General features: G+C 68.1%; 52 protein-coding genes and 3 tRNA genes (1 of these 55 running past the window's edge). 22 read left to right on the top strand and 33 right to left on the bottom strand.

The features are described from left to right. The 4 genes from Taqua_RS06865 to Taqua_RS06850 form a co-directional block, all read right to left on the bottom strand. Window positions 1-1,699: the 5' portion of a replicative DNA helicase gene (locus Taqua_RS06865; protein ID WP_144325912.1), read on the bottom strand. It extends 992 nt beyond the left edge of the window; the window shows 1,699 of its 2,691 coding nt (coding positions 1-1,699); it begins with the start codon at window positions 1,697-1,699; the stop codon falls past the left edge of the window. Between the two features lie 235 nt (window positions 1,700-1,934). Then, window positions 1,935-2,011, bottom strand: a tRNA-Val gene (locus tag Taqua_RS06860). A 91-nt stretch (window positions 2,012-2,102) separates the two neighbouring features. Next, complete coding sequence (locus Taqua_RS06855; RefSeq protein ID WP_144325910.1) at window positions 2,103-4,325, bottom strand: RelA/SpoT family protein; 2,223 nt, start codon at window positions 4,323-4,325, stop codon at window positions 2,103-2,105. Further along, entirely contained in the window at window positions 4,322-5,296 is a 975-nt protein-coding gene (locus Taqua_RS06850) for an alpha/beta fold hydrolase (RefSeq protein WP_144325908.1), read from the bottom strand. The genes Taqua_RS06855 and Taqua_RS06850 overlap by 4 nt, the downstream gene beginning before the upstream one ends. Window positions 5,297-5,376: 80 nt before the next feature. On the opposite strand from Taqua_RS06850, the gene Taqua_RS06845 reads away from it, so the two are divergent. Then, entirely contained in the window at window positions 5,377-6,147 is a 771-nt protein-coding gene (locus Taqua_RS06845; RefSeq protein WP_144325906.1) for a 3-hydroxybutyrate dehydrogenase, read from the top strand. Between the two features lie 24 nt (window positions 6,148-6,171). Here Taqua_RS06845 and Taqua_RS06840 read toward each other — a convergent pair whose 3' ends face one another. Next, entirely contained in the window at window positions 6,172-6,900 is a 729-nt protein-coding gene (locus Taqua_RS06840; protein ID WP_144325904.1) for an SIMPL domain-containing protein, read from the bottom strand. A 149-nt stretch (window positions 6,901-7,049) separates the two neighbouring features. Here Taqua_RS06840 and ompR point away from each other — a divergent pair, with 149 nt between their 5' ends. Beyond that, the gene (gene ompR / locus Taqua_RS06835; protein ID WP_144325902.1) at window positions 7,050-7,772 is read left to right on the top strand and encodes an osmolarity response regulator transcription factor OmpR; all 723 of its coding nucleotides are present in this window, start codon (window positions 7,050-7,052) and stop codon (window positions 7,770-7,772) included. Then, window positions 7,769-9,088, top strand: coding sequence for an ATP-binding protein (locus tag Taqua_RS06830; protein ID WP_246094647.1), 1,320 nt, complete (start codon window positions 7,769-7,771; stop codon window positions 9,086-9,088). Before ompR ends, Taqua_RS06830 begins: the two co-directional genes overlap by 4 nt. Before the next feature lie 5 nt (window positions 9,089-9,093). Here Taqua_RS06830 and ispD read toward each other — a convergent pair whose 3' ends face one another. Beyond that, complete coding sequence (gene ispD, locus Taqua_RS06825; RefSeq protein WP_221933922.1) at window positions 9,094-10,299, bottom strand: 2-C-methyl-D-erythritol 4-phosphate cytidylyltransferase; 1,206 nt, start codon at window positions 10,297-10,299, stop codon at window positions 9,094-9,096. Window positions 10,300-10,327: 28 nt separating this feature from the next. Here ispD and mfd point away from each other — a divergent pair, with 28 nt between their 5' ends. From mfd to serB, 3 genes are read left to right on the top strand one after another with little or no spacing between them, the layout of a single operon-like run. Continuing rightward, entirely contained in the window at window positions 10,328-13,813 is a 3,486-nt protein-coding gene (mfd, locus tag Taqua_RS06820) for a transcription-repair coupling factor (protein ID WP_144325896.1), read from the top strand. A gap of 37 nt (window positions 13,814-13,850) precedes the next feature. Then, entirely contained in the window at window positions 13,851-14,495 is a 645-nt protein-coding gene (locus Taqua_RS06815; RefSeq protein ID WP_144325894.1) for a YitT family protein, read from the top strand. 52 nt (window positions 14,496-14,547) lie between these two features. After that, window positions 14,548-15,264, top strand: a complete 717-nt coding sequence (serB, locus tag Taqua_RS06810; RefSeq protein ID WP_144325892.1) for a phosphoserine phosphatase SerB — start codon at window positions 14,548-14,550, stop codon at window positions 15,262-15,264. A 54-nt stretch (window positions 15,265-15,318) separates the two neighbouring features. Here serB and Taqua_RS06805 read toward each other — a convergent pair whose 3' ends face one another. Then, the gene (locus tag Taqua_RS06805) at window positions 15,319-16,689 is read right to left on the bottom strand and encodes a TrpB-like pyridoxal phosphate-dependent enzyme (RefSeq protein WP_144325890.1); all 1,371 of its coding nucleotides are present in this window, start codon (window positions 16,687-16,689) and stop codon (window positions 15,319-15,321) included. 13 nt (window positions 16,690-16,702) lie between these two features. Between Taqua_RS06805 and Taqua_RS06800 the strand changes: the two genes are divergently transcribed. After that, window positions 16,703-17,281, top strand: a complete 579-nt coding sequence (locus Taqua_RS06800; RefSeq protein ID WP_185969578.1) for a redoxin family protein — start codon at window positions 16,703-16,705, stop codon at window positions 17,279-17,281. Between the two features lie 20 nt (window positions 17,282-17,301). Here the strand turns inward: Taqua_RS06800 and Taqua_RS13485 are convergent, their stop codons facing one another. Together Taqua_RS13485 and Taqua_RS06790 are read right to left on the bottom strand one after the other, a co-directional pair. Beyond that, window positions 17,302-17,982 carry a hypothetical protein gene (locus Taqua_RS13485; protein ID WP_144325886.1) on the bottom strand — a complete coding sequence of 227 codons (681 nt, stop codon included), beginning with the start codon at window positions 17,980-17,982 and terminating at the stop codon, window positions 17,302-17,304. Between the two features lie 58 nt (window positions 17,983-18,040). Continuing rightward, a complete protein-coding gene (locus Taqua_RS06790) occupies window positions 18,041-19,237 on the bottom strand; it encodes an aminotransferase-like domain-containing protein (protein ID WP_144325962.1) in 1,197 nt (398 codons plus the stop codon). A gap of 104 nt (window positions 19,238-19,341) precedes the next feature. Between Taqua_RS06790 and nth the strand changes: the two genes are divergently transcribed. The 4 genes from nth (at window position 19,342) to Taqua_RS06770 (ending at window position 22,437) form a co-directional block, all read left to right on the top strand. Further along, on the top strand, window positions 19,342-20,019 hold the full coding sequence (nth, locus tag Taqua_RS06785; protein ID WP_144325960.1) for an endonuclease III: 678 nt from the start codon (window positions 19,342-19,344) through the stop codon (window positions 20,017-20,019). Then, a complete protein-coding gene (aat, locus tag Taqua_RS06780) occupies window positions 20,016-20,795 on the top strand; it encodes a leucyl/phenylalanyl-tRNA--protein transferase (RefSeq protein ID WP_144325883.1) in 780 nt (259 codons plus the stop codon). The genes nth and aat overlap by 4 nt, the downstream gene beginning before the upstream one ends. Continuing rightward, window positions 20,792-21,523: an arginyltransferase gene (locus Taqua_RS06775; RefSeq protein ID WP_144325881.1), complete on the top strand. Its 732-nt coding sequence runs from the start codon at window positions 20,792-20,794 to the stop codon at window positions 21,521-21,523. The genes aat and Taqua_RS06775 overlap by 4 nt, the downstream gene beginning before the upstream one ends. Window positions 21,524-21,621: 98 nt before the next feature. Then, window positions 21,622-22,437, top strand: coding sequence for an IclR family transcriptional regulator (locus Taqua_RS06770; protein ID WP_144325879.1), 816 nt, complete (start codon window positions 21,622-21,624; stop codon window positions 22,435-22,437). A 45-nt stretch (window positions 22,438-22,482) separates the two neighbouring features. Here the strand turns inward: Taqua_RS06770 and Taqua_RS06765 are convergent, their stop codons facing one another. The 13 genes from Taqua_RS06765 to Taqua_RS06705 form a co-directional block, all read right to left on the bottom strand. Continuing rightward, a complete protein-coding gene (locus Taqua_RS06765; protein ID WP_425472587.1) occupies window positions 22,483-23,598 on the bottom strand; it encodes a D-alanyl-D-alanine carboxypeptidase family protein in 1,116 nt (371 codons plus the stop codon). Between the two features lie 153 nt (window positions 23,599-23,751). Further along, the gene (locus tag Taqua_RS06760) at window positions 23,752-25,293 is read right to left on the bottom strand and encodes a 2-isopropylmalate synthase (protein WP_144325877.1); all 1,542 of its coding nucleotides are present in this window, start codon (window positions 25,291-25,293) and stop codon (window positions 23,752-23,754) included. A 249-nt stretch (window positions 25,294-25,542) separates the two neighbouring features. Next, window positions 25,543-26,343: a CDP-diacylglycerol--serine O-phosphatidyltransferase gene (gene pssA / locus Taqua_RS06755; RefSeq protein ID WP_144325875.1), complete on the bottom strand. Its 801-nt coding sequence runs from the start codon at window positions 26,341-26,343 to the stop codon at window positions 25,543-25,545. A gap of 153 nt (window positions 26,344-26,496) precedes the next feature. Further along, window positions 26,497-27,513, bottom strand: a complete 1,017-nt coding sequence (ilvC, locus tag Taqua_RS06750) for a ketol-acid reductoisomerase (protein ID WP_132962704.1) — start codon at window positions 27,511-27,513, stop codon at window positions 26,497-26,499. A 46-nt stretch (window positions 27,514-27,559) separates the two neighbouring features. After that, on the bottom strand, window positions 27,560-28,051 hold the full coding sequence (ilvN, locus tag Taqua_RS06745) for an acetolactate synthase small subunit (protein ID WP_132962705.1): 492 nt from the start codon (window positions 28,049-28,051) through the stop codon (window positions 27,560-27,562). Window positions 28,052-28,183: 132 nt separating this feature from the next. Continuing rightward, window positions 28,184-29,959, bottom strand: coding sequence for an acetolactate synthase 3 catalytic subunit (locus Taqua_RS06740; RefSeq protein ID WP_144325873.1), 1,776 nt, complete (start codon window positions 29,957-29,959; stop codon window positions 28,184-28,186). Window positions 29,960-30,117: 158 nt separating this feature from the next. Further along, the gene (locus tag Taqua_RS06735) at window positions 30,118-31,062 is read right to left on the bottom strand and encodes a sugar phosphate isomerase/epimerase family protein (protein WP_144325872.1); all 945 of its coding nucleotides are present in this window, start codon (window positions 31,060-31,062) and stop codon (window positions 30,118-30,120) included. Between the two features lie 5 nt (window positions 31,063-31,067). Continuing rightward, window positions 31,068-31,982 carry a VOC family protein gene (locus Taqua_RS06730; protein WP_144325870.1) on the bottom strand — a complete coding sequence of 305 codons (915 nt, stop codon included), beginning with the start codon at window positions 31,980-31,982 and terminating at the stop codon, window positions 31,068-31,070. Continuing rightward, complete coding sequence (locus Taqua_RS06725; RefSeq protein WP_144325956.1) at window positions 31,979-32,848, bottom strand: shikimate dehydrogenase family protein; 870 nt, start codon at window positions 32,846-32,848, stop codon at window positions 31,979-31,981. The genes Taqua_RS06730 and Taqua_RS06725 overlap by 4 nt, the downstream gene beginning before the upstream one ends. Window positions 32,849-32,865: 17 nt before the next feature. Continuing rightward, the gene (locus tag Taqua_RS06720; protein ID WP_144325868.1) at window positions 32,866-33,870 is read right to left on the bottom strand and encodes a TRAP transporter substrate-binding protein; all 1,005 of its coding nucleotides are present in this window, start codon (window positions 33,868-33,870) and stop codon (window positions 32,866-32,868) included. A 94-nt stretch (window positions 33,871-33,964) separates the two neighbouring features. Continuing rightward, the gene (locus Taqua_RS06715; RefSeq protein WP_144325866.1) at window positions 33,965-35,245 is read right to left on the bottom strand and encodes a TRAP transporter large permease subunit; all 1,281 of its coding nucleotides are present in this window, start codon (window positions 35,243-35,245) and stop codon (window positions 33,965-33,967) included. Continuing rightward, window positions 35,242-35,772, bottom strand: a complete 531-nt coding sequence (locus Taqua_RS06710) for a TRAP transporter small permease (RefSeq protein ID WP_185969577.1) — start codon at window positions 35,770-35,772, stop codon at window positions 35,242-35,244. Before Taqua_RS06710 ends, Taqua_RS06715 begins: the two co-directional genes overlap by 4 nt. 88 nt (window positions 35,773-35,860) lie before the next feature. Continuing rightward, on the bottom strand, window positions 35,861-36,547 hold the full coding sequence (locus Taqua_RS06705; protein WP_185969576.1) for a TetR/AcrR family transcriptional regulator: 687 nt from the start codon (window positions 36,545-36,547) through the stop codon (window positions 35,861-35,863). A 103-nt stretch (window positions 36,548-36,650) separates the two neighbouring features. Here Taqua_RS06705 and Taqua_RS06700 point away from each other — a divergent pair, with 103 nt between their 5' ends. Beyond that, window positions 36,651-37,166: an RDD family protein gene (locus tag Taqua_RS06700; RefSeq protein WP_243646414.1), complete on the top strand. Its 516-nt coding sequence runs from the start codon at window positions 36,651-36,653 to the stop codon at window positions 37,164-37,166. After that, a complete protein-coding gene (locus tag Taqua_RS06695) occupies window positions 37,163-37,750 on the top strand; it encodes an LOG family protein (protein WP_144325864.1) in 588 nt (195 codons plus the stop codon). The genes Taqua_RS06700 and Taqua_RS06695 overlap by 4 nt, the downstream gene beginning before the upstream one ends. Window positions 37,751-37,783: 33 nt before the next feature. Here the strand turns inward: Taqua_RS06695 and Taqua_RS06690 are convergent, their stop codons facing one another. The 3 genes from Taqua_RS06690 to ppa form a co-directional block, all read right to left on the bottom strand. Continuing rightward, the gene (locus Taqua_RS06690; protein ID WP_144325862.1) at window positions 37,784-38,122 is read right to left on the bottom strand and encodes a P-II family nitrogen regulator; all 339 of its coding nucleotides are present in this window, start codon (window positions 38,120-38,122) and stop codon (window positions 37,784-37,786) included. A gap of 86 nt (window positions 38,123-38,208) precedes the next feature. Beyond that, window positions 38,209-39,900, bottom strand: coding sequence for an NAD+ synthase (locus Taqua_RS06685; RefSeq protein ID WP_144325860.1), 1,692 nt, complete (start codon window positions 39,898-39,900; stop codon window positions 38,209-38,211). 39 nt (window positions 39,901-39,939) lie between these two features. After that, entirely contained in the window at window positions 39,940-40,479 is a 540-nt protein-coding gene (ppa, locus tag Taqua_RS06680; protein ID WP_144325858.1) for an inorganic diphosphatase, read from the bottom strand. Window positions 40,480-40,798: 319 nt separating this feature from the next. On the opposite strand from ppa, the gene Taqua_RS06675 reads away from it, so the two are divergent. Continuing rightward, complete coding sequence (locus Taqua_RS06675; protein WP_144325856.1) at window positions 40,799-42,853, top strand: sodium-translocating pyrophosphatase; 2,055 nt, start codon at window positions 40,799-40,801, stop codon at window positions 42,851-42,853. A 1-nt stretch (window position 42,854) separates the two neighbouring features. On the opposite strand, the gene Taqua_RS06670 is transcribed toward Taqua_RS06675, so the two are convergent. Beyond that, window positions 42,855-43,388: a TlpA family protein disulfide reductase gene (locus Taqua_RS06670; RefSeq protein WP_144325854.1), complete on the bottom strand. Its 534-nt coding sequence runs from the start codon at window positions 43,386-43,388 to the stop codon at window positions 42,855-42,857. A 76-nt stretch (window positions 43,389-43,464) separates the two neighbouring features. Between Taqua_RS06670 and moaA the strand changes: the two genes are divergently transcribed. Genes moaA through moeA form a run of 3 tightly spaced genes read left to right on the top strand, consistent with a single transcriptional unit; the run spans window position 43,465 to window position 46,581 of the window. Then, on the top strand, window positions 43,465-44,601 hold the full coding sequence (gene moaA, locus Taqua_RS06665) for a GTP 3',8-cyclase MoaA (protein ID WP_144325852.1): 1,137 nt from the start codon (window positions 43,465-43,467) through the stop codon (window positions 44,599-44,601). Then, on the top strand, window positions 44,594-45,274 hold the full coding sequence (mobA, locus tag Taqua_RS06660) for a molybdenum cofactor guanylyltransferase MobA (RefSeq protein WP_281287770.1): 681 nt from the start codon (window positions 44,594-44,596) through the stop codon (window positions 45,272-45,274). Before moaA ends, mobA begins: the two co-directional genes overlap by 8 nt. 2 nt (window positions 45,275-45,276) lie before the next feature. After that, entirely contained in the window at window positions 45,277-46,581 is a 1,305-nt protein-coding gene (moeA, locus tag Taqua_RS06655) for a molybdopterin molybdotransferase MoeA (protein WP_425472586.1), read from the top strand. A gap of 8 nt (window positions 46,582-46,589) precedes the next feature. Here moeA and Taqua_RS06650 read toward each other — a convergent pair whose 3' ends face one another. Together Taqua_RS06650 and rnr are read right to left on the bottom strand one after the other, a co-directional pair. After that, window positions 46,590-47,123 carry a YggT family protein gene (locus Taqua_RS06650; RefSeq protein ID WP_144325848.1) on the bottom strand — a complete coding sequence of 178 codons (534 nt, stop codon included), beginning with the start codon at window positions 47,121-47,123 and terminating at the stop codon, window positions 46,590-46,592. A gap of 39 nt (window positions 47,124-47,162) precedes the next feature. Further along, complete coding sequence (gene rnr / locus Taqua_RS06645; RefSeq protein WP_144325846.1) at window positions 47,163-49,403, bottom strand: ribonuclease R; 2,241 nt, start codon at window positions 49,401-49,403, stop codon at window positions 47,163-47,165. 95 nt (window positions 49,404-49,498) lie between these two features. On the opposite strand from rnr, the gene Taqua_RS06640 reads away from it, so the two are divergent. Together Taqua_RS06640 and Taqua_RS06635 are read left to right on the top strand one after the other, a co-directional pair. Beyond that, window positions 49,499-49,583: transfer RNA gene (locus Taqua_RS06640), tRNA-Leu, on the top strand. A 108-nt stretch (window positions 49,584-49,691) separates the two neighbouring features. Beyond that, window positions 49,692-49,776 (top strand) — tRNA-Leu (locus Taqua_RS06635). Window positions 49,777-49,903: 127 nt separating this feature from the next. Here Taqua_RS06635 and rimO read toward each other — a convergent pair. Together rimO and phaR are read right to left on the bottom strand one after the other, a co-directional pair. Continuing rightward, the gene (rimO, locus tag Taqua_RS06630) at window positions 49,904-51,310 is read right to left on the bottom strand and encodes a 30S ribosomal protein S12 methylthiotransferase RimO (protein WP_144325844.1); all 1,407 of its coding nucleotides are present in this window, start codon (window positions 51,308-51,310) and stop codon (window positions 49,904-49,906) included. A gap of 64 nt (window positions 51,311-51,374) precedes the next feature. Next, the gene (phaR, locus tag Taqua_RS06625) at window positions 51,375-51,878 is read right to left on the bottom strand and encodes a polyhydroxyalkanoate synthesis repressor PhaR (protein WP_144325948.1); all 504 of its coding nucleotides are present in this window, start codon (window positions 51,876-51,878) and stop codon (window positions 51,375-51,377) included. A 175-nt stretch (window positions 51,879-52,053) separates the two neighbouring features. Here phaR and Taqua_RS06620 point away from each other — a divergent pair, with 175 nt between their 5' ends. After that, window positions 52,054-52,653, top strand: coding sequence for a chromate transporter (locus Taqua_RS06620; RefSeq protein ID WP_144325842.1), 600 nt, complete (start codon window positions 52,054-52,056; stop codon window positions 52,651-52,653). Continuing rightward, window positions 52,650-53,243 carry a chromate transporter gene (locus Taqua_RS06615; RefSeq protein ID WP_144325840.1) on the top strand — a complete coding sequence of 198 codons (594 nt, stop codon included), beginning with the start codon at window positions 52,650-52,652 and terminating at the stop codon, window positions 53,241-53,243. Before Taqua_RS06620 ends, Taqua_RS06615 begins: the two co-directional genes overlap by 4 nt. Here Taqua_RS06615 and rlmB read toward each other — a convergent pair. Both rlmB and Taqua_RS06605 read right to left on the bottom strand, forming a co-directional pair. After that, window positions 53,240-54,013 carry a 23S rRNA (guanosine(2251)-2'-O)-methyltransferase RlmB gene (rlmB, locus tag Taqua_RS06610; RefSeq protein WP_144325838.1) on the bottom strand — a complete coding sequence of 258 codons (774 nt, stop codon included), beginning with the start codon at window positions 54,011-54,013 and terminating at the stop codon, window positions 53,240-53,242. The two genes, Taqua_RS06615 and rlmB, sit on opposite strands and share 4 nt — an antisense overlap. Window positions 54,014-54,022: 9 nt before the next feature. After that, complete coding sequence (locus Taqua_RS06605; RefSeq protein ID WP_144325836.1) at window positions 54,023-54,727, bottom strand: ABC transporter ATP-binding protein; 705 nt, start codon at window positions 54,725-54,727, stop codon at window positions 54,023-54,025. Between the two features lie 14 nt (window positions 54,728-54,741). On the opposite strand from Taqua_RS06605, the gene Taqua_RS06600 reads away from it, so the two are divergent. After that, window positions 54,742-55,392, top strand: a complete 651-nt coding sequence (locus Taqua_RS06600) for an arylesterase (RefSeq protein WP_144325834.1) — start codon at window positions 54,742-54,744, stop codon at window positions 55,390-55,392. 122 nt (window positions 55,393-55,514) lie between these two features. Here the strand turns inward: Taqua_RS06600 and Taqua_RS06595 are convergent. Continuing rightward, on the bottom strand, window positions 55,515-56,171 hold a 657-nt coding region (locus tag Taqua_RS06595; RefSeq protein WP_144325832.1), incomplete at its 5' end, for an IS3 family transposase.

Below are 56,171 nucleotides of genomic sequence, written 5' to 3'. Positions count from 1 at the left end.
GGCCCGCGCCTTGGTGCCGGCGCACCGTACACCCAAAAGTCTGCGCCGCCCGCTCGACGATGGCGGCATTGTCCTCGCTGACGGTGGTGTAGCGCAGCGGCTGGCCCACCAAATAACTGCCATCGCCGATCAGATGGCCCAACAGGGCCAGGTGTTCCTCGGGCCAATCGGCTGCGGTCGGCGCGCTGGGGATCTGCCGCGCCAGCGCCACGCGGTCGCCCACACGCAGCTCGCAAACCGTGGTCCACCCCCCGCCCGCCAGCACACGATGCTGGGCCGTGGCACACAGCTCACGGCCACTGGCCAGCCGCACGCGGTACACCGGGCGCTGGCCAACGTGCCACACGAGGTCGGCCTGGGCCGGCACCAGGCGCTGGCGCTCATCGACGGCCCACACCTCAGGGCGGTGCCCCACCAGCTGCGCGATCGGCACACGACGCCCATCGGTTAGGCACACCAACGTATCGCCGGTCACGCACTCGCGCAAGTCCGACATCATCGGCCGCTTGTCGGTGCGCTGCTCGACGCCGCGGTTGAGCTGCGACAACGCAATCACCGGGCACTGCAGCTCTTTGGCCAGCATCTTGAGGCCGCGCGAGATTTCGCCGAGCTCCGTGGCGCGGTTTTCGTCGCTGTTGCCACCGCCGCTCATCAGCTGCAGGTAGTCCACGACGATCAGGCCGAGCTTGCCGCACTGGCGCGCCAGTCGGCGCGCGTTGGCGCGCAGCTCCGCCGGCGTCAGGCCGGGCGTCTCGTCGATGTACAGCGACACGTGGCGCAGCTTTTCGATCGCCTCGGTCAGGCGCGGCCATTCGTCGGGCGCCAGCTTGCCGGTGCGCAGGTGGCTTTGGTTGATGCGCCCGATCGAACCCACCACCCGCACCGCCAGCTGCGCCGCACCCATTTCCATCGAAAACACCGCCACCGGCAAGCCCTCGTGCAAAGCCACGTGCTCGGCGATGTTGATCGCAAAGGCCGTTTTACCCATGCTCGGGCGCGCGGCGATGATGATGAGGTCACCCGGCTGCAAACCGGCGGTCATGCGGTCCAGGTCGATGAAGCCGGTCGGCACCCCGGTGATGTCGTTGGGGTTGTCGGCCATCTCCTGCACGCGATCCAGCAGCTCGACCACGAGCTTGTCCATCGACTGAAAGCCCTGTTTCATGCGGCTGCCTTCTTCGCCGATGGACAGGATTTTTTGCTCCGCCTCGTCCAGGATCGTGGCCACGGGCTTGCCACGCGGCGCGAAGGCTTGCGCGGCAATATCGTCGCTGGCGGCGATCAGCTTGCGCAGGATGGCACGCTCGCGCACGATTTCGGCGTAGCGCCGGATGTTGGCCGCGCTAGGTACGTACTGCGCCAGCTGGTTCAGATAGGCCAGCCCACCCACCTCGTCGGCGCGACCCAGGCTGGCCAGGTGCTCGTGCACCGTGATGACGTCGGCAGGCTTGCCGGCGCCGATCAGGGCGTCGATGGCGGCGAAGATACGCTGGTGCTCAGGGCGATAGAAGTCGCTTTCGGTGATGAGGTCGGCCACGCGGTCCCACGCGGCGTTGTCCAGCAGCAGCCCGCCCAGCACGCTGGACTCGGCCTCCAGGGAGTGAGGAGGTACCCGCAGCGCCGCCAGTTGCGGGTCGTGCTCCAGCGGGGGCAGCAGCGGCGACAGCGCCGCCAGGGGGTCGATCGATGCGTCGTTCATCGCACGCGATTGTGGCAGCATCCGCGCCCGCCCGCGCCGGTTGGCGTGTTTCAGCCAGCCTGGCCCGCCAGCCAACGCTGGCGCCAACCGGGGGCGTCGTGGTGGCGTCACAGTTCGGCAAAGTCGGCTTCGGCCCACGCAACCCAAGTCCCTGCCATACCGCGATGGTACGTCATGAATGGTGCAGCCCCAAAAGCACAAAGCCCGCACGTGGCGGGCTTTGGGGCTTGCAAACTGGTAGGCGCGATTGGACTCGAACCAACGACCCCCACCATGTCAAGGTGGTGCTCTAACCAGCTGAGCTACGCGCCTGGGTCGCTGCCGGGTGACAAACCATTGTGTGGCGTTGCGTGTCCGACAGAACCGAGAGTATAGCGCAAAAATGGCCTGATGCCGGACGCCGTCAACGCCGCCACACCTTGATCACACCGGGCACGTCCGACAGCACCGCCATCACCCGCGCCACGCGCGAAGCGTCGCTGACCTCCACGGTAAACGTCATCCAGGCCACGTCGCGCACGGTTTGGGTTTGCACACCGATGACGTTGATTTTTTCGCGTGCAAAGGCCTCGGTGATATCGCGCAGCAAGCCTTGGCGATCCTGGGCCTGCACGCCCACGTCCACCGCGTACACGGGCGCGTGCGGGCCGCCGGCTGGGGTACCGGCCCAGGCCACGTCGATGACGCGCCCCGGCTGGCGCGCCGCCAGCGCGGCAAAATCCGGGCAGTCGGCGCGGTGCACGCTAACGCCTTTGCCGCGCGTGATGAAGCCGCGGATCTCGTCCGGCGGGGCTGGCTTGCAGCAGCGCGCCAGCGTCGTCATCAGCGCCCCCACCCCCACCACCAGCACATCGGCACTGGCGCCACGCGACATGGCGCGGGCTTTTTTCAGCACCGGCGTCGGGGGCTGCGCGGTGGTCGGGGCCGCCGGGGCCAGCTGCTGCTCGATGGCGCGCAGCGTGATCGCTTCTTTGCCTACCGCTTCGAACAGCGCCTCGGGCGTGGCGTAGCCCAAGGCTTGCGCCAGCGCTTCCAGGTTGGTGGCGGTGCGCCCCTCGCGCTGCAGCAGCCGCTCCACCTGCTCGCGGCCGCGGGCGATGTTTTCCTGCGCCGCCAGCGCGTTGAACCATGCGCGCACCTTGGCCTTGGCGCGGTGGCTGACCAGGTAGCCCGCTTCGGGGTTGAGCCAGTCCCGCGACGGCCCGCCTTCCTTGGCGGCGATGATTTCCACCGTTTGCCCAGTGCTCAGCGGGGTGTTGAGCGGCACCATCTGGCCGTCCACCTTGGCGCCGCGGCAGCGGTGGCCCAGGTCGGTGTGCACAGCGTAGGCAAAGTCCACCGGGGTGGCACCCTTGGGCAACTCGACGATGGCCGCCTGTGGCGTGAAGACGTAGATGTGGTCGTCGAACAGCCCGTGCGCCACGCCGGTGAGGTCGCTTTGCCACGCCAGCAGCTGGCGCAGCACGGCGATCTTGGCATCGTACGACGAGCTGGCGCTGACCCCGGCGTAGCCTTTGGTGCCCGCTTCCTTGTAGGCCCAGTGCGCTGCCACGCCGTGTTCGGCGTGCTCGTGCATCGCGCGGGTGCGGATCTGGATTTCGAACGCGCGCCCCTGTTCGTCGCGCACCACCGTGTGCAGCGACTGGTAGCCGTTGGGCTTGGGGCGGGCGATGTAGTCGTCGAACTCCTCCGGCACCGGTGTGTAGTGCTCGTGCACCCAGGCCAGCACGCGGTAGCACTCATCGACCGTGCCGACGATGACGCGCAGCGCCCGCAGGTCGTACACCTGGTCGAACGACAGCCCCTTGCCGCGCATCTTTTTGACGATGCTGTAAATATGCTTGGGGCGCCCTTGCACCTGGGCCTCCAGGCCCAGCTCGCGCAGCGCCAGCTCCAGCCGCTGGCGCACCTGCTCGACGTGGGCCTCGCGCTCGATGCGCTTTTCGTCCAGCAGCCGCGCGATGGTCTTGTAGGTGTCGGGCTCCAGAAAGCGAAACGCCAGGTCCTCCAGCTCCCACTTCAGCTGCCCGATGCCGAGCCGGTTGGCCAGCGGCGCAAACACATGCAGCGACTCGGCCGCCAGCGCCCTTGGGGGGACTTGCTTGGTGGCGGCGTAGTGACGCAGCGTTTGTAGGCGCGAGGCCAGCCGCAGCAGCACCACACGCAGGTCGCGCGAAAACGCCAGCAGCATCTTGCGCACGTTTTCGGTCTGGGCACGGTCCAGCTCGCTGCCGCTCGCGGCGGCGTCGGCCGCCGGTGCCCGTGCGCGCGCCTGCCGCTGCAACTGAATAAGCTTGTGCGTCTCCAATGCCACGTCGGCCAGCGACTCGCCAAACGCCTTGGCGATGATGTCCCTTGGGCGCGCCAGGTAGCCCACCGCGTAAACCAGGTAGGCACAGGCTTGCAGCTCGGCGGTGCCACCGATGCGCGCCAAGATCTGCGCCACCCCGTCGGCGTGCTGCAAGGCGGGCTCGCCGGTGTCCAGGCGCTCGGGCGCCAACAGCGGCTCGGCAAAGGCGCGCGCTCGCGCCAGGGCGCGCTGGTCGTTCGCCTGCGGCGAGTCCAGCGCCGCGTGGATGGCCGCGGCGCTAGCCGCGTCGGTCGTACCGTGGGCAACGCTGATCATGGCGCCAGCAAAAAGTCCCGCACCACCTGCACCTGATCGGGCTGCACCAGCATCGGCGCGTGCCCGACACCGGCAAACTCCACCAGCCGCGCGCGTGGGCCGCGCTGCGTCATCGCCTCGGCGGTGGCACGCGACAGCAAGTCGGACTCGGCGCCGCGCAGCAGCAACGTCGGGCAGGTGATGGCGTCGTAGATGGCCCACAGCATGGCTTCGCTGGCCTGCGCCGCAGACGCCGCAGCGTCACGCGCCGCCGCCGGGTCGGCCTGCTGCGCGGCTTGCTGCGCCTGGGCCAGCGCGCGAAAAGGCACCGCCAGCGCGGGGTCGTAGTGCAGCCGCCAGCCGCCACCTCGGGCAGGGCGCAGCATCGGGCGGGTCAACGCCAACCACTGCTCACGGGTGTGCGGACCAAAGGTTGGCGACGCCGCCCACAGCGCATCGGCCGCCTCGTCCACGCTGGCAAACACCGGGTCACCGCCGATGTAGCGCGCAATGCGCTGCAGCGACGCGGGTTCGATGACCGGCCCGACGTCGTTGAGCACCAGCTTGTGGATGGCCATGGCCGGCTGCGCCGCGATGGCCATGCCGATGAGGCCGCCCATGCTCGTGCCCACCCAGTCGATCTGCAGCGGCTCGGCCGCCCCGGTGTGCTCGGCATGGCGCTGACGCAAGTGCCCGATGAGTTGGGCCAAGTCGGCCACGTAGGTGGGGATTTGGTAGGCCATGGGGTCGTCGAGCCAGTCGCTCTCGCCCCGGCCCGCCACGTCCACCGCCACCACCATCATGTGGGGCGCCAGGGCCTGGGCCAGCACATCGAAGTCACGCGCCTGCCGCGTCAAGCCGTGCACGCACACCACCGCCCGCGCCGGCCAGGCTTGGCCGGTGACGTTCCACGCCCACCAGGCCAGGTGGCGCACGCCGCCCCCGCGGGCGGCCGGTCCGGCAACGGGAATACGGTGCAGTGTGGGTTCCATGGTGTGACAAGGCAGTGGCGGATAATGAATGCTGTTCGTAACGGTGACGTGATCCTAGCGGATCGGCAAGGAGGCCAACCATGCTACACAACAAGACCGCCCTCGTGACGGGCTCCACCAGCGGCATCGGGCTGGGCATCGCCAAGGCGTTGGCCGCGCGCGGCGCCAACATCGTGCTCAACGGCTTTGGGGATGTGGACGGCGCGCGCGCCGCCATCGAGGCGCTGGGGGTGCAGGTGCTGTACCACGGCGCCGACATGAGCAAGCCCGCCGAGATCGAAGCGATGATGCACGCCGCCGCCGAGCGCTTTGGGCGCGTCGACATCCTGGTCAACAACGCTGGCATCCAGCACGTGGCGGCGGTGGAGGACTTCCCGCCCGAGCGCTGGGATGCCATCCTTGCCATCAACCTCAGCAGCGCCTTCCACACCACGCGGCTGGCGCTGCCGGCCATGAAGGCGGCCAACTGGGGGCGCATCATCAACATCGCGTCGGTGCACGGCCTGGTGGCCTCGGTGCACAAGGCGGCCTACGTCGCCGCCAAGCACGGCCTGGTGGGGCTGACGAAGGTGGTGGCGCTGGAAACCGCCACCACCGGCATCACCTGCAACGCCATTTGCCCCGGGTGGGTGCTGACGCCGCTGGTGCAAAAGCAGGTGGACGACCGCGCCGCGCAGCAAGGCATCAGCGTCGAGCAGGCCACAAGGCAACTGCTGGGTGAAAAACAGCCTTCGATGCAGTTCACCACACCGGAGCAACTGGGCGAGCTGGCGGTGTTCTTGTGCTCGCCGGCCGCCGACAACGTGCGCGGTGCGGCCTGGAACATGGACGGCGGCTGGGCCGCGCAGTGACACCCCCACCACACGCCCAGCGCGTCACTGCAGGGCGATGCTGCCCGACACGGTGACCGTGAGCGTGTCTTGCCCGGCCTCCAATGGCAAGGGCGCGGCCTCGGCTGGGCCAACGGCCAGGGTGGCCGCGCGCAGCACCGGCGGCGGGTTGCCCGCGTCGGCCTGGCTGACGTGGGCTTCGTGCAACACCCAGCCGCGCGCGCCAAAGGCCTGGGCCACCTCGTCGGCTTGGCGCCGAAAGGCTTCGATGGCACGCTGACGCAGTGCGGCATGGGCCGCCTGTTGCGTGGCCGGCGCCACGCCCATGCGCACCGACGCCACCGCCATACCGGGGGCCGCTGGCGCCAACGCGGTCACGGTCGCTACGTCGCGCCCCTGCACGACGATTTCGGCGCTGCCCTGCCAGCCGACGATGTGCCCCTCCCGGCCATAGCGCGGCTGCACGACGAACGCGCCGGTGCGCAGCTCCACCCCGTCGGCCGGCGCCCGCGCGCGCAAGGCGGCCAGCGCCTGGCGCAGCGTATCGGCCAGCGACGTCTGCACCGCGCTTGCGTCGGCGGCCTGCAACCGCGCCTGCAGGGTCAGGGTGACCCAGTCTTGGATCACCCGCTGCGTGGCCTGCGCGCTCAGGTGCACGACACGGCGCGGCTGCTGGGCCAGCGTCGCTTCGGCCCAAGCGTGCGGCGCCGTCAGCACGGCCACCAACGCCAACGCCGTCCATCCCCTGCGGCTACGTTGTCGATCGCTTGGCATCGTTGCATCCTCCTTGGGGTTATCGGTGGCGTCCGGAGTATGCCGCAGGCCCGGCGCTTGCGGCAGCGCCGTCACACCCCGTTACGCATGTTGCGGGCGTTTGCCCGCACAATCTGCGCCATGGTTGGCTACACCGATTGGCAAGACGCATGACCCCACGTCGCCCCACCCGCCTGATCATTGTCGATGACGACGCGCGCATCCGCGAGCTGCTGCAACGCTACCTGGCCCAAGAGGGCTTCGAGGTGTTGCTGGCCGAAGACGGCGCCCGGCTGGACCGCCTGCTGCAGCGCGAAGGCGCCGATCTGATCGTGCTGGACCTGATGCTGCCCGGCGAAGACGGGCTGTCGATTTGCCGGCGACTACGCGCTGCCGGCGAGTCCACGCCGATCATCATGCTGACCGCCAAGGGCGAGGACGTCCACCGCATCATCGGCCTGGAGTTGGGCGCGGACGACTACCTGCCCAAGCCGTTCAACCCCCGCGAGCTGCTGGCGCGCATCCACGCGGTGCTGCGCCGCCGCCCGCCCCCCGAGGCCCCCGGTGCAGCGGCGGCCGACGGTGCGGTGGTCCACTTTGGGCCGTTCACCTTCGACCTCGGCCGCCGGCGCCTGACGCGCGACGGGCAGGAGATCACACTGACCACCGGCGAGTACGCGATGCTGAAAGCCCTGGTGCGCCACCCGCGTCAGCCGATGTCGCGTGAAAAACTGGCGCAACTGGCGCGTGGACGCGAGTTCGAACCGTTCGACCGCAGCCTGGACGTGCAGGTGTCGCGCCTGCGCAAGCTGATCGAGCCAGACCCCGCCAACCCGCGCTACATCCAGACCGTGTGGGGGGTGGGCTACATGTTCGTGCCGGACGACCGATGAGCCTGTTTTGGCGCAACTTCCTGCTGCTGGTGGCGTTGCTGACGGTCAACGCGCTGGCGTGGTTCCAGGCGCTGCGCACGCTGGAGCAGGAGCCGCGCGCACTGCAAAGCGCGCAGGCGCTGGCGTCGCTGGTCAACCTGACGCGCGCCTCGCTGATTTACACCGACCCGATCGCGCGCGTGGCGCTGGTCAAAACGCTGGTGGACGAGGAAAACGTGCGCATCGCCGTGCGCGAAGCCAGCGATACGTACCGGCCGTTTGACGACGGAACGCTGGGCGCGCGTGTGGCGCAGGCGTTGCAGGAGCGGCTGGGGCCGGGCACGCTGGTGGCGCAGGAGGTCAATGGCTTTGACGGGCTGTGGATCGGTTTTGCCATCGAAGACGAAAAGTACTGGCTGCTGGCCGACCCGGCGCGGCTGGCGGGGGTGCAGGGCCGCACTTGGCTGGTGTGGGGCGCCACCGCCGTGGGGCTGTCGCTGGTGGGGGCGGTGGTGATCACGCGGCTCATCAACCAGCCGTTGCAACGCCTGGCGCAGGCCGCGCAGCGGGTTGGCGAAGGCGACTTCGAAGGCGCGCGCTTGAGCGAGCGCCTGCCGACGCGGGAAATCGCGCGCGTCAACCACGCTTTCAACACGATGGCGGCGCGCCTGGCGCGGGCCGAGGCCGACCGCCGGCTGATGCTGGCCGGCATTTCGCACGACCTGCGCACGCCACTGGCGCGCCTGCGGCTGGAGGTGGAGCTGGGCGTGCCCGACGCCGACACGCGCGAGCGCATGGCCGGCGACATTGCCGACGTGGACTCGATCCTGAGCCAATTTTTGGATTTCGCACGCGAGCGTCCGCTGCAAAGCGAGGCGCTGCCGCTGCACGAGGCGGTGCAGCGCGCCTGCGCCAAGGTGCACGACCGCGACGGCGTGGCGCTGCAAGTGCAGGTACCAACCGAGCTGCAGGTGCGGGCAGACCCGACCGCGTTGCACCGCGTGTTGGTCAACCTGTTGGCCAACGCCGTGCGCCATGGCCGCGGCGCCGACGGCGTGGCACGCATCGACCTGCACGCCGCGCGTGACGGCGAAGGCAGCGTGCGGCTGACGGTGCGCGACCACGGCCCGGGCGTCGATGCGCAGGTGCTGCCGCGCCTGACGGAGCCGTTTTTCCGCGCCGAGCAGGCCCGCTCCACCCCCGGCAGCGGGCTTGGGCTGGCGATCGTGCAACGCACCCTGCAGCGCATGGGTGGGCAGTTGCGGCTGGAGCTGCCCGAGGACGGTGGTCTGGCGGCGATCGTCACCCTGCCCGCGGCCATCCCCGCGGCGGGGTGACGGCGTCACGCCGCGCCGATGCTGCGCTGCAGCAACACGACCGCCCGCGCCTCGATGGCCAACCCCTGGCCGACCGGCCCCAGCCGCTCGGCCGTCTTGGCCTTGACGTTGACCGCTGCCGCGGCCAGCCCCACAGCGCGCGCGATGTTGGCTTGCATCGCCGCACGGTACGGCCCCAGCCGCGGCGCCTGCGCCACCACGGTGGCGTCGATGTTGACCGGCCGCCAGCCGCGTGTGCGCACCTCGTCCGCCACCCGGGCCAGCAGCTCCATCGAATCCGCGTCCTTGTAGCGCGCGTCGGTGTCGGCAAACCAGGTGCCTATGTCACCCAGGCCGGCCGCGCCCAGCAGCGCGTCCGTGATGGCGTGCAGCAGCGCGTCGGCGTCGGAGTGGCCAAGCAACCCACGCTCGTGCGCGATCTCCACCCCGCCCAGCACCAAACGGCGCCCCGGCACCAGGGCGTGCACGTCCCAGCCCTCGCCAACACGCCACGGCGCGGGTTCGGCCTCAGGCAGCAAGGCTTGTGCCACGGCAACGTCCTCCGGGTAGGTCAGTTTGATGTTGTGCGTGCGGCCACGTACCAGCCGCGGGGCCAGGCCGAGCGCTTCGACGGCGCTGGCCTCGTCGGTGATGCCGGCAAACCCCGTGGCCTGGTGCGTCTGCAACGCGCGCAGCAGCACCCCCAGGCGAAACATCTGCGGCGTCTGCGCCAGCCATTTACCGTCGCGCGGCAGCGTCGTCGCCACCCGGCCGTCGGCAGCGGCCTGTTTGAGCGTGTCGGCCAACGGCACGGCCAGCAGCCCGCCCACGGGGTCGTCGCGGCAGGCGTCCAGCAGCGCCGTCACGTCAGCAGGTTGCAGCAGACAGCGCGCCGCATCGTGCACCAGCACCCAGTCGTCGTCGCGCGCCCCATGGGCCTGCCATTGCCGCAGCCCGGCCAACACACTGGCCGCGCGCGTGGCCCCGCCCACGCGCCACACCTGCACGCCCTGCGGGGGTGTCCACGGGTGATCGTCATCGGGCGCCAGCACCACGGCCACGCCGGCCAGGTCCGGCACGGCGCACAGCGCCGCCAGCGTGTGGTCCAACACACAGCGCGGCCCCAGCCGCTGGTACTGTTTCGGCACCGGCAACCCGCTGCGGCTGCCGGTGCCGGCCGCGGGCACCAGCGCCCAGCAGCGCGCCGGCGATCGGTCGGTGGCTAGGCTCATGGCCGTCGATTCTAGAATGCACCCCCTCATGGATCTGCCGCGCCTACACCCCGGACAACGTTACGTCTCCCCGTGCCCGAGCGCCAGCGCCGACGCGCTGCTGCTGGCCCGCCAGGCCACGCGCGACCGCGACGCCGGCCAGCCCACCGTCATCGTCTGCGCCGACGCTGCCGACGCCCAGCGCCTGCTGGAGGAGTTGCCGGCGTTGGCACCCGGGCTGCACTGCGCGCTGTTTCCCGACTGGGAAACGCTGCCGTACGACACCTTTTCGCCGCACCAAGACCTGATCTCGGAGCGGCTGGCCACGCTGTGGCGCATCCTGCAGCGGCGCTCCGACGACGGCGTCGACGTCGTGCTGATCCCGGCCAGCACCGCCTTGTACCGCCTGGCACCGCCGTCGTTTTTGGCCGCCTACACCTTCCACTTCCGCGTCGGGCAAACGCTCGATGAAGCCAAGCTGCGCGAGCAGCTGGTGCTGGCCGGCTACCAGCACGTCACCCAGGTGGCCAGCCCCGGCGAGTACGCTGTGCGCGGTGGCTTGATCGACCTGTACCCGATGGGGTCGGCGCTGCCGTACCGCATCGACCTCTTTGATAACGAGATCGACTCCATCCGCGCCTTCGACCCCGACTCCCAGCGCAGCCTATACCCCGTGCCCGAGGTGCGGCTGTTGCCCGGGCGTGAATTTCCGTTGGACGAGGCCGCCCGTGCGCGTTTCCGTGCCCGCTGGCGCGAGCTGCTGGAGGGCGACCCGACCAAGAGCCGCCTGTACAAGGACATGGCCAACGGCGTGGCCGGCGCCGGCATCGAGTACTACCTGCCGCTGTTTTTCGACGACACCGCCACGGTGTTCGACTACGTGGGGCCGCAAGCGACGCTGGTGCTGCATGGCGACGTCGATGCGGCGCTACAACGCTTTTGGGACGACACCCGCGAGCGTCACCGCCTGGCACAAGGCGACCCGGAACGGCCCGTGTTGCCGCCGCCGACGCTGTTTTTGAGTGCGGAGCAATTCTGGCAGCGCGCCAAGCCATACCCGCAGTGGGCGCTGCGGCCGGCCGAGGCGGCGCAAGTCGCCGCCGCCTGGGGCCACGCCGTGCAGCCGCTGCCGCCGCTGGCCGTGCAACGCGGCGCCGACGAGCCGCTGCAACGCCTCAAGGACCACCTGCAGCGCAGCAGCACGCGCGTGTTGCTGCTGGCCGACAGCGACGGACGGCGCGAGAACCTGCTGGACTTCGTGCGCGCCAGCCACCTCGCACCCGAAGTGTTCGACGGCATCGACGCCTTTGTGGCCAGCGCGGCCCGCCTGGGGCTGGCCACCGCCCCGCTGGCGGCCGGCTTTGCCTGGGTCGAGGTCGGCATCGACCTGGTGACCGAGACCGAGCTGTTTGCCAGCGCGCCCGCGCTGCGCCGCCGCCGCAAGCAGGAGGCCACCAGCGACGTCGAGGCGTTGATCAAAGACCTCAGCGAGCTGCAGCCCGGCGATCCAGTGGTCCACACCCAGCACGGCATTGGCCGCTACCGCGGCCTGGTCAACCTGGACCTGGGCGAAAAAAACCCCGACGGCACGCCGGCCCTGCAAGAGTTTTTGCATCTGGAGTACGCCCAGGGCGCCACGTTGTACGTGCCAGTGTCGCAGCTGCACCTGATCAGCCGCTACACCGGTGTGGGCGCCGACGAAGCCCCGCTGCACCGCCTGGGCAGCGGCCAGTGGGACAAAGCCAAGCGCAAAGCCGCCGAGCAGGTGCGCGACACCGCTGCCGAGCTGCTGGACGTCTACGCCCGCCGCGCCGCGCGCCAAGGCCACGCGTTCCGCTTCGACGCCAAGGACTACGAAGCGTTTGCCAACGACTTTGGCTTTGAGGAAACGCCCGACCAGCGTGCCGCCATCCACGCCGTCATCCAGGACATGATCAGCCCGCGGCCGATGGACCGCCTGGTGTGCGGCGACGTCGGCTTTGGCAAAACCGAGGTGGCGCTGCGCGCCGCCTTCGTCGCCGTCAGCGGCGGCAAACAAGTCGCGCTGCTGGCCCCCACGACGCTGCTGGCCGAGCAGCATTACCAAACGCTGAAAGACCGCTTTGCCAAGTGGCCGGTGCGCATCGCCGAGATGAGCCGCTTTCGCACGCCCAAAGAGATCGCCGCCGCGTTGCGGGGGCTGGCCGACGGCAGCATCGATATCGTCGTCGGCACGCACAAGCTGCTGAGCGAAAAGACCAAGTTCAAAAACCTCGGCCTGCTCATCATCGACGAGGAGCACCGCTTCGGCGTGCGCCACAAGGAAGCCATCAAGGCGTTGCGTGCCGAGGTGGACGTGCTGACGCTGACGGCCACGCCGATCCCGCGCACGCTGGGCATGGCGCTGGAGGGCCTGCGCGACCTGTCGGTCATCGCCACTGCCCCGCAGCGGCGGCTGGCCATCAAGACCTTTGTGCGCGAAGAAAACCACGGCGTCATCCGCGAAGCGGTGCTGCGCGAACTCAAGCGCGGCGGGCAGGTGTACTTTTTGCACAACGAAGTCGAAACCATCGACAACCGCCGCGCCCAACTGGAACAACTGCTGCCGGAGGCGCGCATTGCCATCGCCCACGGCCAAATGCCCGAGCGCGAGCTGGAGCGCGTCATGCGCGACTTCGTCGCCCAGCGCTTCAACCTGCTGCTGTGCTCGACCATCATCGAGACCGGCATCGACGTGCCCACCGCCAACACCATCATCATCAGCCGTGCCGACAAGTTCGGCCTGGCGCAGCTGCACCAACTGCGCGGGCGCGTCGGCCGCAGCCACCACCAGGCCTACGCCTACCTGCTGGTGCCCGACCTGCAGGGCCTGACCAAGCAGGCCGCGCAACGGCTGGAGGCGATTCAGCAAATGGAGGAGCTCGGCAGCGGCTTTTATCTGGCGATGCACGACCTGGAAATCCGCGGTGCGGGCGAGGTGTTGGGCGAAGCGCAAAGCGGCAATATCACCGAAATCGGCTTTCAGCTCTACAACGAGATGCTGGCCGAAGCGGTACGTGCACTGCGCGAAGGGCGCGAGCCCGACTTGCTCAAACCGCTGGCCGCCACCACCGACATCAACCTGCATGCGCCGGCCCTGCTGCCGCAGGATTACTGCGGCGATGTGCACCTGCGCCTGAGCTTTTACAAAAAACTGGCCACGGCCAAGACCCACGAGCAGATCGACCAGCTGGTCGAGGAAATCGTCGACCGCTTCGGCCGGCTGCCACCAGCGGCGCACAACCTCATCGACGTGCATCGTCTGCGCGTGCTGGCGCAGCGCTACGGTGTGGTCAAAATCGACGCCGCCCCGAGCCACATCCTCATCACCTTTGGCCCCAACCCGCCGGTGGAGCCGCTGCGCATCATCGAACTGATCCAGAAAAACCGCCACATCAAGCTCGCTGGACCAGACCGCCTCAAGATCGAACGCGCCTTGCCCGAGCCGCGCGACCGCGTGCAACTGGTGCGCGACGTGCTGCGCAGCCTGGGCCAGCCGCCAGCCGTCCGTGCGTGAGCCCCTCCTACACCCCACCGCATGTCTGCCTGACGCCATGAGCACCCCCACCTGCGCTGCCCACGAACAGCCCGACACGGCGCTGACCGCGCCACGCCACACCTGGTTCGACGACGCCCAGGCGCTGCTGACGGGTACGCTGATCGTCGCGCTGGGCCTGGTGCTGCTCAAACACGCCGGGTTTGTCACCGGCGGCACCGTGGGCCTGGCGTTCGTGGCGCACTACGCCACCGGCTGGCCCTTTGGGGCGCTGGTGTTTGCCATCAACCTGCCGTTTTACGCGCTGGCTTGGGTGCGCATGGGGGCGGCGTTCACGCTCAAGACCATCCTGGCCGTGGCGCTGTTGGCCACCTTCACCGAAGCGATGCCGCACTGGATCGGGCTGCAGCATCTGAACCCGTTGTTTGCCGCGGTTGGCGGTGGGCTGCTGATCGGGGTGGGCTTCATCATCCTGTTTCGCCACCGTGCCAGTCTGGGTGGGTTCAACACGCTGGTGCTGTGGCTGCAAGAGCGCCTGGGCTGGCGGGCCGGGGTGACGCAACTGGTCATCGACGCCGGCATTTTGCTGGCGGCGTTGCCGTGGGTGGATCCGCCGCGGCTGGCGCTGTCGGTGCTGGCCGCCGCCGTGATGAACCTGACCCTGGCGATCAACCACAAACCGGGGCGGTACGTGGCGTATTGACCCACGCGCCACCTGCCCTGACCCACACCGCCGCTCGCGATAATCCACCACCATGACCCAGCCGATCGAAATCGCCCCCGGTCTGACCGTTCGGGGTTTCACGCCGCCGCTGCGCCTGCGCGACTTCAAGCTGATCGCGTTCGACATGGACTCCACGCTGATCAACATCGAATGCGTGGACGAAATCGCCGACGCCGCGGGCCGCAAGGCCGAAGTGGCCGCCATCACCGAAGCCGCCATGCGCGGCGAAATCGCCGACTACAAGGAAAGCCTGCGCCGCCGCGTGGCGCTGCTGGCGGGCGTGCCGGTGCAGCACTTGGAGGACGTCTACCGCCAGCGCCTCAAACTCAACCCCGGCGCGGCCGAGCTGGTGCTGGCGTGCAAGGCTGCGGGGCTGAAGGTGCTGCTGGTCAGCGGCGGGTTCACGTTCTTTACCGACCGGCTGCGCGAGCGGCTGGCGCTGGACTTTGCGCGCAGCAACCGGCTGGAAATCGTGGACGGGCGGCTCACCGGCCGGTTGCTCGACCAACACTGGGGCGACATCTGCGACGGCGCCGAAAAGCGTCGCACCCTGCTGCAGGCGTGCGACCTGATCGGCTGCGCGCCCGAGCAAGCCATCGCCATGGGCGATGGCGCCAACGACCTGGAGATGATGGCCACCGCCGGCCTGTCGGTGGCCTACCGCGCCAAGCCCAAGGTGCGCCAGCAGGCCAACGTCGCCATCGACATGGGCGGTCTGGACCGCTTGCTGGAGGTGGTGCGGCCCTGAAGCGCGCGACCGGCGCGCCCGCTGTGTTGCGCGCCGCCAGCGGGTCGGTGTGACTCAGGCCGGCTCCGGCACGCTGGGCAGACCGGCCAGCGCCATCGCCAGCTCGCGCTCGTCGTAGGTCTCGTCTTTCAGCTCGCCGGCAAAGTACTTCTGGTAGGCCGCCATGTCAAAGTGGCCGTGGCCGCACAGGTTGAACAGGATCGTTTCGCTCTTGCCCTCGCGCTTGCAGCGCAGGGCCTCCTCGATGGCGCCCTTGACGGCGTGGTTGGCCTCCGGCGCCGGCACGATGCCTTCGCTGCGCGCAAACAGCACACCAGCCTCGAAGCACTGCGTCTGCGTGTACGCCACCGCCTCGATCAAGCCCAGCTCCTTGAGGTGCGACACCAGCGGCGCCATGCCGTGGTAGCGCAGGCCGCCGGCGTGGAACGGTGGCGGCGTGAACGTCGAACCCAGCGTGTGCATCTTGGTCAGCGGCGTCAGGTGCGCCGTGTCGCCAAAGTCGTAGGCGTAGCGGCCCCGGGTCAACGACGGGCATGCCGCCGGCTCCACCGCCACCACGCGCGGGCGCGCGCCGCCGCGCAGCGCGTGCCCGATGAACGGAAACGCGATGCCGGCGAAGTTGCTGCCACCACCGGTGGCGCCGACGATCACGTCCGGCCACGCATCGGCCATTTGCAGCTGCTCCATCGCTTCCAGCCCAATGACCGTCTGGTGCAGCAGCACGTGGTTGAGCACCGACCCCAGCGCGTACTTGGTGTCGTCGCGCTGCGCGGCCAGCTCCACCGCCTCCGAGATGGCAATGCCCAGGCTGCCCGGGTGGTCCGGTCGCTGCGCCAGCACGCGGCGGCCGTATTCCGTTTCGGACGACGGGGACGGCAGGCAACGCGCGCCATAGGTCTCCATGACCGCGCGGCGGTACGGCTTTTGGTCGTAGCTGACACGCACCTGGAACACCAGCACCTCCAGCCCGAACAGCTGCCCCGCAAACGACAGCGACGTACCCCACTGCCCTGCGCCGGTTTCGGTGGTCAGCCGCTTGGTGCCGGCCTGCGCGTTGTAAAACGCCTGCGGCACCGCGGTGTTGGGCTTGTGGCTGCCGGCGGGGCTGACGCCTTCGTACTTATAAAAAATCTTGGCGGGCGTACCCAGCGCCTTTTCCAGCCGGTGCGCGCGAAACAGCGGACTCGGGCGCCACAGGCGGTAAATCTCGCGCACCGGCTCCGGGATTTCGATCTCGCGCTCGGTGCTGACCTCCTGCAGAATAAGCTCCATCGGAAACAGCGGCGCCAGATCGTCCGGCCCGACCGGCTGCAACGTCCCCGGGTGCAGCACCGGCGGCGGTGCCTTCGGCAGGTCGGCCGCGATGTTGTACCAGAACTTGGGCATCTGGCTTTCTTGCAGCAGGTATTTGGTAGGCGTAGTCATCGGCAGCGGCTCCATGGGTGAAGATCAACACAACAGCGCACCAAGCGGCAGGCATCGTTGGCAGCATTTTCTGCGCGAAACTGTACTGACCCTGACCCTGGCCGTTGGGGTTTTCCTGGGGGTGCAGGCATGGCTGACCCGTGACACGCCCCCGCGCTGGGTGGACAGCGGCACGGTCGACTGGCTGCTGCCCGACGGCACCCAGCACCGCGGCACCCTGGACCAGCTGCGCGAGCGCCTGGGCGTGCCGGCGGATGCGCCGGTGGCGCTGCACGTGTGGGCGACGTGGTGCAGCATCTGCCGACTGGAAGAGAGCAACGTCACGGCACTGGCGCGTGACCACCCGGTCATCACCGTGGCCACCCGCAGCGGCGACGCCCGCGCCGTGCGCGCCCATCTACGCCAGCGTGGCCTGCCCTGGGTCACTATCCTGGACCCCGACGGGCGCCTCGCTACGGCGCACGGCTGGCGCTCGGTGCCGGTCTTCGCGGTCCTGCAAGCCGACGGCCGCCTGCGCCACGTCACCGTCGGCTACACCACCGGCTGGGGGATGCGCTGGCGCATCGCGGTCAATTTATTGTCACCCGCGTAACCGCCCCCAACCCCAAACGGTCACTCGCCCGGCTCGAACTCAGCGTTCTTGAACTTCAGCACGTTGCAGTTCTCCTTCACCGCACGCTGCAGTCCATCGTCGAAACCGGTGGCTGACTCGGCCTGGATCTCGATGGCGATCTTGACCTTCACGCCAGGGCGCATGGTGAACTGCTGGACGACCTCGTCGACCAGATCGGCGAACTGTTTCTTAGCGAGAATCGGGTCGAGCTCGATGCTGCCGTAGAACTGCTTCTTGACCGCCTGCCCCACAGTGACGCCGCCTGAGGCATAGCCACCCTTAGCCGAATCCTCCACACAGGGCGTGCCGCCACCGGCGGGAACGGTCGTCGTGGCCGCATCGCCGCCGGCCTCAGAGGGCAGCGGCTCCACGTTCGACGTGTGCACCGCCATCATCGGATCGAACAGGTGGGCCAGGTTGATGCGGTAGGCCTCGGCGGCGAGCTTGAATTCCTCGCCAGGGGCATCGAAGGCCCAGGGGCGACCCACTTCGGCCAGCGACAGGTTCGCCTCGTCGGTGCGAAAGAGCATACGCTCGCGCAGCGTACCGTCAGCGGTTTTGTAGTAGACGGTCAGGGAGTCGCTACTCGCAGGCTCGGTGCCGACGATACGCACCACCTGCCCTGGTTCCACACCCGAGAGGTCTGCGCTTTTTTTTTGAATCTGCTCGAGTTTGAGCACAAGGCCCTCCCTTGTTTGCTCTTGTTGCGTGGCCGCGCAGTCGGAGGTAGGCGCCCCCCTACGTGCCCAACGCCGCCCTTAGGCGCTGCACGCCTTCGCGGATGCGGTCTTCGTCCACCGTGGCAAAACTCAGGCGCAACGTGGCGTGGTCGGGCTGGCGGGCGAAGAACGGCGCGCCCGGCACGAAGGCCACGCCGCGCTCGATGGCCCGCTGGGCCAACACGCCGCCGTCGTGGCACGCGCCACCGGCGCCGGTCAGCCGCGCCCAAACGAACAGCCCACCCTGCGGCGGCACGAAGTCGATGGTGTCCCCCAGCGTCTGGCGCAGCGCCTGCACCATGGCCTGGGCGCGGCGGGCGTAAATGCTGCGCACGCGCGCCAGCGTCGCCGGCATGCGCCCGGCGGCCAGGTACTGCGCGGCGATAGCCTGCGCCAACGTGCTGGTGTGCGCATCGCTGAACTGCTTGCACATCGTGGCCTTGGCCAGCAACGCCGGTGGCGCCACCATCCAGCCGATGCGCAAGCCCGGCGACAGCACCTTGCTCAAGCTGCCGCAGTGCACCAGGCAGGCGCGGCTGCCGGGCACCTGGGCGCTCAGTGCCAGCAGGCTGGGCGGCGGTGGCTGATCGAAGTACAGGTCACCGTAGGGGTCGTCTTCCACCACCAGCGTGTGGGTGCGCGCGGCCAGCTCCAGCACACGCCGGCGGCGCTGCAGCGACATCGTGGCCCCACTGGGGTTGCCAAAGGCCGGGATCAGGTACACGAGCTTGGGCCGGTGCTGCTCGATCTGGCGCTCCAAGGCGTCCACGTCCGCGCCCTGCCCGTCCACCGGCACCGTGATCAGCTCGGCCCCGTACAGCTTGAAGCACTGGATCGTGGCCAAAAACGTCGGCCCCTCGACGATGACCTTGTCGCCCGGCGAGATCAGCGTTTTGCCGATCAGGTCCAACGCCTGCTGGCTGCCGGTGGTCACGATCAGGTCGGCGGGGGACAGCTCGGTCACGCCCTTGACGGCCATGAACGCCGCCAGCTGCTCGCGCAGCGGGTCAAAGCCCTCGGTGGCGCCGTACTGCAGTGCCGCCCCTGGGTTGGTAGCCAGCGCGGCCAGCGACGCCTCGCGGATGCCGTCCACATCGAACAGCGCCGCGTCAGGGAACCCGCCGGCAAAACTGATGATGCCGGGTTTGCCCAGCAGTTTGAACAGCTCGCGAATGGCCGACGTCTCGACGTTGGCCAGGCGATCAGCAAAACGCACCGACGACGGTGCCGCAGCATCCGACATAGCGTATCCTTTGGCAATCGGCAGGGCCGTGCCGCCCCGCCTGCGCACCCAAGCCGACGGGCCACCCCACCATGGTGATGAAACCTCGTGACATCGAAGCGTTTTTTGCGGCCTTGCAGGCCGAGCGCCCCGCGCCACAAACCGAACTTGAGTATACGAGCGTGTTCGAGCTGTTGGTGGCGGTGCTGCTGAGCGCCCAAGCCACCGACCGCAGCGTCAACCAAGCGACACGGCGGCTGTTTGCCGTGGCCAACACGCCGCAGGCCATTCTTGCGTTGGGGCAGCAGGGCTTGGAGGCGCACATCCGCACCATCGGCCTGTACCGCAGCAAAGCCCGCCACCTGCTGCAGACCTGCCAGCGCTTGCTGCAACAGCACGGTGGCCAAGTGCCGCGCGACCGCGCGGCGCTGCAGGCGCTGCCCGGCGTAGGCCGCAAAACAGCCAACGTCGTGCTCAACGTCGCCTTTGGCGAGCCGACGATGGCCGTGGACACGCACATCTTTCGCGTGGCCAACCGCACCGGGCTGGCACCCGGCAAAACGCCGTTGCAGGTGGAGCAAGCCCTGCTGCGGCGCGTGCCCGAGCGCTACGCACGCGATGCGCACCATTGGCTGATCCTGCACGGGCGCTACACCTGCACGGCGCGCACGCCCCACTGCGGGCGCTGCGTCGTGCGCTCGTGGTGCGAACACGCCCAAGCAGCCACCCAGCCCAAGGCCAGCTCCGCCGCGCGCGGCGCCCCCTTGCGGCCATGACCCGCTCACCCACCCTGCCCTGGTTGGAGCCGGGGGCGCCGTTCCCACCGGTCGAGCGCGCCTGGGGGGCGCACGACCCGATTCCGGGCCTGCTGGCCGCGGGGGGCGCGCTGGATGTGCCGACCCTGGTGGCAGCCTACCGCCAAGGTATCTTCCCTTGGTACGGGCCGGAGCAGCCGATCCTGTGGTGGAGCCCCGACCCGCGCATGGTGTTGCTGCCGCAGGCGTTTCGCCTGCACGACTCGCTGCGCAAGGCCTTGCGCGCCGCCCTGCGGCGCGGTCAGCTGCAGGTGCGCATCGACAGCGCCTTCGACGCCGTCATCGCCGCCTGTGCCAGTACGCCCCGCCCGGGCCAAGACGGCACCTGGATCGTGCCGGACATGCAGGCTGCTTACCGCGCGCTGCACCGGGCTGGCCATGCGCACAGCGTCGAAGCCTGGTGGGACGGCGAGCTCGTCGGCGGTTTGTACCTGGTCAACCTGGGGCGGGCGGTGTTTGGCGAGTCGATGTTCACGCATCGCCGCGATGCCTCCAAGATGGCCCTGGCGGCGTTGGTGGCGGCCTGCCGTGCCTGGGGTGTGGCGTTGATCGACTGCCAGCAGCAAACGCGACACCTGGCCTCGCTGGGTGCCGCGCCTCTGCCACGCCGCCAATTTGTCCAGATGCTGCAACAGGCCATCGACGCGCCGGCACCGCGGTGGTGCTTCGACCCCCTATACTGGAACCAGCTGTGGCCGCAGGCCCCGTTGGACCTTGCCACCCCCACCGTGCCGTGACCCGCTTGCATGAACTCCCCCTGGCGGCCGTGCAGTTCTACGCCACGGCCCCCTACCCCTGCAGCTACCTGCCGGACCGGCAGGCGCGCTCGCAGGTGGCCACCCCCAGCCACCTGATCCAGGGTGAGACCTACGCCCGGCTGGTGGCGGCAGGGTTTCGGCGCAGTGGCCTGTTCACCTACCGCCCGTACTGTGACGGCTGCCATGCCTGCGTGCCGTTGCGTGTGCGCGCCACCGACTTTCGGCCCAACCGCACGCAGCGGCGGGTGTGGCGCCAGCACGCCGACCTCAACGTCCGGGTCATGCGGCTGGGTTATTCGCCCGAACATTACGCGCTGTACCTGCGCTACCAGCGGCTGCGCCACCCGGGCGGCGGCATGGACCACGACAACGTCGAACAGTACAGCCAGTTTCTGCTGCAAAGCCACGTCAACTCCCGGCTGGTGGAGTTCCGCACCCCCGCCGACCAGGGCGAGCGGCTGGTGATGGTGGCGCTGATCGACATCCTGGACGACGGCCTGTCGGCCGTCTACACCTTTTACGAGCCTAACTGGCCCGGCTCGCTGGGCACTTACGCGGTGCTGTGGCAAATCGATCAGGCGCGCGAGCTGCAACTGCCGTACGTGTACCTGGGCTACTGGATCGAAGCCAGCCCCAAAATGGCCTACAAAGCACGCTTTCGCCCGCACGAGCTGCTGCTCAACGGCCGCTGGCAAACGGTTGACTGACGACGTCGATGGGGCGACGACGCCGGTGTCGGGATCCGGCCGGCCCGGCTGCGCCGCGACGTGCAGCGCAACGTCATTTCACCTTGTAAAATGATGGCGTGAAGCGTCTTTCCGCGTCTCCCCCGAGCAAGTCCGAAGCCGCGCAGCCCAGCGTACAGGTGCTGCAGCGCGCATTTGTGTTGCTGGATGCCTTGGCCCGCCACGACGAGCCGGTGCCCCTCAAAACGCTGGCCGACGAGGCCGGCCTGCACCCCTCTACCGCCCATCGCATCCTCAGCGACCTGGCCATCGGCCGCTTCGTCGAGCGGCCCGAGCCGGGCGTGTACCGTTTGGGTCTGCGGCTGCTGGAGCTGGGCAACCTCGTCAAAGCCCGGCTCGATGTGCGCGAAGCGGCACTGGGGCCGATGCGCGAGCTGCACCGGCAGATCCGCCAACCGGTCAACCTCTCGGTGCGGCAGGGCGACGAAATCGTCTACATTGAGCGCGCCTACAGCGAGCGCTCCGGCATGCAGGTGGTGCGTGCCATCGGCGGGCGCGCACCGTTGCATCTGACGTCGGTCGGCAAGCTCTTTTTGGCGCAAGAGGATCCCGAGCGGCTGCGCGCCTACGCCACCCGCACCGGCCTGGCCGGCAACACCCCCAACAGCATCACCCAACTGGCCGCACTGGAAAAAGAGCTGGCGCAGTGCCGTCGCCTGGGCGTGGCGCGCGACAACGAAGAGCTGGAGCTCGGCGTGCGCTGCATGGCCGCCGGCATCTACGACGACCAGGGCCAGCTGGTGGCCGGCTTGTCGATCTCCGCACCAGCCGACCGCATCGACGAAGGGTGGATCGCCAAACTGCAGGCCACCGCCGCGCGCATCAGCGCCGCACTGGGCTACCGCGGCACGCCCCCCGCCACTGCTGGCCGCTGATGGAGGTACCGATGCGGCGGCGGCTCGCCGCTCGGTGCACAGCCCTCACGAACGAGGCGCACCACCACCGGCATGGTGGCGGGGCAATGACCTTTCGAGCCAGCGCAGCAACTGCTCGGCATCGGCCCAGCGCGCTGCGGAATTGCCGGCGTTCATCAACACCATGATGATGTCGCGTCCGGCCAGCCGCACCTGCATCGCCACGCAACGCCCGGCTTCGCGGATGTAGCCGGTCTTTTGCAGCAGGATATCCCAGTCGCTTTCGCGCACCAGCTTGTTGCTGTTGCGGTAGTGGAGCACACGGCGGCCAGCGGCCAGCTCGTACTCGGGCGACGTGGTCCATTGGCGCAGGGCCGGCCGTGCCGATGCCTGCGCCACCAACCGCGCCAGGTCCCGCAAGCTGGAACGGTTGTCACTGGACAACCCCGTCGGTTCGACAAAGCGCGTTTGGGTCAGGCCCAGCTCAGCTGCCTTGTTGTTCATCGCCGCCACAAACGCGCCCACCCCGCCGGGGTAGGTGCGCCCCAAGGCGTGCGCGGCCCGGTTTTCGCTGGCCATCAGGGCCAGGTGCAGCGCCTCGGCACGCGTCAGACGGGTGCCGACGGCCAGCCGCGAGCCGCTGCCCTTGAGGCGGTCCACGTCGTCCTCGGTGATCGTCAGCACCTCGTCCATCGGCAGACCAGCATCCACCACCACCAGCGCTGTCATCAGCTTGGTGATCGACGCGATCGGCAGCACCGCGTCATCGTTTTTGCTCAGCAGCACCGCTTGGGTGTCGACATCCATCACCAGCACGGCGTTGGAGTGCAGGCGCAGGCCATCCACGCCCGGCGCATCGTCGTGCGCCTGGGCCAGGGCCGCCCCACCCGCAGCCACGCCAGCCAGCGCCAGCGCTCGCGTGCCGCCACCTGCCCCACGCGCGCCAGCCTCAACGCGACCTGCGCGCGAACGGCTGGAGGACGGCAGCAGGGCGGCTTTGGGCGCGCGCGCCGTCGGCGCCAGCGCCTTTTTCTTGACCGTCGCTTGTTGTTTGACTGGTTTGACCACCGTGGCCTTTTTGCGGGTGGCCGCGCCCGCCTCGGGCGCCGCCGGCAGCACGGCCATGCCCACCAGCAGCGCGCCCAGCACAGCGCGCAAGCGCAACGACAGCATCCGTTTCATCGGCACGTCCTCGGGTGTCGTCAACAAGCGGCCAGTATACGCCTCAAAGCAACCAAAACGCTCAGCACGTCAATCGTTTGACGCCCTTTTTTGAAGCCGGAAAACAACAAAGGCCACACCGCGCGGCCTTTTCATACCCAGCCGGGTATCCGCTCACCCCTGGGCGGCGACGCGTTCCACCTGGCTATGCAGTTTGGTCAGCGCCGACAGGTAGGCCTTGGCCGAGGCCACCACGATGTCGGGGTCGGCTCCAACGCCGTTGACCACACGGCCACCGTGCTGCAGGCGGATGGTCACCTCCCCCTGCGATTCGGTGGAGCCGCTGGTGATGGCGTTGACCGAATACAACAACAGCTCGGCACCGCTTTGCACGTGCGACTCGATGGCCTTGATGCTAGCGTCCACCGGGCCGTTGCCATCGGCCTCGCCGACATACTCCTTGCCGTCGATCGTGAAAACCACGCGCGCGTGGGGACGCTCGCCGGTTTCGGATTGCTGCGCCAGCGACACCAGGGCGTAGCGCTCTTTTTCGGGCGTGACGCTCTCATCCCCCACCAGCGCGATGATGTCTTCGTCGAAAATCTCGGCCTTGCGGTCGGCCAGCTCCTTGAACTTGGCAAACGCCGCGTTGAGCTCCGACTCCGACTCCATCTCGATGCCGAGCTCCTGCAGACGCTGCTTAAAGGCGTTGCGGCCTGAGAGCTTGCCCAGCACGATTTTGTTGGTGCTCCAGCCGACATCCTCGGCGCGCATGATTTCGTAGGTGTCACGCGCTTTGAGCACGCCGTCTTGGTGAATGCCGCTGGCGTGAGCGAACGCGTTGGCACCGACGACGGCCTTGTTGGGCTGCACGACAAAGCCGGTGGTCTGGCTCACCAGCCGGCTGGCCGGCACGATTTGCGTGGTGTCGATGCCGACCTCCAGCCCAAAGTAGTCGCGCCGCGTCTTGACAGCCATCACCACCTCTTCCAGCGCGCAGTTGCCGGCACGCTCGCCCAGGCCGTTGATCGTGCACTCGACCTGCCGCGCCCCCCCGATCTTGACCCCGGCCAGCGAGTTGGCCACCGCCATGCCCAGGTCGTTGTGGCAGTGCACGCTCCACACCGCTTTGTCGGAATTGGGGATTTTTTCGCGCAGCGTGCGGATGAAGTTGCCGTACAGCTCGGGGATCGCGTAGCCGACGGTGTCGGGGATGTTGATGGTGGTGGCGCCCTCGTCGATCACCGCTTCCAGCACGCGACACAAAAAGTCGATGTCACTGCGGTAGCCATCTTCGGGGCTGAACTCGACGTCGGGGCACAGGTTGCGCGCAAAGCGCACCGCCAGCCGCGCCTGCTCGTACACCTGGTCCGGCGTCATGCGCAGCTTTTTCTCCATGTGCAGCGGGCTGGTGGCGATGAACGTGTGGATGCGCGCCCGCTTGGCGCCTTTGAGCGCTTCGGCCGCCCGGGCGATGTCGCGGTCGTTGGCACGCGCCAGCGAACACACGGTGGAGTCCTTGATGGTGTCGGCGATGGCCTTGACGGCTTCGAAATCCCCGTTGGAGCTGGCGGCAAAACCCGCCTCGATGACGTCGACCCGCAGCCGCTCCAACTGGCGCGCGATGCGCAGCTTTTCTTCTTTGGTCATCGAGGCGCCGGGCGATTGCTCGCCGTCACGCAACGTAGTGTCGAAAATGATCAGTTTGTCGCTCATGGCTCGGGCTCCGGATCGTTCAATACTCAATCCCGCTGGTCGCTGCCGAACCACCAAAACAAACGGCCCGCAGCGGTGAGCAGCGGGCCGTGGGTGGTCGGGGTGCGCGTGCGCGTCAGGCCACCTGCCCGCAGGCGGGCAGGGCTAGCAGCAGCAACGTCACGGCGTGGACCATGGCATGCAATGTACCACAGCAAGGTCCAGCGTGTCGCCATCGCGCAGGCTATCACGTTCATCGCGCGGCGCTATTCACTCGTGCAGGCCACGCTCATCGGGCTCGTCGGTCGAGGTGGACAGCACGCTGACGGGCTTGCCCTTGGACTTGCGCACCGCGTACACCACATACCCCGACAGCCCGTAAAGCACGAACAGCGCAAACAGCACCGTCGGCGGGTGGATGTTGATGACCGCGATGCCCAGCGCCACCAGCACCAGCGTGGCAAACGGCACGCTTTTTTTCAGGCTGAGGTCCTTGAAGCTGTAAAAGGGCACGTTGGTCACCATCGTCAGCCCGGCGTACAACGTCAGCACGAACAGCACCCATTGCAGCCCCTGCCCGTCGTGGCCGGCGTCGGTGGCCAGCCAGATAAAACCGGCCACCAGCGCCGCCGCCGCCGGCGACGGCAACCCTTGGAAGTAGCGCTTGTCCACCACGTGCGTGTTGACGTTGAAGCGCGCCAGCCGCAGCGCCGCGCAGGCGCAATAGACAAAGGCCGCGATCCAGCCCCAGCGGCCTAGGTCGCGCAGCGCCCATTCGTAGGCCACCAAAGCCGGCGCTGCGCCAAACGAGACCATGTCCGACAGCGAGTCCATTTGCTCGCCGAAGGCACTTTGCGTGTTGGTCAGGCGGGCAATGCGGCCGTCCAGGCTGTCCAGCACCATCGCCACGAAAATGCCCGTCGTGGCCAGGTCGTAGCGGCCGTTCATCGCCATGACGATGGCGTAAAAGCCGCCAAACAGCGCCGCCAGCGTCACCATGTTGGGCAGCACATAAATGCCCTTGGGGCGGCGGCGATCGATCACAGGGGTGTCGGTGGAAGGTTCGAGCATGGTGTCGTTGCCACGGGGCGGCGCCGTCGATGGCAGCGGCGCCGGCGCGGCCGACCGTGGCGTGCGGCCCGCCGCAGCCCGCAGTGTAGCGCCAAGCCCGCAGCGTCCCCCGATCCCCGGGTGACGGCTGCGGGCACGGGAGGCGCGGGCGTGTTAGTTGCGCGACTGGTCGACCAGTTTGTTCTTGGCGATCCAGGGCATCATCGCGCGCAGCTTGGCCCCCACCTGCTCAATGGGGTGCGCGGCCAGGTTGCGGCGCCGCGCCGTCATGCTGGGGTAGCCGGTGCGCCCCTCCAGGATGAACATCTTGGCATAGTCGCCGTTTTGGATGCGCTGCAGCGCCCGTTTCATCGCTTCGCGCGACGCTTCGTTGATGACCTCGGGGCCGGTCACGTACTCGCCAAACTCCGCGTTGTTGGAGATCGAGTAGTTCATGTTGGCGATGCCGCCCTCGTACATGAGGTCCACGATCAGCTTGAGCTCGTGCAGGCACTCGAAGTACGCCATCTCGGGCGAGTAACCGGCTTCGACCAGGGTCTCGAAGCCGGCTTTGACCAGCTCCACGGCACCGCCGCACAGCACGGCCTGTTCGCCAAAGAGGTCGGTCTCGGTTTCTTCCTTGAAGGTCGTCTCGATGATGCCGGCTTTGCCGCCACCGTTGGCCATCGCGTACGACAGCGCCAGGTCACGCGCCTTGCCGCTGCGGTCCTGGTGCACCGCCACCAGGTGCGGCACGCCGCCGCCTTGCAGGTAGGTGCTGCGCACGGTGTGGCCCGGCGCCTTGGGCGCCACCATCCACACGTCCAGATCGTCACGCGGCACAACCTGGTTGTAGTGCACGTTGAAGCCGTGCGCAAACGCCAGCGACGCGCCTTGACGGATGTTGGGCTCGACCTGGGTGCGGTAGACGTCGGCGATTTGCTCGTCGGGCAACAGGATCATCACGACGTCGGCGGCGCGCACGGCGTCGGCCACCTCCATCACGGTCAGGCCGGCTTTTTCGGCCTTGGCCCACGACGGCCCCCCTTTGCGCACCCCCACGATCACCTTGACGCCGCTGTCGTTCAGGTTTTGCGCGTGCGCATGGCCCTGGCTGCCGTAGCCCACGATGGCCACCGTCTTGCCCTTGATCAGGCTGAGGTCACAATCCTTGTCGTAATAGACTTTCATCGGTTCGGTCCTTGGGTTCGGGGTGGAAAAACGTTGGCCGCCGGCGTCAGACGCGCAAAATGCGCTCGCCACGGCCGATGCCGCAGGCGCCGGTGCGCACGGTCTCCAGGATCGCGCTGCGGTCGATGGCCTGCAAGAAGGCGTCGCACTTGCTCTGGTCGCCGGTGATTTCGATGGTGTAGCTCTTGTCGGTGACGTCGATGATGCGGCCGCGGAAGATGTCGGCCATGCGCTTCATCTCCTCGCGCTCCTTGCCTACCGCGCGCACCTTGACCAGCATCAGCTCGCGCTCGGTGTAGGCGCCCTCGGTCAGGTCGACGACCTTGACCACTTCGATGAGGCGGTTGAGGTGCTTGGTGATTTGCTCGATGACGTCGTCCGACCCGGTGGTCAGGATCGTCATGCGCGACAGCGACGGATCCTCGGTGGGGGCCACGGTCAACGACTCGATGTTGTAGCCGCGCGCCGAGAACAACCCGACCACGCGCGACAGCGCCCCGGCCTCGTTTTCCAGCAAAACGGCGATGATGTGTTTCATGGTGTGGGATTCCTCTTTTCGCCCGCCCTCCCCGTGGCCCGGTAAGGCCACGGCTTGGCGGGCAATAGATTCCTCGCGATGATCCGGCCGCCCCGGCCACGCCGTACAGCGCCGCGGGGGTGGCCGCGGGCATCACAGGTCTTCGCTGCCCAGCAGCATCTCGGTGATGCCCTTGCCGGCTTGCACCATCGGCCAGACGTTTTCGGTCGGGTCGGTGCGGAAGTCGATGAACACCGTGCGGTCTTTGAGCTTGCGCGCCTCGCGCAGCGCCGGCTCCACGTCCTGCGGCCGCTCCACCAGCAGGCCCACGTGCCCATAGGCTTCGGCCAACTTGACGAAGTTCGGCAGCGCGTCCATGTACGAGTGGCTGTAGCGACCCGAGTACTCGATCTCCTGCCACTGCCGCACCATGCCTAGGTAGCGGTTGTTGAGCGACAGAATCTTGATCGGGGTGTTGTACTGCAGGCAGGTGGACAGCTCCTGGATGCACATCTGCACCGAGCCTTCGCCGGTGACGCAAAACACCTCCGATTGCGGCCGCGCCATCTTGATGCCCATCGCGTACGGGATGCCAACACCCATCGTACCCAGGCCACCGGAGTTGATCCAGCGCCGCGGCTGGTCGAAGCGGTAAAACTGCGCCGCCCACATCTGGTGCTGGCCGACGTCGGAGGTGATGTAGACGTCGTCGTCCTTGGTCATCTTCCACAGCGTTTCGATGACGTACTGCGGCTTGATGACCTCGGTGTTGTCGCGGTCGTAGCGCAGGCAGTCGCGCGCGCGCCAGCCTTCGATCGTGGCCCACCACTCGGCCAGCGCGCGCTCGTCGGGGCGGCGCCCCGCCTCGCGCAGCATCGCGATCAACTCGGTCAAGACCTCTTTGACGTCGCCGACGATCGGCACATCCACCTTGACGCGCTTGGAAATGCTCGACGGGTCGATGTCGATGTGGATGATCTTGCGCTCGACCTGGGCGAAGTGCTTGGGGTTGCCGATGACACGGTCGTCAAAGCGCGCCCCCACCGCCAGCAGCACGTCGCAATGCTGCATGGCGTTGTTGGCCTCGTAAGTGCCATGCATGCCCAGCATGCCGAGGAAGCGCCGGTCGGAGGCCGGGAACGCCCCCAGACCCATCAGCGTGTTGGTCACCGGGTAGTTGAGCAGGTCGACCAGCTCGCGCAGCTCAGCCACGGCGTTACCAAGGATCACACCGCCGCCGGTGTAAATGTAGGGGCGCTTGGCGCCCAGCAGCAGTTGCAGCGCTTTGCGGATCTGTCCGCCGTGGCCCTTGCGCACGGGGTTGTACGAGCGCATCGTGACCGACTCCGGGTAGCCGGTGAAGAGCGTCTTTTTGAACGACACGTCCTTGGGGATGTCCACCACCACCGGGCCGGGGCGGCCAGTGCGCGCGATGTGAAACGCTTTCTTGACGGTCAGCGCCAGGTCACGCACGTCCTTGACCAAGAAGTTGTGCTTGACGATCGGGCGGGTGATGCCCACCGTGTCGCACTCCTGGAAGGCATCTTGCCCGATGGCGTGCGTCGGCACATTGCCGGTGATGATGACCATCGGGATCGAATCCATGTACGCGGTGGCGATGCCGGTGACCGCGTTGGTGACCCCAGGGCCGCTGGTGACCAGCGCCACGCCAACGTTGCCGGTGGCGCGCGCGTAGCCGTCGGCTGCGTGCACGGCGGCTTGCTCGTGGCGCACCAAGATGTGCTGGATGCCCTCCTGACGGTACAGCGCGTCGTAGATGTACAGCACCGCTCCGCCGGGGTAACCCCAGACGTATTCGACGCCTTCGGCTTGCAGGCAACGCACCAGGATATCGGCACCCATCAGCTCTTCGCCGTGGGTTTGGGCGGCCGCCGCAGCGCTGGCCAGTTCGGGTTGGGAGATTTTCATGATGTTGAACCTTGCAGTGTTTCTCTAACGAAAAACTTCCGGTGCCCCTCGGCAGTCGCGCCCTTGTGAGGCGGCTTTGGGACTTAGGACCCAGCGGCCATGGCAGCTTCACCGCCGACCGGGGCCCGTTTCGGGTGACATGGGTGATGACGCAGCGATTATGGCATCAAATCGGCGCCTGCGGCGCGCTGCGGCGCGCTGCGGCGTGCCCAATGCCACGGTGAACGCCAGGGCGCGTCGACGTGTAAAACATCCTCGGCCAACCATTGCGCCGAGCGGCGGCCACGCGCCGCCACGTACTCGGGCGGCAATTGTTGGTAGTCGTCGTTGAAGACCTCGAAACTGTAGTCGCCCCGGTAGCCCAGACGGTGCAAACGCAACACCAGCTGCGCCAGCTGTTCGCTGTGCACCCCCTCGCCGGGAAAGACGCGAAACGTGCGCGCGGTGCTGATAAGCTCTTCCTGCGTGCGCACCTCTTGCCACATGAAGTCCGACAGCTGCACGAGAAAAATACGCTCGGGGTCCAGCTCGTCCACCCACTCCAACGGGGACTGGGTCGCAAAGATATGGTACGAGTCTAGCCCCAACCCCAGGTTGGGACAGTCGGCACGGCTGACCACGTCCCAGGCGGTGGTGAACTCGTGCACGTGCCGCCCCCACGACAGCGCTTCGTAAGCGATGCGGATACCCCAAGGAATGGCCATGATGGCCAGTTTGCGCAGGTCGCGGGCCCAGTGCTCAATGTCGGCGCTGGCGTGGGCGGATGTCGTCGAGCACACCAGCAGCACGTCGGCGCCGGCCTCGGCGGCCATCTCTAACATGGTCTGCGCCACCCCCACCTTGTACTGGTGCAGGTGCCCGCTCAAGCCCTCGAAGTCACGCAGCACCTGCAGCCCTGTCGGGCGCAGGCCACTGGCACGCACCGCCCGCGCAGCGGCGCGCCAGCCATCGGGGTGGTTACTGAGGTCGCTGGCTTTCAGCATCACCTGCGAAAAACCCGCGGCGGCAATGGCCTCCAGTTTTGCCTGCAAGGGGCCCGCCAGCGTCGTGGTGTCCATGCCAAAGCGGGCGATGCCGGGGTCGTGCAACGGTAGCGTGACCATGCGCGTCACCCCTGGCGCTGGCTGTGCACCAGCTCAAACACCACCGACCCGAGGTAGGTGCGTGTGATGGCGCCGCGCGGCTCCGTGTGCGCGGCGGAGGTTTCGACAAACTCCACGCCGCGCCCGCGCAGCAGTTGCACGGCGTGCAGCACGTCCGGCACCCCCAGCCCGATACGCTGCAGGCGCTCGTCGCTGTCGAGCACGCTGGGGTCAGGCTCCACCAGCTGCAGCATAAAACTCTGTGCCGGCCCAAGGCCAGGAACCCGCATCAGCTTGCCTTTGGGCATGATGCCGTAACGCTGCTCGTCCGGAATCAGCGTGGCGCCGAGCAGCTCTTGGTAAAACTCGATCCAGTCGTGGGTACGTCCCAGCCCGATGTACTGCACGACGCCAAAAAAATGCATGCCCGCCAACGCCGGCGGGTGGCGCGGCGCGCCCGGCATCGGTACAAAGTCAATGTCGTAAATGGAAAATTCGCGCCAGCGGTCGACGAAATAGAGCCGGCTACCGCCGACGCCGTGGATGGCGGGAATGTTGAGCTCCATGACCTGCGCGTGCGGCGGCACCGGCCACGCACCGCGTTGCTGCAAACGTTCAAACGCGGCACGGGCATCGCGCACACGCAACCCCAGGGCAGCAATGACGGGCCGACCGCCGGCCCCGAGTTGCGCGGCGCGCGCCTCGTCAAGGTGCGCGTTGACCACCACGTTGAGTTCGCCTTGGCGGTACAGCGTCACCTCGCGCGAGCGGTGGCGCGCCACCGCCACAAAGCCCATCAGCTCCAGCACTTGGCCCAGCGCCTGCGGCTGGTGGGTGGCGTACTCGATGAACTCCAACCCTTCCAGGCCCAGCGGGTTGGCTTCGTCGGCCCAATCGGCCAGCCCAGGTTCGCGGGGCGGCAGGTGCAGCAAATCGCTCATGATGCGTCCTGTGCCTCGGCGGGCAGTGCCGCCGCGTCTTGCCCGGCCACGCGGCGCAGGGTGTCGGGGGTGGTGGTCGGCAAACCAAAAAATTCGAGGTACGCGGGGATTTGCTCGTACAGCATGTCCGCGCCCACCTGGATGCGGCAGCCACGCGCCAGCGCCGCGCGCAACAACGGCGTGATGTCGGCGCGCAGCACCACCTCCCCCACCAGGGTGCCGGGCTGCAGGCGCGACACATCCAGCGGCAGCGCATCGCCCTCGTGCATGCCCAGCGGCGTGGCGTTGACAACGATGTCCAGGCCAGCCGGATCAGGATCGGCACAGACCACCTGCGTGTTGGGGTAGTGCAGCGCCAGCCGCTCGGCCAGGGCTTGGGCGGCCCCCGCGCGCACGTCGTGCACGCGAACCTGCGCCACGCCAGCAGCGGCCAGCGCGGCGGCGATGGCGCTGCCGACCCCACCACAGCCGACCACCAGTGCACGCGCTCCCTGCACCGCCACCCCTTTGCGCAGCAGCCCGCGCACGAAGCCCACACCGTCGAACAGGTCGCCCACCAGGCGGCCATCGGCATCGCGGCGCACCGCGTTGCAGGCCCCGGCCACCTGCACCGCGGGGCTGGCCACGTCCAGCAGCTCCACCGTGCGCACCTTGTGCGGCATCGTCACGAGCGCCCCGCGCACGTTGTCCAACGCGAAGATGCTGCGCAACAGCACCGGGTACGGCTCGGCACGGCACGCCAGCGGCACCACCACCACGTTGGCACCGATCGACTCGAAGTACGGGTTGTAGATCAGCGGCGACTTGAAGGTGTGGGTGGGGTAGCCGATGTGGACGATCAGCTCGGTCAGGCCGTCGATGCGCATGGTGACGAACTCCTGGCTCACTTGCGCAGCTTGTCCAGCTCGGCCTGCAAGGCGGCCACCGTGGCCTCGCCCACCGCGGCGGTGTGCTTGGCGATGACGGGCTTCATGCGCTCGCGCATTTTGGCCACCTCGGCGGCGGGCAGCTCGCTGACCTGCATGCCGGCTTTTTTGAGGTTATCCAGCGTGCTGTCGACCGACGCGCGGGCCTGCTGGCGTTGAAACTTGGCCGATTCCAGCGCCGCTTCTTGCAAAATGCGGCGGTCGTCGGCGCTGAGGCTGTCCCAGAACTTTTTGCTCACCACCACCGACTGCGGGTTGTACTGGTGGTAGGTCAGCGTCAGGTACTTTTGCACTTCGTAAAACTTGGCGCCCCAGATCGTGGCCACAGGGTTTTCCTGCCCATCGACCGCGCGCTGCTCCAGCGCGGCGTACAGCTCAGGAAATGGCAGCGGCGTCGGGTTGGCCCCCAGCGCCGACACCCAGTCAACATTGATGGGGTTGGGAATGACACGCAGCTTCAGGCCGGCAATGTCCTCCACCTTGGTGATCGGACGGCGGTTGTTGGTAAGGTGCCGAAAGCCCAACTCGTAGTAGGCCAGGCCCACCAGGCCTTTGTCTTCCAGCTTGGCGTGCAACTGCTTGCCAAACGGACCGTCCAGCACCGCATCCGCTTCGCGCGGGTTGCCAAACATAAACGGGAAGTCGTACACCGCGAACTCTTTGACGATGCTGGCGAAAATGCCCGAGTTCATCGATGCCATTTCCAGCATTCCCCCCTGCAGCGCGGACACATTGGCCTGGTCGCCGCCCAGCGCGCCACCGGGGAATACCTGCACCTTGAGGCGGCCGCCCGACTTTTGCGCCACCAACTCAGCAAACTTGTCCATCCCCTGCACGATGGGGTGACCCTTGCCGTTTTGGTTGGCGAACTTAATGACGCGCGGCTGGGCCTGCGCCCCGCCCAACAACCCCATGGCAGCCACCGCCACCGCTCCTTGACAAAACGTGCGCTTGTTCAACATCACCGTCTCCTCGGATAACCACGGTCGAATCGGCGGGCCATCACCCAACCGGTGCGCGCCGGCCCGCCGGAGCTGCGTGCACCAGGCCACGGCGTTAGCCGTAAAACCAACGGTACGGCACCATCACCAACGCTGGGAACAGCACCAACAGCAGCAACACCAGCAGCTGCGCCAGCAAAAACGGCCACACGCCGCGGACCACGTGTTGGATCTTCATGCGCCCAACACCGGCCACGACGTTGAGCACCGTACCCACCGGCGGGGTGACCAATCCAATGGAGCCCATCATCACGAACAGCACCCCAAAGTACACAGGGTCGATGCCCGCGGCTTGGACCACCGGCACCAGCACCGGCGCCAGGATCAAAATGGTGGGCGTCAAGTCCATGGCCATGCCCACCAGAAACAGCATGCCCAAAATGGCCAGCAACAGCAGCGTGGGCCGATCCATGAGCGGCTGCAGCCACTCGATCAACTGGCCGGGCAAGTTGGCCACGGTGATCAGCCAGGCCCCGACCGCCGCGGCCGCCACCAAAAACATGATGACCGCCGTGGTGCGCGCCGCCGCCGCGAACGTCTCCAGCAACTTGTGCCACGTCAGCTCGCGGTACACCAGCGTGGCCACCAACAAGGCGTACACCGCGGCCACCACGGCGGCCTCGGTGGGGGTGAACACGCCGGCTTTGAGCCCCACCAGAACGATGAACGGCAGCACCAACGCCCAGACCGCCTGACGCGCGGCGCGCACGACCTCGGCCATGCTGGCGCGCGCAGGCGGCGTCACGGCCTCACGCCGGGCCACCCACCACCAGACCAACGCGATGGCCACCCCCATCAATACCCCGGGCACGATGCCGGCCATAAACAAGCGCCCAATCGATACGTTGGCCGCGACGCCAAAAATCACAAACGGGATCGACGGCGGAATGACGGGGGCGATGATGCCTGCGCTGGCTATCAGGCCAGCGCTGCGTTCGCGTGCATGCCCGGCCTTGACCATCATCGGCAGCAAAAGCGCGGCCAACGCCGCCGTGTCAGCCACTGCCGACCCCGACAACGAGGCCAGCAACACAGCCGCGACGATCGTCACAAACCCCAGACCGCCACGTACATGCCCCACCAAGGCCATGGCAAAGTCAATGATGCGCCGGCTCAGCCCGCCGGCGTTCATGATTTCGCCGGCCAGCATAAAAAATGGCACTGCCAGCAGCGGAAAACTGTTGGCGCCTTCCAGCACGTTTTGCGCCAGGATTTGCGCATCCAACAGGTCCAGGTGCGCCATCAAGGCCACGCCGGCCAGCAGCAAGGCGTAGGCCACCGGAATACCCAGCGCGATGGCACCCAGCAAGGCGCCGACGAAGATCACGATGGTCATTGGGCATCCCCCTGGCCGTGGCCCGGTGCCGTCGTTTGAGGGTGCCAGTCCGCCAGACTCAGCCGACCAGCCAGCAACCGCCACGTGTCCATCAGCAGCCACAACCCCGAAAGCACGGCAAACACAAGTCCCGCGGCGTACAGCCAGGCCTGGGACCACCCTGTCACTGGCGCGGTGGTGTCCCAGTTGATGCGGGTCTGCGCCCAGCTACCCTGCAACAACAACCACGTCACCCACAGCATCAGCGCATGGCCAACCAACAGCACCGCGCGCTGCACCGGTTGCGGCAAGCGCACCACCAGCACATCCACCCCCATGTGGGCGCGATCCCGCACCGCCACCGCTGCGCCCACAAACACCAGCCACACGAACAACCAGCGCGACAGCTCCTCCGACAGCGTCAGGCCGCTGTTGAAGGCGTAGCGCAACACCACGTTGGCAAACACCATCACCACCATCGCCGCCAAAGCCAGCACCATCAGGCCGTCCAGCACGCGGCACAGGCGATCCATCCATCGGTCAAGCATGCCTCAGGTCTCCTTGAGTGCGTATTTTGTACTAACCAGTTAGTTTTGTTACTAGGGAAAACCCTCACCCAGCGCCCGGCACCGCGGTTCAGGCCCGGGCGGGCTGGTCGGCGCGCACGTAGCGCACCACCATCTCCACCACTTCGTCGCGGCGGCGGCGCACCACCTCGGGGTCGGTGCTGTCGCGCTTGAAAATCAGGTCGAAGGTATGCCGGTTGGACACACTGAAAAACGCCAACGCCGAGATCGACGCATGCAGGTCGAGCGGATCGATGCCGGGACGAAACACCCCTTGCGCCACCCCACGTTCGTACAGCGCGCGCACGGCCGTGATGGCCGGCACGTTCAGCTCTTGGATCACGCGGCTACGCGCCAGGTACTGGCCACGGTGGATGTTTTCCGACATCACCAGGCGGATGAACGGTTCGTTGGAGCGATGGTGGTCGAAGGTGTACGCCACCAGCCGACGCAGCGCCTCTTCGGGCGGCAGGTCTTCCAGGTGCAGCGCCGCTTCCTGGACACGCATGCGCCGGTAAGCCTCCTCCAGCACCGCCAGGTACAACCCTTCTTTGCTGCCAAAGTAGTAATAAATCATGCGCTTGGAGGTGTGGGTAGCATCGGCGATGGCGTCGATGCGCGCCCCCGCCAGGCCTTTCTCGCCGAACTCGCGTGTGGCCACCTCCAAAATGTTGGCCATCGTGCGCTCGGGGTCGTTGGTGCGGCCGGTTTTGCCGCTGCCGCGGGCCGTGGTGGTTGAAATGCGGGAGGTTGCCATGGTGCGCCTACTATACGCCGCAGCGGCTGCCGTCCGTGACGGGCGGCTACACTGGCGGGCTGTGCGCCAGGCCTTGGCGTGACGCTGGTTGTGATCGATGTCCATGTCTGCCCCACCTGTGTTATCCACCCCGTCGCTGCCGCGGCGCATGGCCTGCTGGCTGTACGAAGGGATGTTGCTGTTCGGCGTGGTCTTTATCGCCGGCTACCTGTTTGGCGCGCTGACCCAGCAGCGCCATGCGCTGCAGTACCGCCACGAGCTGCAAGCTTTCATGTTCGTAGTGCTGGGCCTGTACTTCACCTGGTTTTGGCACAAAGGCCAGACGCTGGCCATGCAGACGTGGCACATCCGCCTCGTCGCGGCCGACGGTGGGCCGGTTTCGCAAGGACGGGCGCTGCTGCGTTACGTGCTGGCGTGGGTGTGGTTCTGGCCACCGCTGGCGCTGCGCGCGTGGCTGGAGCTGCCGGTGGCCGAGGTGCTGGTGCTGCTGGGCGGCTGGGTGGCCGTGTGGGCGTTGCTGGCGCGTTTTCACCCCCAGCGGCAGTTCTGGCACGACGCGTTGGCGGGCACGCGCTTGGTCGACGCGCGGGCGCTGCGCCCCCAGGGGGGACGGGCATGAGCCGGCCCGCGTTTTCGCTGTGCGTGTACTGTGGCTCGCGCGACGGCGGTGACCCTGCGTGGGCGGCGCTGGCCGAGCACGTAGGCGCGTGGATCGGCCGTCATCGCGGACGGCTGGTGTACGGCGGTGGCACCGCTGGGCTGATGGGGCGCGTGGCCACCGCCACGCTGGCCGCCGGCGGGACCGTGGTGGGCGTGATCCCGCGCAGCCTGGTGGCGCGCGAGCTGGCCAAGCGCGATTGCACCGAGCTGCACGTGGTGGACACAATGCACCAGCGCAAACAGATGATGGCCGAGCGCGCCGACGCGTTCGTGGCCATGCCCGGCGGGTTGGGCACGCTGGAGGAACTGTTCGAGGTGTGGACCTGGCGCCAGCTGGGCTACCACGACAAGCCCATCGGCATCCTCAACGCCGGCGGCTATTACGACGGCCTGCTGCGTTTTGTGCAGGCCACCGCCGACGCCGGTTTCGTCAGCGCGTGGCAGCAAGGCCTGGTCGATGTCGATGCCGACCCGGATGCGCTGTTGCCCCGCTTGGTGCAGGCGGCGGGCTGCACGCCCCCGTCGCGCCTCGAAGCGATTTGAGCGGCGGCGTCCACGGCCGCGCCGCGCGGTCACTCAAATCGCGGCGTCGTCTTCTTCGCCGGTGCGGATGCGGATCACCCGCTCGACGGGTGTGACGAAAATCTTGCCATCGCCGATCTTGCCGGTGCGCGCGGCGTGCACGATGGCGTCGATGCAGCGCTCGACGTCATCGTCGCGCACGACGACGTCGATGCGCACCTTGGGCAGGAAGTCCACCACGTACTCCGCGCCGCGGTACAGCTCGGTGTGGCCTTTTTGGCGCCCAAACCCTTTGACCTCGGTCACCGTCAAACCCATCACACCCTGCTCGGCCAGGGCCTCGCGCACTTCTTCGAGCTTGAACGGCTTGATGATGGCGGTGATCTGCTTCATGCGGTACGACTCCGGATGGTGTTGGGGGTATGCGGCGCCGGGCACCTGGCGCGAATGATACAGGCGGATGGTCAACGAGGTCGTGCTCAACCCCGCCAACGGTTGGTGTTGGGGTAGCGCCAGTCCTTGCCGAAACTGCGGTGCGTGACGCGGATGCCCACCGGCGCCTGGCGGCGCTTGTATTCGTTGATGCGCAGCAGCCGCACCACCTGCTCCACCGCGACGCGGTCGAAGCCCTCGGCCACGATCTCGTCGACGCTGCGGTCGTTTTCCATGTAGCGCTCGACGATGGCGTCCAGTACGTCGTACGGCGGCAGCGAATCCTGGTCGGTCTGCCCCGGGCGCAGCTCGGCGCTGGGTGGCCGCTCGATGATGCGCTCGGGGATCGGGCTGACCCCGCGCCCGAACGGGTCATGCGCGTTGCGCCAACGCGCCAAACGCCACACCCAGGTCTTGGCCACGTCTTTGAGCACGGCAAACCCACCGGCCATGTCTCCGTACAGGGTGCAGTAGCCGGTGGCCATTTCGCTCTTGTTGCCGGTGGTCAGCACGATGCTACCGAACTTGTTCGACAGCGCCATCAACAGCGTGCCGCGGATGCGCGCCTGCAGGTTTTCTTCGGTGGTGTCGGGCGCGCGCCCTTGCAGCAGTGGCTGCAACGCGCCCAGGAAGGCGTCGAACATCGGCCCGATCGGGATTTCATCGTAGCGCACCCCCAGCCGCGCCGCCATGTCGCGCGCGTCCCGCCACGAGATCTCGGCCGTGTAGGGCGAGGGCATCATCACCGCACGCACGCGCTCGGCCCCCAGCGCGTCGACCGCGATGGCCAGCACCAGTGCCGAGTCCACCCCGCCCGACAGCCCAATGATGGCGCCGGGAAAGCCGTTTTTATCGACGTAATCGCGCGTGCCCAGCACCAGCGCACGCCACAGATCCTCTTCGGTATCGGCCACTGGCGCCACGCTGCCTTGCACCTGCACAGGGACCGTGCCGCCGGGGCGCTGCAGCTCGACCTGCAGCAGGTCCTCCGCAAACGCCGGCGCTCGCGCCGCCACTTGGCCTTGCGTGTCCAGCGCGAAGCTGCGCCCCTCGAACACCAGCTCGTCCTGCCCGCCGACCAGGTGCGCGTAGATGAGCGGGCGGCCAGTCTCCTGCACCCGCTGGCGCATGGCTTGCTCGCGCTCGTCACCTTTGCCAATGTGAAACGGCGAGGCGTTGATGACGCACAGCACCTCGGCGCCTGCGGCCACCGTGTCGGCGGCGGGTCCGGGGTACCAGGCGTCTTCGCAGATCAGCAGGCCCAGCCGCCAGCGCTGGCCGTCCATCTCGACGTCGAACACGCACGGCTGCTTGCCCGGCACGAAGTAGCGCCGCTCGTCAAACACCTGGTAGTTCGGCAGCTCGCGCTTGGCGTAGCGGTGGGTGATGCGCCCCTCGTGCACGACGGTGGCGGCGTTGAGGCACGGCGCACGCCCGACGCTGCGCCCGATGGCCGCCGCGCCGGGCACCGCCAACGGTTGCCCGACCACGATGTGCAAGCCACCCAGGTGCGCCGTCTGTGCCGCCACCTGCTGCACCGCCGCGTCGCAGGCCGCCACGAAGGCCGGGCGCAGCAACAAATCTTCGGCCGCGTAGCCGCAGATGGCCAGCTCCGGCGTCAACAGCACCTGCGCCCCGGCGGCGTGGGCCGCGTGCGCAGCGTCGACGATGCGCTGCGCGTTGCCGCCCAGGTCACCGACGACGAAGTTGCACTGCGCCACCGCGACGCGCAACGTCATTTTCAACGCTCCCGGATGTGGCTGGGGTCGCTCAAAGGGTCAGGCGCCGTGCTGCGCGCGGTAAGCTTCGACGCCGGCCACGATCTCCTGCCGCGCCTCGTCGACCCCGCCCCAGCCCAGCACCTTGACCCATTTGCCGGGGTCCAGGTCCTTGTAGTGCTCGAAAAAGTGCTCGATCGTGCGCAGCCGCACCGGGTTGAGGTCGTCGATGGTCTTCCAGCGCGAGTAGAGAGGCAGGATTTTTTCGGTCGGCACGGCCAGCACCTTGCCGTCGACGCCACCCTCATCCTCCATTTTGAGGATGCCCAGCGCGCGACATGACACTACGACCCCCGGCGGCAGCGGTACCGGCGTGATGACCAGCACGTCCACCGGGTCACCGTCGCCGGCGATGGTCTTGGGCACATACCCGTAGTTGGTCGGGTAGTGCATCGCGGTGTTCATGAAGCGGTCGACGAAGATCGCGCCCGAGGCTTTGTCCACCTCGTACTTGATCGGCTCACCGTGCATGGAAATTTCGATGATGACGTTGAAGGCGTCGGGCACTTTGTCGCCCGCGGTGACTTGGTCGAGGGACATGTTGGATCCAGCGTAAGGGTTGGGAAACGGGGTGGGGGCAACGCGCCCCCGGCGCTGCGGCCGGCTGTGGGCTGCCCCTTGGATGAGTCTGGCCGATTTTACTGGCGCCAGGCTGACGCATCGGCGCCACAAGGGGGTGCATTTTGCGCGTCGTTGCGCTACATTGAAACCGTTGGCCAATCGCCGCACGCCCAGCCCGGGACGGGGGCTGCGTGCGGCGAGGAAGCAACGCAGTGGAAGCCGACGATGGCTGGCACCCCACCCTGCGTTGGCTTCCTCCTCCCGAGACAACCACCTTGCACAGGCAGGAGACATCGGTATGGTTGGTCAATCCGCGTTGATATTTGCCATCGTGTGTGCGTTGGCGGCCGTGGCCTACGGGCTGTGGGCGCGCGCATGGATTTTGGGGCAAGACCCCGGCAACGAGCGCATGCAGGCCATCGCCGCGGCGGTGCAAACCGGCGCAGCGGCGTACCTGGCCCGGCAGTACAAAACGATTGCCATCGTCGGCGTGGTGCTGGCGGTGCTGATCGGCGTCTTTTTGGACGGCGTCACGGCCATGGCGTTCGTGGTCGGCGCGGTGTTGTCGGGCGCGTGCGGCTTCATCGGCATGAACGTGTCGGTGCGTGCCAACGTGCGCACGGCGCAGGCCGCGGCCAGGGGCATCGCCCCAGCGCTGGAGGTGGCGTTCCGCGGCGGCGCCATCACCGGCATGCTGGTGGTGGGGCTGGGGCTGCTGGGCGTGGCGGCGTTGTACGGTTTGTTGGTCGGCAACGGCCAGCTCACGCCGGACCGCAAGCTGAGCACCCTGCTGCAGCCGCTCATCGGGCTGGCGTTTGGGGCGTCGCTGATCTCGATCTTCGCGCGTCTGGGGGGCGGCATTTTCACCAAGGGGGCGGACGTCGGCGCCGACCTGGTGGGCAAGGTGGAGGCCGGCATCCCCGAGGACGACCCGCGCAACCCGGCGGTGATCGCCGACAACGTGGGCGACAACGTCGGCGACTGCGCCGGCATGGCGGCCGACCTGTTCGAGACCTACGCGGTGACGCTGATCGCCACCATCGTGCTGGGGGCGCTGTTGGTGACGGCGGCGCCGGTGCAGGCCAGCCTGTACCCGCTGGCGCTGGGCGGGGTGTCGATCCTGGCCTCGATCGTGGGCACCTTCTTCGTGCGCGCCACGCCGGAGATGAAAAACGTCATGCCCGCGCTGTACAAAGGCCTGATCGTCGCCGGTGTGATCTCGGCGGTGGCGTTTTACGGCGTGACCGTGTGGCTGATCCCGGACGACGCGATCGCCGCCAGCGGCACCCAGTGGCGTCTGTGGGCGTCGGCGTTGGTGGGGCTGGCGCTGACCGCCGCCATGGTGTGGATCACCGAGTACTACACCGGTACCGACTACGCGCCCGTGCGCCACGTCGCGCAGGCGTCGACCACCGGCCACGCCACCAACATCATCGCCGGCATCGGCGTCAGCATGAAGTCCACCGCGTGGCCGGTCCTGGCGGTGTGCGTGGCCATCATCGCCTCATACGCGTTGGCTGGGTTGTACGGTGTGGCGGTGGCCGCCACGGCGATGTTGAGCATGGCCGGCATCGTGGTGGCGTTGGACGCCTACGGCCCCATCACCGACAACGCCGGCGGCATCGCCGAAATGGCGGAGCTGCCCTCCAGCGTGCGCGCCGTCACCGACCCACTGGACGCCGTCGGCAACACCACCAAAGCGGTCACCAAAGGCTACGCCATCGGCTCGGCGGGGCTGGCGGCGCTGGTGCTGTTTGCCGACTACACCCACAAGCTGGAAACGGTCGGGCACGGCAGCCGCTTCGACCTGTCGGACCCGATGGTCATCGTGGGCTTGTTCATCGGCGGCCTGATTCCGTACCTGTTTGGCGCGCTGGCGATGGAGGCCGTGGGCCGCGCCGCGGCCAGCGTCGTCGAGGAAGTGCGCCGCCAGTTCCGCGAAATCCCCGGCCTGATGGACGGCAGTGCGCAACCCGAATACGGTCGCGCCGTGGACATGCTGACCACCGCCGCCATCAAAGAGATGATGCTGCCCAGCCTGCTGCCGGTGGTGGTGCCGATCGTCGTCGGCGTGGCGCTGGGGCCGGTGGCCCTGGGCGGCTTGCTGATGGGCACGATCGTCACCGGGCTGTTCGTCGCGATCAGCATGTGCACCGGCGGCGGCGCATGGGACAACGCCAAGAAGTACATCGAGGACGGTCACTTTGGCGGCAAGGGCTCGGACGCGCACAAAGCCGCCGTGACCGGCGACACCGTCGGCGACCCCTACAAGGACACCGCGGGCCCGGCGGTCAACCCGCTCATCAAGATCATCAACATCGTGGCGCTGCTGATCGTGCCCCTGCTGGCCTGAGTCACAACCACTGCGCGATGGCCTCGATGTCCTCGGCAAAGAGCTGACCGCGCTCGGCCATGACGATGCGGCCATCGCGTCCGCGCACCAGGGTGATCGGCAGGCCCTTGGGTTTGGGCATCACGCGCTGCACCTCGGGCGTGACCCATGCACACGGGAACGCGTAACCGCGCTGCTGCAGGTAGCGCACCGCGGCCTCGCGCGTGCGGTCGATGGACAGCGTCAGCAACTGCCAGCCCGGGCGTTGGCGGTGCCGCTGCCAAAACGCGTTGAGGTGCGGGGTGGTCACGGCGCAAAACGGGCATGTCGAGGCCCACCAGTACAGCACCAACACCTGCCCGTCGGCGCTGCGGGGCTCGAAGCGACTGCCATCCAGCAGCTCCATCGGCGGCACGGACCAAACCTGCCCCAGCGCCGGCAGCGGGGGCGCGCGCTTTTCCGCTTCCACGGCATCGGCCGGCTGCGCCCGCACTGTCCACGGCACGCACACGGCGGCGGCCGCCGTCACCAACCAGGATCTGCGTCGAATCGCCATCGCTACTCCTTGGGTACGCTGTGCGAACAAACCCCGAGCCCATGGGGACTTGCCGCTGGCGATAATCTAGCGCACCATGGCCGAACGCGTCATTCCCCTGTACGACCAGCGCTTGTCGGCGCTGCCGGCGCCGCGCCCGGCGCAGCCCATCGCCGCCACCGGCCTGCTGCTCGACGCGCGCCAGCGGCCGCTGCGCGACCTGCGTATCAGCGTCACCGACCGCTGCAACTTCCGCTGCAGCTATTGCATGCCCAAAGAGGTGTTCGGTAACGATTACCCCTACCTGCCCCATGGCGACTTGTTGACATTCGAAGAAATCACCCGCTTGGCCAAGGTCTTTCTGGCGCATGGCGTGCGCAAAATCCGCTTGACGGGGGGCGAGCCTCTGCTGCGCAAAAACATCGAGCGGCTGGTGGAGCAGCTCGCCGCGCTGCGCACGGTGGACGGCCAAACGCCGGAGCTGACCCTGACCACCAACGGCAGCCTGTTGGCGCGCAAGGCCCGCGCGCTGCGCGACGCCGGGCTGCAGCGTGTCACGGTCAGTCTGGATGCGCTGGACGACGACGTGTTTCAGCGCATGAACGACGTCGGCTTTCCGGTGCGTGACGTGTTGCACGGCATCGAGGTGGCCCAGGCGGTGGGGTTGGCGCCGATCAAGGTCAACATGGTCGTCAAACGTGGCACCAACGACGACCAGATCGTGCCGATGGCGCGGCATTTCCGCGGCACTGGCATCGTGCTGCGCTTCATCGAATACATGGACGTGGGCAGCTCCAACGGCTGGTGCATGGACGAGGTGTTGCCCAGCGCCGACGTGCTGGCGCGGCTGCAACAGCATTTTGCGCTGGTGCCGCTGCAACCCAGCGCCCCGGGTGAAACGGCCGAACGCTGGGGTTACGCCGGCGAACACGGCCAGCACGACCCCGCACTGGGTGAAATCGGCCTCATCAGCAGCGTCACCCAGGCGTTTTGCCGTGACTGCAACCGCGCCCGCCTGTCCACCGAAGGGCGGCTGTACCTGTGCCTGTTCGCCGAGCGCGGCTACGACCTGCGCGCGCTGCTGCGCGGCGGCGCCGACGACGCCGAGCTGGCCAGCGCCATCGCGGCGATATGGCAGGGGCGGCATGACCGCTACTCCGAAATCCGTGCCACGCTGCCCCCGGAAACGCGCCGCAGCGCACGGCGCATCGAAATGAGCTACATCGGTGGTTGACCACATCTCCCCTGACGCCGACTGGACCGCGCCGCAGCCAGGCGCCCTCACCGGACTGGTGCTGGCCGGTGGCCGTGGCAGCCGCATGGGCGGTGCTGACAAAGGGCTGCAAACCCTGCACGGCATGCCGCTGGCGCTGCACGCTTTGCTGCGCTTGCAACAGCAGCGCGGCGGCTGGGTCGGTCCTTGCATGATCAACGCCAACCGCAACCTGGCTGCGTACGAGGCGCTGGGCGTGCCGGTGTGGCCGGACGTCGTGGAGGGTTTTGTGGGCCCGCTGGCGGGCATGCTGACCGGACTGACCCACGCCGACACGCCCTGGGTGCTGGCGGTGCCGTGCGACTCGCCACAGTTCCCGCTGGACCTGGCCGAGCGTCTGGCGCAGGCGGTCAGCGACGCGCGCGCCGACGCCGCCATGGCCGCCGCGCCCGAAGACGACGGCGCCGTGCGGCCGCAGCCGGTGTTTTGCTTGCTGGGCGTGCACCTGCTGCCCCGCCTGCACGCCTACCTGCGCGAGGGCGGACGCAAGATCGACACCTGGCTGCGCAGCGTGCGCTGCGTCGACGTGCCGTTCGACCGCCCTGGCGACGACCCCCACGCCTTTGCCAACCTCAACACCCTGCAGGAGCTGCACGCGCTGCAGCGCGCCAGCGCCTCGGGTTCATGTGCATGACGATGACCGCCACCCTGGAGCAAATTGCCGCCCAACTGCAAGGCTACGACCCGCACGCCCTGCCCGCCGACATGGTGGGGGCGTTTTTGGACCGACTGGTGCAGCCCATCACCGACGCCGAAACGGTGCCGCTGGCCGCTGCGCGCGAACGTGTGCTGGCGGCCGACGTCATCAGCCCGATGGATGTGCCGCCCCACGACAACGCCGCGATGGACGGCTACGCGCTGCGCGGCGCGGAACTTGCCACCACCGCCTCCACCCGGCTGCGCGTGGTGGGCGTCTGCTACGCCGGTCAAGCGGGTTGGGACGCCCCCATCCCAGCGCAAGCGTGCGTGCGCATCATGACCGGCGCGGTGATGCCGGCGGACTTGGACACGGTGGTGCCGGTGGAAATGGTGCGCGCCGGACGCGATGAGCACGGCGACTGGATCGAGGTGCCGGCCGGCGCCGTGCGCCCGGGCGAGCACCGTCGTCTACGCGGCGAGGATCTGGCCCAAGGCCAACCCGCCCTGCGCCGCGGGCAGCGGCTGGGGCCCGCCGCGCTGGGGTTGGTGGCCAGCCTTGGGCTGCCGCAGGTCAACGTGGTGCGACGCGCGCGCGTGGCGTACTTCTCCACCGGCGACGAGGTGCTTTCCTTGGGGCAACCGTGGCGCCCCGGCGCCATCTACGACAGCAACCGTTACACCATCACCGCGATGCTGCACCGGCTGGGGGTGGAGGTCATCGACCTGGGCGTGGTGCCCGATGACCCGGCGGCGCTGGAAGCGGCGTTTCGCGACGCAGCGGCCCAGGCCGACGCCGTCATCACCAGCGGCGGCGTCAGCATGGGCGAAGCCGACCACACCAAGGCGATGATGCGCCGGCTGGGCGATGTGGTGTTTTGGCGCATCGCGATGCGCCCCGGGCGCCCGATGGCGGCGGGGCGGCTGCTGCCCAGCAACCCGCAGCGCCCGCCGACGCTGCTGTTGGGGTTGCCAGGCAACCCGGTGGCGGCGATGGTGACGTTCATCGTCTTCGTGCGGCCCGCGCTGCTGCGCCTGATGGGGACGCAGGGGGCGCCGTGCGTGCCGTTGCGGGCGCGCAGCGCCGAGCCGATGCGCAAAAGGCCCGGCCGCACCGAATACCAGCGCGGCGTCGTCACCCGCGGCCCGGACGGCACCTTGAGCGTGCGCACCACCGGCCAGCAGGGCTCGGGTGTGCTCAGCTCGATGGTGCAGGCCAATGGCCTAATCGTGCTGCACCACGAGCAAGGCAACGTCGCCGTGGGCGACGAGGTCGATGTGCTGATGTTCGACGGCGTGCTGTAGCGCCGCCCTCACCCCAGCAGCATCAACGCCACCTGCAGCGCGATCAGCAACACCAGCACCGTCAAATCCACGCCGCCGACGGTCGGTATGACGCGCCGCAGCGGCGCCAACAGCGGCTCCAGCAAGCGCTGCAACGCCCCCATCAGTGGCGCGTACGGCTGCACCCAGCTCAGCACGGCGAACACCAGCAGCAGCACCATCAGCCCTTGCAGCGCCGTGCGCAGCACAAACTGCAGCGCCAGCAGCGGGATGCTGATCCAGTACGCCCCATGTCCCACGTCCAGCAGGGCGTGCACGATGCCGGCGTAGGCCAGCGCCAACAGCAACGCCGCCAGCAGGCTGCCCCAGTCGGTGTTGGCCTGCGCCCAGGCGCGCGGCAGACTGCGCCGCATCGGCTGCACGATCCAGTCGGTCAGCGCGATCACAAACGGCCCGGGTTGCTGCTGCATGCGGATGCGGCGCGTGTTCATCCAGCCGCGCAGCAGCGCCGCCCCCACCAACAGAAAAAACAACGTGTCGAGCAAAAACAGCACAATGCGCATGGCAGACCCACCGAACGGATTGGCGTGGCGCGCCGGCCCTCAGCGGCGGCCGCCGGAGCGGCCACGGCGCGGGCGCGCCGGTTCCGATTGTGCCCCAGCGCCGCCGCGGTGCGCACCCCGCTCACGGCCCGCTGGGGCAGCTTGGCCTGCCTTGCGCGACGGCTGCGCCCGGCCGGCGGGCGCCGCGCGGCTCGCCCCGCGCCTTCCATCGTGCCCGGGCGCCGCGCCGCCGCGGGGTGGGGCTGCCGCTTCGTCATCGTCGCGCACCAGACGAAAATCGATGCGCCGGCCATCCAGGTCGACCCGGCTGACCTGCACCCGCACCGGCGTGCCCAGCGTGTAGCGCACACCGGTGCGCTCACCGCGCAGCTCCTGGCGGCGCTCGTCGTAGTGGAAATATTCACCGCCCAGTTCGGTGATATGCACCAACCCCTCGACGTACAGGCTGGTGAGCGTGACGAATAGGCCAAAGCTGGTGACGGCGCTGACCGTGCCGGCGAATTCTTCGCCCAGGTGCTCGCGCATGTACTTGCACTTGAGCCACGCCTCGACGTCGCGGCTGGCTTCGTCGGCACGGCGCTCGTTGCCGCTGCAGTGCAAGCCGGCGGCTTCCCAGCCCAACACCTCGTCGGTCGGGCGTCCGCGCGTGCGCGTCATCGCCTCAGAGCTGCCACGCTCTTGCATGCGCTTGGCCAGCTTGGCCTGCGCTTCGCCCGGCAGCGGCAACGCCGGCAGGCGGTAGCGCTCACCCTTGAGGATGGCTTTGATGACCCGGTGCACCAGCAAATCGGGGTAGCGGCGAATGGGGCTGGTGAAGTGCGTGTAGGCCTCGAACGCCAAGCCAAAGTGGCCAACGTTGTGCGGCGAATAGATGGCCTGCTGCATCGAGCGCAGCAGCATTTGGTGGATTTGCGCGGCGTCGGGTCGGTCGACCGTGGCCTGGGAAATGGCCTGAAAGTCCCGCGGGCGGGGCTGGTCCGGCACATGAATAGGCACCCCGACGGCCTTGAGGTACTCGCGCAGCAGCTCGACCTTGTCGGCCGACGGTGCCTCGTGCACGCGGTACAAGCAGGGGTGCTGGTGGCTGGCAATGAACTCGGCCGCGCAGACGTTGGCCGCCAGCATCGCCTCTTCGATCAGACGGTGGGCGTCGTTGCGCGTGCGCGGCTCGATGCGCTCGATGCGTCCGGCTTCGTCGCAAATGATTTGCGTCTCCACCGTCTCCAGGTCCACGGCACCGCGCGCCTGCCGGGCCGCCAACAGCGCCCGGTACACGTCGTGCAGGTTGAGCAGGTGCGGCACCAGCGCGGCGTGGCGCTGCGCCTCGGGGCCGCGCGTGTTTTGCAGGATGGCGGCCACCTCGGTGTAGGTGAAGCGCTGGTGGCTGTGCATGACCGCGGGGTAAAACTGGTACGCCTGTACCTGCCCTTTGGCGTCGATCAGCATGTCGCACACCATGCACAGGCGGTCCACCCCTGGGTTGAGCGAACACAGCCCGTTGGAGAGCTTTTCCGGCAGCATCGGAATGACGCGACGCGGAAAGTACACGCTGGTGGCGCGGTCGTAGGCGTCGATGTCCAGCGCTGCCCCGTTGCGCACGTAGTGGCTGACGTCCGCAATGGCCACCAGCAAACGCCAGCCTTTGCCCCGGCCCACGTGGGCCGGCTCGCAGTACACGGCGTCGTCGAAGTCGCGCGCATCTTCGCCGTCGATCGTGACCAGCGGTACGTCGGTCAGGTCGACGCGGCCACGGCGGTCCACCGCACGCACCTTGTCCGGCAGCGCGCGCGCTTCGGCCAGCGCCGCCTCGGAAAATTGATGCGGCACGCCGTACTTGCGCACCGCGATTTCGATCTCCATGCCGGGGTCGTCGATGTCGCCCAGCACCTCCGTCACCCGCCCCACCGGCTGGCCGTACAGCGCCGGCGGCTCGGTCAGCTCCACCACGACGATTTGGCCCGGCTGCGCGGCCCCCGTGGCGCCCTTGGGGATCAGCACGTCCTGGCCGTAGCGCCGATCCTCAGGCGCCACCAGCCACACGCCCCCCTCTTGCAACAAGCGGCCGATGATCGGCGCCTGGGGGCGCTGCACAATTTCGGTCACGCGCCCCTCGGGGCGACCGCGGCGGTCGTGGCGCACGATGCGCACACGCACGCGGTCGCGGTGCAGCACGGCACGCATCTCGTTGGGCGGCAGGTAAATATCGGGCTGGCCGTCGTCGCGCACGACGAAGCCGTGGCCATCACGGTGGCCCACGACCACCCCTTCGATCTCATTCACCACGGTGGTGGCTGTGTTGTTTTCTCTCACGTAAACGCTGTCTTTGCACGCGGCGCGTGGCCGCTGGATGTTGTATGATTATGGCTTCACCTGTTGCCCAGGTGGCGGAATTGGTAGACGCACCAGTTTCAGGTACTGGCGCCGCGAGGCGTGGAGGTTCGAGTCCTCTCCTGGGCACCAGCGTCGGGCAGCCTCTCGTCAGTGGCCCGACCGCGATGATGCCACATATCGTGGACACTGCGGCGTCCGACAAGGTCAAAATCAGCTACAATTTGCAAATCCTGAAATGCCCAGGTGGCGGAATTGGTAGACGCACTAGTTTCAGGTACTAGCGCCGCGAGGCGTGGAGGTTCGAGTCCTCTCCTGGGCACCACCCATTTCACACCAAAGCCGGCTATGCAAGCCGGCTTTTTTGTTGCCCGATGCGCGGGGCGCACCCCGTGCGCGCCGGCGCCGCAGCCGCCCCACCGACGGTAGCGCACACCCACGCTGGCGCCAGCTCACACCGGCACGCCGATCAGGTCGTGGCCCTCAGCGGCCACGATGCGGGCACGAATGAAATCGCCCGTGCGGTAGGTCTTGCTGACCTTGTCGGGCGGCAGCAAGCGCACGGTGCCGTCGATCTCCGGCGCGTCGGCGTAGGTGCGCCCCACCCCGCCCTTTTTGCCCAGGCTGTCGGCGCGGTCCACCAGCACCTGCATCGTGGCGCCCACGAAGCGTTGCACGCGCTGCACGGCCACCTGCTCGGCCACCGCCATGAAGCGCGCGCGCCGCTGCTGGCGCACCTCGTCGGGCAAAGCGCCGGGCAGCTCGTTGGCCGCCGCACCCTGCACGGGCGAGTAGGCAAAGCAGCCCGCTCGGTCGATCTGTGCTTCGCGCACAAAGTCCAGCAGGTGGGCAAATTCCTCTTCGGTTTCGCCCGGAAAACCGGCGATGAAGGTGCTGCGGACCACCAACTGCGGGCACACCGCACGCCAGGCGCGGATACGCTCCAGGTTGCGCTCACCGCTGGCGGGCCGCTTCATGCGCCGCAGCACGTCGGGGTGGCTGTGCTGGAACGGCACGTCCAGGTACGGCAGCACCAACCCTTCGGCCATCAGCGGGATGATCTCGTCCACGTGCGGGTACGGGTAGACGTAGTGCAGCCGCACCCACGCACCGTGCGCGCGCGCCAGCGTGCCCAGCTCGCGCACCAGCTCCAGCAGGCGCGTGCGCACCGGCCGCCCGTTCCAAAAGCCTGTGCGGTACTTGACATCGACGCCGTAAGCCGATGTGTCCTGGCTGACGATCAGCAGCTCCTTGACGCCGCCGGCCAGCAAACGCTCGGCCTCGGTCAACACCTCACCGATCGGTCGGCTGACCAAATCGCCCCGCATCGACGGGATGATGCAAAAGGTGCAGCGGTGGTTGCAGCCCTCGCTGATCTTGAGGTAGGCGTAGTGCCGCGGCGTGAGCTTGACGCCCACGCCTTCGATGGCGTTGGCCGGCGGCGGCACCAGGTCCACAAACGGGTCGTGCGGCTTGGGGGCATGCCGGTGCACGGCGTCCAGCACCTCGTCGGCGGCGTGCGGCCCGGTGACGGCCAGCACCGCCGGGTGCAGCCCGCGCACCAGGTTGTCGCCATGGTCATCGGTGCGCGCGCCCAGGCAACCGGTGACGATGACGCGGCCGTTGGCCTGCAGTGCTTCGGCGATGGCGTCCAGGCTCTCGCGCACGGCTTCGTCGATGAAGCCGCAGGTGTTGACGATGACGAGGTCGGCGCCCTCGTAGGTCTTGCTGGTGCGGTAGCCCTCGGCGCTGAGGCGCGTCAGGATCAACTCGGCGTCGGTCAGCGCTTTGGGGCAACCCAGGCTGACAAAACCAATGGTGGGCGCGCGCGGCGGCGCTTCGGTGGTGGCGTGGCTCATCGGCGTATTGTCCCGCAAGCGCGGCCCGCCCGTAGCCGTGCCGCCGCATCGGACACGCCCAAGCTCAATGCGTGCGCTTGCCCGTCAGTGCCCCCAGCATCTGCTCTTGCATTTGCAAAAACGCCTTTTGCGACTGGGCAAACAGGTTGCCCATCATCAGCGGCGACTGCGCCGCCAGCCACTGTTGCCACAGCTCGGGCGTAACGTCCTTGGCCTGCTCGGCCATCTTTTGCTGCAGCTCGAAAAACAGCTGCAGGTTGCGCTCCAGGTAGTGGCCCATGAAGCCCTGCATGGCGTGCCCGTAAAAGCGGATGATGTTGGCCAGCATCTGCTCCGAAAACAGCGGCACGCCACCGGTTTCTTCTTCCAGGATGATTTGCAGCAGGATGGCGCGCGTCAGGTCTTCGCCGGTGCGCGCATCACGCACGACGAAGCGCTCGCCTGCCATCACCAGCGCCTTGACGTCGCCCAGTGTGATGTACGATGACGAATCGGTGTCGTACAGACGGCGGTTGGGGTACTTTTTGATCACACGCACCGGCTTGCTCCCGCCAGCGGCGTCGGCCAGCTCCCCACTCGCGGTGCCTTGGGCCTTGGATGACTGCACGAACAAAACTCCTATCGACGATGGATTCGAGCACGACCACGCGGCGTGTGCGTGACACCCTTGGGGGCATTGTAGAGGTGTGCCACGGCGCTGGCGAACGGGGATTTCCCGGGCAGCACGCCGGGGAGGTAGCCCGGTGAGCTGCGCACACACCACCGCCGCGCAAGCGCCGCGCTCGCCTGCGGCGCTGTTTTGGGCCTGCACGTGGCTGGCGCTGCAGGGCTTTGGGGGCGTGCTGGCGGTGGTGCAGCGTGAGCTGGTCGAGCGCCGCCGCTGGCTCACGCAGGAGCAGTTCGTGCAGGACTGGGCCGCGGCTCAGCTGTTGCCCGGCCCCAACGTGGTCAACCTGTGTCTGATGATCGGCGGGCGGTACTTCGGCGGGCGCGGCGCCCTGGTGGCGCTGGCCGGCATGCTGACCGCCCCGCTGTTGCTGCTGCTGACGCTGGCCGTGGGCTTTGCCCACATCGCCCAACACACGTGGGCGCAAGGCGCACTGCACGGCATGACGGTGGTGGCCGCTGGGCTGATCCTTGGCACAGCGCTGCGCTTGACGGCGGCGCTGCGCGGCCACCCGCTGGGGTGGGGCGGCTGCGCGCTGTTGGCGGGCGCCACGCTGGCAGGGGTGGCGGAGGCACGTTGGCCCCTGGTGGGGGTGCTGGCGGCGGCGGGTACGCTGGGCTGCGGCTGGACCGCCTGGCGCCTGCGCCACCGAGGTTTGCAGGAGCACCCGCGATGACCCCGCTGCCCGTGCTGGACCTTGGGGGTCTGTTCACCCATTTTTTGACCCTGTCGCTGCTGGCCATTGGGGGCGCCATCACCACCGCGCCGGACATGCACCGCTACCTGGTGCTGCAAACGGGCCTGCTGTCCGACGGTGACTTCGCCCGCGCCATCGCGCTGGCGCAAGCCGCCCCCGGCCCCAACATCTTGTTCGTCGCGCTGATGGGCTGGTACGCGGGCGTCAACGCCAGCGGTGGCCTGGGTGCGGGCTGGACGGCCTGGGGATGGGGCGCGCTGGCCATGCTGACCACGCTGGGGGCGATGTTGCTGCCCTCGTCGCTGCTGACCTACGCGGCCGCGCGCTGGCTGCACACGCACCGTGCCCATCCCGCGGTGCGGGCGTTCCAGCTTGGCATGGCGCCGGTGGTGCTGGGGCTGATGGCGGCCACCGGGGTGCTGATGTTGGGCGCGGCGGCCCCGGCGGGTAGCGCGTGGCGGGTGTGGGGTCTGGCCGCAGCGGTGGCCGTGCTGGTGTGGCGCACGCGGCTGCACCTGCTGGTGCTGCTGGCGGCGGGCGCGTGGCTGGGGGCGCTGGGCTGGGTTTAGCCCAGCGCCAGCCGCTGGCGCACGGCCTCGTACAGGCACACCGCGGTGGCCACCGAGACGTTGAGGCTTTCCACCGCCCCACGCATCGGGATGGCGACCAGTTCATCGCAGGTGCGCCGCACCAGCGGGCGCAGGCCGCTGCCCTCGGCCCCCATCACCAGCACGCGCGGGCCGCGCCAGTCGTGCTCGTACACCGTACGCGGGGCATCGTCCGCGGTGCCTACCACCCACAGCCCGCGCTGCTGCAACTGCTGCAGGGTGCGCGCCAGGTTGGTCACCATCAGGTAAGGCACCGTCTCGGCCGCGCCACTGGCCACTTTGGCCACCGTGGCGGTCAGGCCGCAGGCCCGATCCTTGGGCGCGATGACGGCGTGCACCCCCGCGCCATCGGCCACCCGCAGGCACGCGCCCAGGTTGTGTGGGTCGGTCACGCCGTCCAACGCCAGCAGCAGCGGTGGGTCGGCTTGCCGCTGCTCGGCGCTGCGCGCGTCGAGCCGGTCCAGCACGTCGTCCAGCGTACGCGCCTGCGGCAACGCCCGCACCCGCGCCACCACCCCCTGGTGGTGCCCGCCACCGGCCAGGCCTGCCAGGCGCGCACCGTCGGCCTCGATGACGCGCAGCCCTGCCTCGTGGGCGCGCGCCAAGAATTGCTTCATGCGCGCGTCGCGCCGCAGCGGATCGACGTACAGCTCGACAATGGAGTCCGGCGCCATCTTCAGGCGCACACCGACGGCGTGAAAGCCATACAAAACGCGGGTATCGCTGGCCATGGGGCGCGATTATGCGTCCGCCTCGGTCCACTCGCTCCACTCGCGCGCGCGACCCGCCTCGATCAGCAACCGGCGCTGGCAACGCGCCGCAATGGCCGCGTCGTGCGTGACCAGCACCAGGGTCGTGCCCTGCTCCCGGTTGAGTTCGAACATCAGCTCCATCACGCGTGCGCCGGTGGCGTGGTCCAGGCTGCCGGTGGGTTCGTCGGCCAGCAGCACGGCGGGCTGCACCACGAACGCACGCGCCAGCGCCACCCGCTGTTGCTCGCCACCCGACAGCACGCGCGGGTAGTGCCCCAGCCGTTCGGCCAGCCCCACGCGCTCCAGCATGCGCCGGGCGGCGTCGCGGGCGTCCCGCCGTCCGGCCAGCTCCAGCGGCAGCATGACGTTTTCCAGCGCGGTCAGGTTCGCCAGAAGCTGAAAACTCTGGAACACAAAGCCCACCCGTTGCCCACGCAGCGCGGCGCGGGCGTCCTCGTCGAGCGCAAAAATATCGGTGCCGGACCAGCGAACCGTGCCGCTGCTCGGTGTATCCAAACCCGCAATCAGCGACAGCAACGTGCTCTTGCCCGAACCCGACGCCCCGACGATGGCCAGCGTCTGCCCTGGCTGCACGGCAAAGTCGATGTCGTGCAAGATGGTCAGCGCCGACCCACCGGCGTCGGTGACGGTTTTGGACAGGTGTTGGACTTCGATGATGGGCGCGTGGGACATGAAAGGATGCGAAGATGAAGCGACGCCACTTTAGCGCAACCCTGACCGCAGGGCTGGCGGGGCTGTGGTGTGTGCGAGTCGCGCCAGCCCCGGCAGGTTCCGCCCCGGTGGTGTTGATCGTGGGCGACTCGCTCAGCGCCGAGTACGGGCTGCGCCGCGGCAGCGGCTGGGTGGCGCTGTTGCAAGCGCGGCTGCAGCGCGAGGGTGTACGCGCCCAGGTGGTCAACGCCAGCGTCAGCGGCGACACCACCGCCGGCGGCCGCTCGCGCTTGCCCGGCTTGCTGCAGCAACACCAGCCTGCCGTGGTCGTCATCGAACTGGGCGGCAACGACGCCCTGCGCGGCCTGCCGCTGGCCAGCACGCGCGACAACCTGCGGGCGATGGTGCGCGCCAGCCGCGCCGCAGGCGCGCGTGTGCTGCTGCTGGGCATGGACATGCCACCCAACTACGGCGAGCGCTACCGGGCCGAGTTTCGCGCCGTCTACGCCGACGTGGCGCGGGAAGAACAAGCCGCACTGGTGCCGTTTTTCCTGGCCGGGGTGGCCGACGGCCCGCGCGCGGCGGCGCTTTTTCAGGCCGACCGCATCCACCCCAACGAAGACGCCCAGCCGGCGATGCTCAACAACGTCTGGCCACAGCTGCGCCGGCTGCTCGCGCGGGGGTGAAACCAGCAGCCGTAGCCGCAGCGGTTTACAGCATGCCCAGCATGCGCGGAAATGACCTTGCCCCTGCAAAGTGGAGTGCTTAGCCCTTTGAACCGCCCCGGGAATCGAGGAGGCTGTTGGGTTTAAGTTGACACCTCCATCGAGGAGTCGCTGACGGCGAGTTGCCGCCAGTAGTTTGCCTCAGCTTCTGCCGGAGGAATGCCCCCAATCGGCGTGAGCAGTCGGGTTTGGTTGAACCAGTGCACCCATTGCAGGGTGGCCAGTTCCACGGATTCCCGGGTCTTCCAGGGTCCGCGGCGGTGAATCAGCTCGGCCTTGTACAGCCCGTTGATGGTCTCGGCCAGTGCGTTGTCATAGCTGTCGCCCCGGCTGCCCACCGAGGGTTGGATGCCGGCCTCGGCCAGTCGCTCGGTGTAGCGTATGGAGAGGTATTGCGAGCCCCTGTCGCTGTGATGAACCAAGGCGTTGGCAGCGGGTCGCCGCTCATAGAGCGCTTGCTCCAGCGCATCGAGTACAAAGTCGGTCTGCATGGTGCGACTGACCCGCCAGCCCACGATGCGCCGGGCGTACACGTCGATGACAAAGGCCACGTAGAGCCAGCCCTGCCAGGTGCTGACGTAGGTGAAGTCCGACACCCACAACTCGTTGGGCCGACTGGCGTGAAAGACCCGGTTGACACGGTCCAGCGGGCACGGCGCTGCCTTGTCGGGCACCGTGGTGCGCACCGTCTTGCCACGGCGTGTTCCCTGCAATCCCATGACACGCATCAGGCGCTCGAC

The sequence above is a fragment of the Tepidimonas aquatica genome, from assembly GCF_007556585.1.
GTDB classification, from domain to species: domain Bacteria; phylum Pseudomonadota; class Gammaproteobacteria; order Burkholderiales; family Burkholderiaceae_C; genus Tepidimonas; species Tepidimonas aquatica.
Note: the sequence above shows the minus strand (reverse complement) of the source record. Positions and strands in the feature narration are given on the sequence as shown.

Excerpts from the sequence above, each read along its gene's own strand:
- Taqua_RS06855 (WP_144325910.1), bottom strand. The coding sequence starts at position 4,325 with ATGATCAGCGTTGCCCACGGTACGACCGACGCGGCTAGCGCCGCGGCC.
- Taqua_RS06850 (WP_144325908.1), bottom strand. The coding sequence starts at position 5,296 with ATGGAACCCACACTGCACCGTATTCCCGTTGCCGGACCGGCCGCCCGC.
- Taqua_RS06845 (WP_144325906.1), top strand. The coding sequence starts at position 5,377 with ATGCTACACAACAAGACCGCCCTCGTGACGGGCTCCACCAGCGGCATC.
- Taqua_RS06840 (WP_144325904.1), bottom strand. The coding sequence starts at position 6,900 with ATGCCAAGCGATCGACAACGTAGCCGCAGGGGATGGACGGCGTTGGCG.
- ompR (WP_144325902.1), top strand. The coding sequence starts at position 7,050 with ATGACCCCACGTCGCCCCACCCGCCTGATCATTGTCGATGACGACGCG.
- Taqua_RS06830 (WP_246094647.1), top strand. The coding sequence starts at position 7,769 with ATGAGCCTGTTTTGGCGCAACTTCCTGCTGCTGGTGGCGTTGCTGACG.
- ispD (WP_221933922.1), bottom strand. The coding sequence starts at position 10,299 with ATGAGCCTAGCCACCGACCGATCGCCGGCGCGCTGCTGGGCGCTGGTG.
- mfd (WP_144325896.1), top strand. The coding sequence starts at position 10,328 with ATGGATCTGCCGCGCCTACACCCCGGACAACGTTACGTCTCCCCGTGC.
- Taqua_RS06815 (WP_144325894.1), top strand. The coding sequence starts at position 13,851 with ATGAGCACCCCCACCTGCGCTGCCCACGAACAGCCCGACACGGCGCTG.
- serB (WP_144325892.1), top strand. The coding sequence starts at position 14,548 with ATGACCCAGCCGATCGAAATCGCCCCCGGTCTGACCGTTCGGGGTTTC.
- Taqua_RS06805 (WP_144325890.1), bottom strand. The coding sequence starts at position 16,689 with ATGACTACGCCTACCAAATACCTGCTGCAAGAAAGCCAGATGCCCAAG.
- Taqua_RS06800 (WP_185969578.1), top strand. The coding sequence starts at position 16,703 with ATGGGTGAAGATCAACACAACAGCGCACCAAGCGGCAGGCATCGTTGG.
- nth (WP_144325960.1), top strand. The coding sequence starts at position 19,342 with ATGAAACCTCGTGACATCGAAGCGTTTTTTGCGGCCTTGCAGGCCGAG.
- aat (WP_144325883.1), top strand. The coding sequence starts at position 20,016 with ATGACCCGCTCACCCACCCTGCCCTGGTTGGAGCCGGGGGCGCCGTTC.
- Taqua_RS06765 (WP_425472587.1), bottom strand. The coding sequence starts at position 23,598 with ATGAAACGGATGCTGTCGTTGCGCTTGCGCGCTGTGCTGGGCGCGCTG.
- Taqua_RS06760 (WP_144325877.1), bottom strand. The coding sequence starts at position 25,293 with ATGAGCGACAAACTGATCATTTTCGACACTACGTTGCGTGACGGCGAG.
- pssA (WP_144325875.1), bottom strand. The coding sequence starts at position 26,343 with ATGCTCGAACCTTCCACCGACACCCCTGTGATCGATCGCCGCCGCCCC.
- ilvC (WP_132962704.1), bottom strand. The coding sequence starts at position 27,513 with ATGAAAGTCTATTACGACAAGGATTGTGACCTCAGCCTGATCAAGGGC.
- ilvN (WP_132962705.1), bottom strand. The coding sequence starts at position 28,051 with ATGAAACACATCATCGCCGTTTTGCTGGAAAACGAGGCCGGGGCGCTG.
- Taqua_RS06740 (WP_144325873.1), bottom strand. The coding sequence starts at position 29,959 with ATGAAAATCTCCCAACCCGAACTGGCCAGCGCTGCGGCGGCCGCCCAA.
- Taqua_RS06735 (WP_144325872.1), bottom strand. The coding sequence starts at position 31,062 with ATGGTCACGCTACCGTTGCACGACCCCGGCATCGCCCGCTTTGGCATG.
- Taqua_RS06730 (WP_144325870.1), bottom strand. The coding sequence starts at position 31,982 with ATGAGCGATTTGCTGCACCTGCCGCCCCGCGAACCTGGGCTGGCCGAT.
- Taqua_RS06725 (WP_144325956.1), bottom strand. The coding sequence starts at position 32,848 with ATGCGCATCGACGGCCTGACCGAGCTGATCGTCCACATCGGCTACCCC.
- Taqua_RS06720 (WP_144325868.1), bottom strand. The coding sequence starts at position 33,870 with ATGTTGAACAAGCGCACGTTTTGTCAAGGAGCGGTGGCGGTGGCTGCC.
- Taqua_RS06715 (WP_144325866.1), bottom strand. The coding sequence starts at position 35,245 with ATGACCATCGTGATCTTCGTCGGCGCCTTGCTGGGTGCCATCGCGCTG.
- Taqua_RS06710 (WP_185969577.1), bottom strand. The coding sequence starts at position 35,772 with ATGCTTGACCGATGGATGGATCGCCTGTGCCGCGTGCTGGACGGCCTG.
- Taqua_RS06705 (WP_185969576.1), bottom strand. The coding sequence starts at position 36,547 with ATGGCAACCTCCCGCATTTCAACCACCACGGCCCGCGGCAGCGGCAAA.
- Taqua_RS06700 (WP_243646414.1), top strand. The coding sequence starts at position 36,651 with ATGTCTGCCCCACCTGTGTTATCCACCCCGTCGCTGCCGCGGCGCATG.
- Taqua_RS06695 (WP_144325864.1), top strand. The coding sequence starts at position 37,163 with ATGAGCCGGCCCGCGTTTTCGCTGTGCGTGTACTGTGGCTCGCGCGAC.
- Taqua_RS06690 (WP_144325862.1), bottom strand. The coding sequence starts at position 38,122 with ATGAAGCAGATCACCGCCATCATCAAGCCGTTCAAGCTCGAAGAAGTG.
- Taqua_RS06685 (WP_144325860.1), bottom strand. The coding sequence starts at position 39,900 with ATGACGTTGCGCGTCGCGGTGGCGCAGTGCAACTTCGTCGTCGGTGAC.
- ppa (WP_144325858.1), bottom strand. The coding sequence starts at position 40,479 with ATGTCCCTCGACCAAGTCACCGCGGGCGACAAAGTGCCCGACGCCTTC.
- Taqua_RS06675 (WP_144325856.1), top strand. The coding sequence starts at position 40,799 with ATGGTTGGTCAATCCGCGTTGATATTTGCCATCGTGTGTGCGTTGGCG.
- Taqua_RS06670 (WP_144325854.1), bottom strand. The coding sequence starts at position 43,388 with ATGGCGATTCGACGCAGATCCTGGTTGGTGACGGCGGCCGCCGCCGTG.
- moaA (WP_144325852.1), top strand. The coding sequence starts at position 43,465 with ATGGCCGAACGCGTCATTCCCCTGTACGACCAGCGCTTGTCGGCGCTG.
- moeA (WP_425472586.1), top strand. The coding sequence starts at position 45,277 with ATGACCGCCACCCTGGAGCAAATTGCCGCCCAACTGCAAGGCTACGAC.
- Taqua_RS06650 (WP_144325848.1), bottom strand. The coding sequence starts at position 47,123 with ATGCGCATTGTGCTGTTTTTGCTCGACACGTTGTTTTTTCTGTTGGTG.
- rimO (WP_144325844.1), bottom strand. The coding sequence starts at position 51,310 with ATGAGCCACGCCACCACCGAAGCGCCGCCGCGCGCGCCCACCATTGGT.
- Taqua_RS06615 (WP_144325840.1), top strand. The coding sequence starts at position 52,650 with ATGACCCCGCTGCCCGTGCTGGACCTTGGGGGTCTGTTCACCCATTTT.
- rlmB (WP_144325838.1), bottom strand. The coding sequence starts at position 54,013 with ATGGCCAGCGATACCCGCGTTTTGTATGGCTTTCACGCCGTCGGTGTG.
- Taqua_RS06605 (WP_144325836.1), bottom strand. The coding sequence starts at position 54,727 with ATGTCCCACGCGCCCATCATCGAAGTCCAACACCTGTCCAAAACCGTC.
- Taqua_RS06600 (WP_144325834.1), top strand. The coding sequence starts at position 54,742 with ATGAAGCGACGCCACTTTAGCGCAACCCTGACCGCAGGGCTGGCGGGG.